53 protein-coding genes and 1 other RNA gene (2 of these 54 running past the window's edge) are annotated in these 57671 nt (G+C 41.8%); 49 read left to right on the top strand and 5 right to left on the bottom strand.

Going from position 1 to position 57671, the window contains the following annotated elements:
* The 28 genes from WMO43_RS00530 to WMO43_RS00660 form a co-directional block, all read left to right on the top strand.
* Positions 1-200, top strand: partial view of a metal-sensing transcriptional repressor gene (locus tag WMO43_RS00530; RefSeq protein ID WP_177963261.1) — the 3' portion only. Its footprint begins 109 nt before the window's first position; 200 of the gene's 309 nt are visible here — the last part of the coding sequence; its start codon lies beyond the left edge, outside the window; its stop codon occupies positions 198-200.
* A gap of 13 nt (positions 201-213) precedes the next feature.
* Positions 214-2472, top strand: coding sequence for a heavy metal translocating P-type ATPase (locus tag WMO43_RS00535; RefSeq protein WP_434784153.1), 2259 nt, complete (start codon positions 214-216; stop codon positions 2470-2472).
* Positions 2473-2503: 31 nt separating this feature from the next.
* Complete coding sequence (locus WMO43_RS14175) at positions 2504-2761, top strand: heavy-metal-associated domain-containing protein (RefSeq protein WP_434784154.1); 258 nt, start codon at positions 2504-2506, stop codon at positions 2759-2761.
* A gap of 194 nt (positions 2762-2955) precedes the next feature.
* On the top strand, positions 2956-3438 hold the full coding sequence (locus WMO43_RS00540; RefSeq protein WP_353529344.1) for an RNA polymerase sigma factor: 483 nt from the start codon (positions 2956-2958) through the stop codon (positions 3436-3438).
* A complete protein-coding gene (locus WMO43_RS00545) occupies positions 3435-3920 on the top strand; it encodes a hypothetical protein (RefSeq protein ID WP_353529345.1) in 486 nt (161 codons plus the stop codon). Before WMO43_RS00540 ends, WMO43_RS00545 begins: the two co-directional genes overlap by 4 nt.
* Positions 3920-4474 (top strand): hypothetical protein, encoded by a 555-nt coding sequence (locus tag WMO43_RS00550; RefSeq protein ID WP_353529347.1) that lies wholly within the window; start codon positions 3920-3922, stop codon positions 4472-4474. Before WMO43_RS00545 ends, WMO43_RS00550 begins: the two co-directional genes overlap by 1 nt.
* 1 nt (position 4475) lies before the next feature.
* Positions 4476-4772 (top strand): LiaI-LiaF-like domain-containing protein, encoded by a 297-nt coding sequence (locus WMO43_RS00555; RefSeq protein ID WP_177963258.1) that lies wholly within the window; start codon positions 4476-4478, stop codon positions 4770-4772.
* A gap of 713 nt (positions 4773-5485) precedes the next feature.
* Positions 5486-6493, top strand: a complete 1008-nt coding sequence (locus WMO43_RS00560) for a deoxyguanosinetriphosphate triphosphohydrolase (RefSeq protein WP_177962521.1) — start codon at positions 5486-5488, stop codon at positions 6491-6493.
* A 24-nt stretch (positions 6494-6517) separates the two neighbouring features.
* Positions 6518-8290 (top strand): DNA primase, encoded by a 1773-nt coding sequence (dnaG, locus tag WMO43_RS00565; RefSeq protein WP_177962520.1) that lies wholly within the window; start codon positions 6518-6520, stop codon positions 8288-8290.
* A 32-nt stretch (positions 8291-8322) separates the two neighbouring features.
* On the top strand, positions 8323-9462 hold the full coding sequence (gene rpoD / locus WMO43_RS00570) for an RNA polymerase sigma factor RpoD (protein ID WP_353529349.1): 1140 nt from the start codon (positions 8323-8325) through the stop codon (positions 9460-9462).
* A 1-nt stretch (position 9463) separates the two neighbouring features.
* Positions 9464-10225 (top strand): tRNA (adenine(22)-N(1))-methyltransferase, encoded by a 762-nt coding sequence (locus WMO43_RS00575; RefSeq protein ID WP_353529581.1) that lies wholly within the window; start codon positions 9464-9466, stop codon positions 10223-10225.
* A 29-nt stretch (positions 10226-10254) separates the two neighbouring features.
* The gene (locus WMO43_RS00580; RefSeq protein WP_353529350.1) at positions 10255-11037 is read left to right on the top strand and encodes a Nif3-like dinuclear metal center hexameric protein; all 783 of its coding nucleotides are present in this window, start codon (positions 10255-10257) and stop codon (positions 11035-11037) included.
* Positions 11038-11070: 33 nt separating this feature from the next.
* A complete protein-coding gene (locus tag WMO43_RS00585; protein WP_353529351.1) occupies positions 11071-12729 on the top strand; it encodes a nucleoside kinase in 1659 nt (552 codons plus the stop codon).
* Positions 12730-12809: 80 nt separating this feature from the next.
* An RNA gene (gene rnpB / locus WMO43_RS00590) (RNase P RNA component class A) lies at positions 12810-13156 on the top strand.
* A 311-nt stretch (positions 13157-13467) separates the two neighbouring features.
* Positions 13468-15162 carry a GspE/PulE family protein gene (locus WMO43_RS00595; protein WP_177962516.1) on the top strand — a complete coding sequence of 565 codons (1695 nt, stop codon included), beginning with the start codon at positions 13468-13470 and terminating at the stop codon, positions 15160-15162.
* A 14-nt stretch (positions 15163-15176) separates the two neighbouring features.
* Entirely contained in the window at positions 15177-16235 is a 1059-nt protein-coding gene (locus WMO43_RS00600) for a type IV pilus twitching motility protein PilT (RefSeq protein WP_353529352.1), read from the top strand.
* Between the two features lie 18 nt (positions 16236-16253).
* On the top strand, positions 16254-17468 hold the full coding sequence (locus WMO43_RS00605) for a type II secretion system F family protein (RefSeq protein ID WP_353529353.1): 1215 nt from the start codon (positions 16254-16256) through the stop codon (positions 17466-17468).
* Between the two features lie 90 nt (positions 17469-17558).
* Positions 17559-18005 (top strand): type II secretion system protein, encoded by a 447-nt coding sequence (locus WMO43_RS00610; protein ID WP_353529354.1) that lies wholly within the window; start codon positions 17559-17561, stop codon positions 18003-18005.
* A 31-nt stretch (positions 18006-18036) separates the two neighbouring features.
* Positions 18037-18792, top strand: a complete 756-nt coding sequence (locus WMO43_RS00615; RefSeq protein WP_177962512.1) for a prepilin peptidase — start codon at positions 18037-18039, stop codon at positions 18790-18792.
* An 80-nt stretch (positions 18793-18872) separates the two neighbouring features.
* The gene (pilM, locus tag WMO43_RS00620; protein WP_353529357.1) at positions 18873-20534 is read left to right on the top strand and encodes a pilus assembly protein PilM; all 1662 of its coding nucleotides are present in this window, start codon (positions 18873-18875) and stop codon (positions 20532-20534) included.
* Between the two features lie 21 nt (positions 20535-20555).
* The gene (locus WMO43_RS00625; RefSeq protein ID WP_177962510.1) at positions 20556-21296 is read left to right on the top strand and encodes a hypothetical protein; all 741 of its coding nucleotides are present in this window, start codon (positions 20556-20558) and stop codon (positions 21294-21296) included.
* A 49-nt stretch (positions 21297-21345) separates the two neighbouring features.
* Positions 21346-22416, top strand: coding sequence for a type IV pilus modification PilV family protein (locus tag WMO43_RS00630; RefSeq protein ID WP_353529358.1), 1071 nt, complete (start codon positions 21346-21348; stop codon positions 22414-22416).
* An 8-nt stretch (positions 22417-22424) separates the two neighbouring features.
* Positions 22425-24617 (top strand): hypothetical protein, encoded by a 2193-nt coding sequence (locus WMO43_RS00635; protein ID WP_353529360.1) that lies wholly within the window; start codon positions 22425-22427, stop codon positions 24615-24617.
* Positions 24618-24628: 11 nt separating this feature from the next.
* A complete protein-coding gene (locus WMO43_RS00640) occupies positions 24629-25186 on the top strand; it encodes a pilus assembly FimT family protein (RefSeq protein ID WP_353529361.1) in 558 nt (185 codons plus the stop codon).
* On the top strand, positions 25141-26700 hold the full coding sequence (locus WMO43_RS00645; protein ID WP_353529363.1) for a prepilin-type N-terminal cleavage/methylation domain-containing protein: 1560 nt from the start codon (positions 25141-25143) through the stop codon (positions 26698-26700). The genes WMO43_RS00640 and WMO43_RS00645 overlap by 46 nt, the downstream gene beginning before the upstream one ends.
* Before the next feature lie 12 nt (positions 26701-26712).
* The gene (locus tag WMO43_RS00650) at positions 26713-31323 is read left to right on the top strand and encodes a DUF5057 domain-containing protein (protein ID WP_353529364.1); all 4611 of its coding nucleotides are present in this window, start codon (positions 26713-26715) and stop codon (positions 31321-31323) included.
* 131 nt (positions 31324-31454) lie between these two features.
* Positions 31455-32318: a DUF5685 family protein gene (locus WMO43_RS00655; RefSeq protein ID WP_353529365.1), complete on the top strand. Its 864-nt coding sequence runs from the start codon at positions 31455-31457 to the stop codon at positions 32316-32318.
* Complete coding sequence (locus tag WMO43_RS00660; protein WP_353529366.1) at positions 32315-32728, top strand: J domain-containing protein; 414 nt, start codon at positions 32315-32317, stop codon at positions 32726-32728. The genes WMO43_RS00655 and WMO43_RS00660 overlap by 4 nt, the downstream gene beginning before the upstream one ends.
* A gap of 60 nt (positions 32729-32788) precedes the next feature.
* On the opposite strand, the gene WMO43_RS00665 is transcribed toward WMO43_RS00660, so the two are convergent.
* Positions 32789-34009, bottom strand: a complete 1221-nt coding sequence (locus tag WMO43_RS00665; RefSeq protein ID WP_353529367.1) for an argininosuccinate synthase — start codon at positions 34007-34009, stop codon at positions 32789-32791.
* Between the two features lie 267 nt (positions 34010-34276).
* Here WMO43_RS00665 and argC point away from each other — a divergent pair, with 267 nt between their 5' ends.
* From argC to WMO43_RS00770, 21 genes are all read left to right on the top strand, one after another.
* On the top strand, positions 34277-35329 hold the full coding sequence (argC, locus tag WMO43_RS00670) for an N-acetyl-gamma-glutamyl-phosphate reductase (protein ID WP_177962501.1): 1053 nt from the start codon (positions 34277-34279) through the stop codon (positions 35327-35329).
* A gap of 67 nt (positions 35330-35396) precedes the next feature.
* The gene (locus tag WMO43_RS00675) at positions 35397-35864 is read left to right on the top strand and encodes a GNAT family N-acetyltransferase (RefSeq protein ID WP_353529368.1); all 468 of its coding nucleotides are present in this window, start codon (positions 35397-35399) and stop codon (positions 35862-35864) included.
* 16 nt (positions 35865-35880) lie between these two features.
* A complete protein-coding gene (gene argJ / locus WMO43_RS00680; RefSeq protein WP_353529370.1) occupies positions 35881-37104 on the top strand; it encodes a bifunctional glutamate N-acetyltransferase/amino-acid acetyltransferase ArgJ in 1224 nt (407 codons plus the stop codon).
* 106 nt (positions 37105-37210) lie between these two features.
* A complete protein-coding gene (argB, locus tag WMO43_RS00685; protein WP_177962499.1) occupies positions 37211-38110 on the top strand; it encodes an acetylglutamate kinase in 900 nt (299 codons plus the stop codon).
* The gene (locus tag WMO43_RS00690; protein ID WP_177962498.1) at positions 38103-39302 is read left to right on the top strand and encodes an aspartate aminotransferase family protein; all 1200 of its coding nucleotides are present in this window, start codon (positions 38103-38105) and stop codon (positions 39300-39302) included. Before argB ends, WMO43_RS00690 begins: the two co-directional genes overlap by 8 nt.
* Before the next feature lie 75 nt (positions 39303-39377).
* Positions 39378-39809, top strand: coding sequence for a DMT family transporter (locus WMO43_RS00695; RefSeq protein ID WP_177962497.1), 432 nt, complete (start codon positions 39378-39380; stop codon positions 39807-39809).
* A gap of 119 nt (positions 39810-39928) precedes the next feature.
* Positions 39929-40555 (top strand): helix-hairpin-helix domain-containing protein, encoded by a 627-nt coding sequence (locus tag WMO43_RS00700; RefSeq protein WP_353529372.1) that lies wholly within the window; start codon positions 39929-39931, stop codon positions 40553-40555.
* 9 nt (positions 40556-40564) lie between these two features.
* Complete coding sequence (locus WMO43_RS00705) at positions 40565-41257, top strand: response regulator transcription factor (RefSeq protein WP_177963706.1); 693 nt, start codon at positions 40565-40567, stop codon at positions 41255-41257.
* Positions 41258-41268: 11 nt separating this feature from the next.
* A complete protein-coding gene (locus WMO43_RS00710; RefSeq protein ID WP_353529373.1) occupies positions 41269-42699 on the top strand; it encodes a sensor histidine kinase in 1431 nt (476 codons plus the stop codon).
* A gap of 10 nt (positions 42700-42709) precedes the next feature.
* Positions 42710-43651: a GerMN domain-containing protein gene (locus tag WMO43_RS00715; RefSeq protein ID WP_353529375.1), complete on the top strand. Its 942-nt coding sequence runs from the start codon at positions 42710-42712 to the stop codon at positions 43649-43651.
* Positions 43652-43715: 64 nt separating this feature from the next.
* The gene (locus tag WMO43_RS00720; RefSeq protein WP_353529582.1) at positions 43716-46025 is read left to right on the top strand and encodes a DNA internalization-related competence protein ComEC/Rec2; all 2310 of its coding nucleotides are present in this window, start codon (positions 43716-43718) and stop codon (positions 46023-46025) included.
* Positions 46012-46536 carry a hypothetical protein gene (locus WMO43_RS00725; protein ID WP_353529377.1) on the top strand — a complete coding sequence of 175 codons (525 nt, stop codon included), beginning with the start codon at positions 46012-46014 and terminating at the stop codon, positions 46534-46536. Before WMO43_RS00720 ends, WMO43_RS00725 begins: the two co-directional genes overlap by 14 nt.
* A 127-nt stretch (positions 46537-46663) precedes the next feature.
* Complete coding sequence (gene holA, locus WMO43_RS00730; protein WP_353529379.1) at positions 46664-47641, top strand: DNA polymerase III subunit delta; 978 nt, start codon at positions 46664-46666, stop codon at positions 47639-47641.
* 159 nt (positions 47642-47800) lie between these two features.
* A complete protein-coding gene (locus WMO43_RS00735) occupies positions 47801-49474 on the top strand; it encodes a peptide ABC transporter substrate-binding protein (protein ID WP_353529381.1) in 1674 nt (557 codons plus the stop codon).
* An 89-nt stretch (positions 49475-49563) separates the two neighbouring features.
* On the top strand, positions 49564-50499 hold the full coding sequence (locus tag WMO43_RS00740) for an ABC transporter permease (RefSeq protein WP_177963712.1): 936 nt from the start codon (positions 49564-49566) through the stop codon (positions 50497-50499).
* 1 nt (position 50500) lies between these two features.
* Complete coding sequence (locus WMO43_RS00745; RefSeq protein WP_177963713.1) at positions 50501-51565, top strand: ABC transporter permease; 1065 nt, start codon at positions 50501-50503, stop codon at positions 51563-51565.
* A gap of 11 nt (positions 51566-51576) precedes the next feature.
* Positions 51577-52665 (top strand): ABC transporter ATP-binding protein, encoded by a 1089-nt coding sequence (locus WMO43_RS00750; protein ID WP_353529382.1) that lies wholly within the window; start codon positions 51577-51579, stop codon positions 52663-52665.
* Positions 52655-53590 (top strand): ABC transporter ATP-binding protein, encoded by a 936-nt coding sequence (locus WMO43_RS00755; RefSeq protein ID WP_353529383.1) that lies wholly within the window; start codon positions 52655-52657, stop codon positions 53588-53590. The genes WMO43_RS00750 and WMO43_RS00755 overlap by 11 nt, the downstream gene beginning before the upstream one ends.
* Before the next feature lie 367 nt (positions 53591-53957).
* Positions 53958-54098, top strand: a complete 141-nt coding sequence (locus WMO43_RS00760) for a hypothetical protein (RefSeq protein WP_353529384.1) — start codon at positions 53958-53960, stop codon at positions 54096-54098.
* A gap of 67 nt (positions 54099-54165) precedes the next feature.
* On the top strand, positions 54166-54720 hold the full coding sequence (locus WMO43_RS00765) for a GNAT family N-acetyltransferase (RefSeq protein ID WP_353529385.1): 555 nt from the start codon (positions 54166-54168) through the stop codon (positions 54718-54720).
* Between the two features lie 286 nt (positions 54721-55006).
* Positions 55007-55249 carry a DUF6061 family protein gene (locus tag WMO43_RS00770; protein WP_008397019.1) on the top strand — a complete coding sequence of 81 codons (243 nt, stop codon included), beginning with the start codon at positions 55007-55009 and terminating at the stop codon, positions 55247-55249.
* A gap of 180 nt (positions 55250-55429) precedes the next feature.
* Here the strand turns inward: WMO43_RS00770 and WMO43_RS00775 are convergent, their stop codons facing one another.
* The 4 genes from WMO43_RS00775 to WMO43_RS00790 all read right to left on the bottom strand — a co-directional run.
* Positions 55430-55792, bottom strand: coding sequence for a hypothetical protein (locus tag WMO43_RS00775; protein WP_008397018.1), 363 nt, complete (start codon positions 55790-55792; stop codon positions 55430-55432).
* Positions 55793-55930: 138 nt separating this feature from the next.
* Positions 55931-56614 (bottom strand): hypothetical protein, encoded by a 684-nt coding sequence (locus WMO43_RS00780; RefSeq protein ID WP_008397017.1) that lies wholly within the window; start codon positions 56612-56614, stop codon positions 55931-55933.
* Positions 56614-57249 carry an ABC transporter ATP-binding protein gene (locus WMO43_RS00785; RefSeq protein WP_015559483.1) on the bottom strand — a complete coding sequence of 212 codons (636 nt, stop codon included), beginning with the start codon at positions 57247-57249 and terminating at the stop codon, positions 56614-56616. Before WMO43_RS00785 ends, WMO43_RS00780 begins: the two co-directional genes overlap by 1 nt.
* Before the next feature lie 14 nt (positions 57250-57263).
* Positions 57264-57671 carry the 3' portion of a hypothetical protein gene (locus tag WMO43_RS00790; RefSeq protein WP_008397014.1) on the bottom strand. The gene runs 393 nt beyond the window's last position, so only the last 408 of its 801 coding nucleotides appear in the window; its start codon lies off the right edge, out of view; the stop codon is at positions 57264-57266.

The following is a 57671-nucleotide window of genomic DNA, read 5'->3' on the forward strand; positions in this document are numbered from 1 at the left end:
GGATCCAGGCGATGATAGAAAAAGATTCTTACTGCAATGACATTCTGATACAGTCTGCTGCAGTCAGTGCGGCGATGAACGCATTTAATAAAGAGATTTTAGCAAGTCATATCCACAGTTGTGTGGTGCGTGATATACGCGCCGGAAACGATGAGGTTGTGGATGAACTTGTGACTACCATACAAAAATTAATGAAGTAATGGAGGCATAAAATTGAAACAGTATACAGTAACGGGTATGAACTGTGCCGCCTGCTCTGCAAGGGTAGAAAAGGCTGTCTTAAAAGTGGAGGGTGTTACCTCCTGCTCCGTCAGTCTGCTGACAAATTCCATGGCAGTCGAAGGTACGGCAAGTCCTGCAAGTATTATCAAAGCCGTAAAGGATGCAGGCTATGGAGCAAAAGAAAAAGGAAACGAAGCAGAGAAAAGGTCTAATGAAGCTGAGGACGCACTAGAGGATCATGAGACACCAAAGCTAAAAAAGAGACTGGCAGCATCGGTCATTTTTTTGCTGATCCTCATGTATTTTTCCATGGGACATATGATGTGGAACTGGAAAATTCCGGCGTGGTTTGGAGGAAATCATGTGGCAATGGGATTGCTGCAGTTACTCTTAGCAGGAATCATCATGGTCATCAACCAGAGATTTTTTATCAGCGGTTTTCAGGGACTATTGCACAGATCTCCGAATATGGACACCTTAGTTGCATTAGGAGCATCCGCTTCTTATCTGTGGAGTGTTTATGCATTGTTTGCGATGACAAAGGCACAGACGGTTGGAGATATGGATGCTGTCATGCACTACATGGACGAGTTCTATTTTGAGTCGGCGGCAATGATACTGACCCTGATCACGGTTGGCAAGATGTTAGAGGCAAAGTCAAAGGGAAAGACAACCGATGCCTTAAAGAGCCTTATGAAATTAGCACCGCAAAATGCTACGGTGATCCGTGGTGAGAGTGAAGTGACGGTTTCAATAGAAGAAGTAAAAAAAGGTGATATTTTTGTGGTGCGTCCGGGAGAAAATATCCCTGTAGACGGCGTGATCTTAGAAGGCAGTAGTGCAGTGAATGAAGCGGCATTGACCGGTGAGAGTATCCCGGTGGACAAGACCGTAGGAGATTCCGTATCGGCAGCTACGATCAACCAGTCGGGATTTATCCGATGTGAGGCATCGCGTGTTGGCGTAGATACGACGTTATCACAGATCATCAAAATGGTCAGTGATGCGGCAGCTACGAAAGCACCGATCGCAAAAGTCGCAGATAAAGTTTCCGGGGTATTTGTTCCGATCGTAATTTCCATTGCAGCGGTGACACTGGTGGTCTGGCTGTTGCTTGGAAGAGAATTCAGTTATGCATTAGCACGAAGTATTTCCGTACTGGTCATCAGCTGCCCGTGTGCACTCGGACTTGCAACACCGGTTGCCATTATGGTTGGAAACGGTGTGGGTGCAAAAAACGGAATTTTATTTAAAACGGCGGCAACCTTGGAAAATGCAGGAAAAGTCAATGTGGTTGCACTGGATAAGACCGGAACCATCACCGAGGGAGAACCAAAAGTGACGGACATGATCCCTGCAGAGGGATATACGCAGGAGACACTTTTAGAGCTTGCAATTGCATTAGAAGCAAAGAGTGAACATCCGTTGGCAAAAGCTGTGATGCAAAAAGGAGAAGAGCTCGGAAAGAGGGCATTAGAAGTTGCTGATTTTTCGGCACTTCCGGGAAATGGACTGACAGCCGTATTGTCCGGTAAAACGTTAGTGGGAGGAAGTCTTAGTTTTATAGGAAGTAAGACAGAGATTCCAAAAGAATTACAGGAACAGGCAGAAGCACTTTCCGAACAGGGAAAAACACCGCTGGTATTTATGGAGAATGAGCAGTTAGCAGGTATCATTGCGGTGGCAGATACGATCAAAGCAGACAGCCCGAAAGCGGTAAAAGAACTGCGGGATATGGGAATTGAAGTCATTATGTTAACCGGTGACAACGAGCGGACAGCAAAAGCCATTGGCAGACAGGCAGGTGTAGATGAAGTTATTGCAGGAGTATTGCCGGATGGAAAAGAGAGTGTGATCCGCAGTCTGAAACAGCAGGGAAAAGTGGCAATGGTAGGCGATGGTATCAACGATGCACCGGCATTGACAAGGGCAGATGTCGGTATCGCTATCGGTGCAGGAGCCGATGTGGCGGTAGATGCTGCAGATGTAGTATTGATGAAAAGCCGGTTATCCGATGTCCCGGCAGCGATCCGTCTGAGCCGTGCAACGCTTCGAAATATCCATGAAAATCTGTTCTGGGCATTTATCTATAATATCATAGGAATACCGTTAGCAGCAGGATGCTATGTAAAATGGGGACTGACCTTAAATCCGATGTTTGGTGCAGCGGCAATGAGTTTGTCAAGTTTCTGTGTTGTAACAAATGCACTGCGGTTGAATTTTTGTAAAATACATCCAGCAGAAAAATAAATTTTATCAAAGGAAAAAGGAGAGAAAGAACATGACAAAAACAACATTAAAAATCGATGGTATGATGTGTGGAATGTGTGAATCACATATGAATGATGCAATTCGGAACGCATTCAATGTAAAAAAGGTGACATCTTCCCATACAGCGGGAGAAAGTGTCATTATCAGTGAAGAACCGTTAGATGAGGCAAAATTGGCAGAAGTTGTCGGAGAGACCGGATACACATTAGAAGGGATCAGTAGTGAGCCATATACAAAAGGCGGACGGTTTTCTTTTTTAAAAAAATAATAGCGGCATGAAAAAGCCAAAATAAAGCAGAACAGTGGGACATGACTTTTATAAAAAGAAGTGTTCCACTTATTTTTGTTCAAAAAGTTGAAGACAATTACTGCGTAGTCTCGTTATAATAAATGAACAGGTAAAAAGAAATTAAAAAATGAGAGGAGGCGGATAAAATCAGTACGGAAGAACAATTCGAGGCATTGCTTCGTACCTACGAAAAACTCGTATATTCCATCTGTTTGAAAATGGTAAAGAATCCGTTTGATGCGCAAGACCTGACGCAGGAAACTTTTTTATCCGCCTATAAAAAACTGTCGGAGTTTGATGGAACTTACGAGAAAGCATGGGTCAGCCGGATCGCGACCAATAAATGCCTCGATTATCTAAAAAATGCAGCAAGAAGGTCGGAGCCGAAAGAGGATATCTATTTTGAAGAGATCAAAGACCAGAGAGCCGGTCCGGAAGAGATATACATCGATCAGGAGGCAAAGCAATTTGTGTTGAAGATCTGTGGGCAGATCAAACCGCCTTATGATAAAATTGCAAGAGAACATTTTTATGAAGAAAAATCAGCAAGGGAAATCGCAGAGGAGTCAGGAAAGAACTTAAAAACGGTTCAGACACAGATCTATCGGGCAAAGGCACTGATCAAAAAACAGATGGAAGGAGGAAGCAGCAAATGACAGAGGAACATACACACATCAGCGATGAAATGTGGAAAAAATATGCACAGGGAACCTTGAGTACCAAGGAAGAAGAAAAACTTTATACGCATGTAGGATGTTGTACTTATTGTGCAGAACGTTTTGCAAATATTGTAGAAACAGATTTTTTTGCAGAGCCGCCATCCTATCTCTACGACGAGATTGTCGAGCGGAGCCGGAAGGTGGATGTTCAGGCGGCAGCAACAGTGAGAAAAACCTCTAAGAAGATGAAGATATTGTTCTATAGCCTGAAAGTGGGATTTGCAGTTGCAGCTTCCATCTTTTTACTGACGATGACCACCACGTTAGAACAGAATCCGTTTGAGTTTTCAGAGGTTCAGCAGCAAGAGAATAAGCCTTCGATCACAAAAAAAATAAATGATAACAGCTATAAGTTTACCGGTTATCTGCAGGATGCAACCAATCGATTATTAGAATTTAAAATTAAGGAGGATAAATAATGATCAGGAAAAAAAGTAAAGGATGGACATTTATCTTTTCGCTTCTGCCGGGAGCAGGAGAGATGTATATGGGATTTATGAAACAGGGAGTCAGTATCATGGGATTGTTTTTTGCAACCATAGCAGTTGCGGCAACTCTGAATATCGGACCGCTTACGATCGTACTTCCGATCATATGGTGCTACAGTTTTTTTAATGTCCACAACATGTACAGTCTGAGCGATGAGGAATTTTATGCATTAGAAGATGATTACATTTTTCATTTAGACCGTATTTTACCGATCAATCAGTGGAGCAAACAGCAAAATAAAATTGTCGCAGGTATTTTGATCATTGCCGGAATCTGCATTTTCTGGAATGAGTGTGTGGATTATCTTATCGGCTCCTGGATTTATGTATGGTTTTCAGAGAGTATTGCTAATTCCATTAGCCAGTTTCTGCATACCTTACCGCGACTTGTAATAGCGGTGATCCTGATCTGCGTGGGTATCCGCATGATCAAAGGAAAGAAAGTGCAGCTTGACTTAGAAGAGGAAAAAAAGGAGGAACTGTAAGATGAAAACCAGAAGAGTAGGAAGTCTTACCTGTGGAGCCTTGTTGATCATATTTGGAGTTTTGTTTATGGTGCATATGTTTGTTCCGGCACTCAAATATGAGTTCATCATTAAATTCTGGCCGGTCATTTTAATCGCACTGGGCGTAGAAATGCTGTTGTCCTGTCGCAATAAAGAGGAAGGCATAAAGCTTAAATATGATGGAGCGGCGATCTTTCTGACGATCCTGCTGGGATTCTTTGCGATGGGAATGGGAGTGCTGCAGTATTGTGTGGAGAATTTTCCGGTGTGCATTTAAAAAATATTCCTACAGGGAAGATGTCTGAACATAAATCCCTGTAGGAATATTTTTTTACCGTGTTGTCGCAACTCAAGGTTTTTTTTTATTTTGTTTTACAACGTTGTCTCAGTTAAAGGGGTTTATTTTTTGTTTTACAGTATTGTCTAAGTTCAAAGAATTCTATTATATTATTGGACTATATTGTACTACTTTAAAAGGTGTTCATTTCGCAACGATAAAAGCTTTTGTATTTTCATGACGGATTCAGAATAATTCTTTTATAATTCTTTGATATTTTCAATACTACTCTATCGTAAGATCCATAATCGTTTTTTGCGATACCGTGTTCCGTTCGGCAATGCACTGGGTACATGGTGTGGGATATTAGACATTCGAGACTTTCTCAAACAACCAGCAATTCTGCGACAGGAAGTCGCAGAAAGACACCACCGCCATGGAGGGCGGATTGGTGTCGTTTGCGTCCGTCTCCAACCCCATTTCAGAGAAAGTCCGAAAGTCTTATATCCCAACACCCGAACCCGGTGCATTGCCGAACAGAACTCCGATCACTGCCGGGAGATTTAAGAACATTCTTAATACCTGCATCTATGCATGGCAAACTTGCGTTTCCAGATCTGAAAGAATTGAAAAAAAAGTCGAAAAAAATAAAGGAAATCCCACCCCAGCACAGAAATATTAAAATAGAGACTTTGCACCGTGGAGGAATTTGCATGTCAATCAGGGAAAATTTAGAGCGGATGGAAGAGATTTCGTTAAGTCCGTTTGCTACACTTAGTGTCAATTCAAGAGGGCGAGACCGCGAAGAACCGCAGTGTGATATCCGTCCTGTTTTTCAAAGGGACAGAGACCGGATTTTGCACTGTAAGTCTTTTCGACGCCTAAAACACAAGACACAGGTATTCTTAAGCCCGAAGGGAGACCATTACAGAACGCGTCTGACCCATACGTTAGAAGTGTCGCAGAATGCCCGCACCATTGCGAAAGCACTGCGTCTGAATGAGGATTTGGTCGAAGCCATTGCATTAGGCCATGATTTAGGGCATACACCATTTGGCCATGCGGGCGAGCGGATCTTGAATGAGCTGTGTGATGAAGGATACCGCCATAATGAGCAGAGTGTGCGGATTGTGGAGAAACTTGAAAAAGACGGTAAGGGACTGAACCTGACATGGGAAGTGCGTGATGGGATATTAAACCACCAGACCAGTATGATGCCGCATACGCTAGAGGGAAAGATCGTCCGTTTGTCGGATAAGATCGCGTATATCAACCATGATATCGACGATGCCATCCGCGCAAAAGTCATGAGTGAGGAAGATATCCCGTTAGAGATCCGCAAAGTTCTTGGTATGACAACCAAGGAACGTTTAAATACCCTGATACATAATATCATTATGAACAGTATGGGAAAAAATGATATTGTGATGTCAGAAGAGATCGGCGGTGCGATGCAGGATTTGCGAAAATTCATGTTTCAGAAAGTTTATACAAATCCTGCCGCAAAAGGTGAAGAAGCAAAGGCAGAGCGATTATTGTGTGAACTTTATGCACATTATATGGGACATATAGAGATATTGCCGGAGCAGTATCAGAGGATGCACAGTGAAGGCGAGAAAAAAGAACGCGTGGTGTGTGACTACATTTCGGGCATGACAGACCAGTATGCGGTGGCAAAATACAGAGAATTCTTTTTGCCAAAAGCATGGGAGATCGGCTAGGAAAGGAGCAGGCAGAAGAAATACATGGCATATTATTCAGATGAGCTGATAGAAGAGATCCGTTCAGGAAACGATATCGTAGATGTGATATCAGGCTATGTGCGGCTGACGAAAAAAGGAAGCACTTATTTTGGACTGTGTCCATTCCATAATGAAAAAACACCATCTTTTTCGGTTTCACCCAATAAGCAGATGTACTATTGCTTCGGCTGCGGGGCGGGAGGCAATGTCATTACTTTTTTAATGGAATATGAAAACTATACCTTTCCCGAAGCATTAGAGGTATTGGCGAACCGCATCGGCGTAGAATTGCCAAAGCAGGAACTGAGTGCCGAGCAGAAGCGGGCTTCCGATAAAAAAGCAAGACTGTTAGAGGCAAATAAAGAAGCGGCAAAATACTTCTATACCCTGTTGCGGAGTGAGCGGGGAAGCAGGGCTCACGAATATTTTAAAAACAGGGGATTGAGCGAGAAAACGCTTCAAAAATTCGGACTCGGATATTCCGATAAATATTCCGATGACCTGTACCGCTATCTGCGAACAAAAGGCTATGAGGATGAGTTGTTAAAAGACAGCGGGTTAGTCAGCATAGATGAGCAGCGTGGCGGTTATGATAAGTTCTGGAACCGTGCCATGTTCCCGATCATGGATGTGCGTGGCAAGGTGATCGGTTTTGGCGGCCGTGTGATGGGAGATGGTGAGCCAAAATACCTGAACTCCCCGGAAACGATGATTTTTGATAAAAGCAGGAATCTGTATGGACTTAATTTTGCAAGAACGACAAAAAAGCATCAGATTCTTTTGTGTGAGGGATATATGGATGTCATTGCACTGCATCAGGCAGGGTTTGACAATGCGGTAGCAGCACTCGGAACGGCATTTACGCCGGGACACGCCAATCTGTTAAAACGATATACCAAAGAGGTCTATCTGACCTTTGACAGTGATGGCGCGGGAATCCGTGCGGCAAAACGGGCAATCCCGATCTTAAAAGAAGCAGGGATCACAGCAAAAGTCATCAATATGAAACCCTATAAAGACCCGGATGAATTTATCAAGGCACTTGGGGCAGAGGAATATGAGAAACGGATCGAACAGGCAGAGAACAGCTTTTTATTTGAGATACGTCTGTTATCGGAGGAGTATGACTTAAAAGATCCGGCTGGAAAGACAGAATTTGCAAATGAGACCGCAAAGAAATTGTTACAGTTCTCAGAGGAATTAGAAAGAGATAATTATATAGAAGCAATTGCCGACAAATACGGCATGGGTTTTGAGAATTTAAGAAAATTAGTCTATCATTTTGGAACACAGGGATTAACAGGAAGTGAGCCAAGACAGAAAAAGAGCAGGGAAAAACCGCAAAAAGAAGATGGAATGAAGCAGTCCCAGAGACTTTTGCTGACCTGGCTGATAGAAGATACAAGGCTCTTTGAGCTGATAGAAGAATATCTTGGAGCAGAAGATTTTACGGAGGATATTTACCAAAAGACGGCACAGATATTATTTGAACAGTATCACCGTGATGGCAAAGTGAATCCGGCACAGATCATCAATCTGTTTGGAGAAGAGGATCAAAGTGAGATCGCTTCGCTTTTTCATGCAAGGATTGCTAAGGTGGAGACAAAAGCCGACAGGGAAAAAGCCCTAAAAGAGACAATTCTCCGTGTAAAACAAAACAGCATCCGGGAGCATTCTAAGCACTTGGATCCAACGGATATGGCTGGACTGCAAAAAATTATTGCAGATAAGAAACAGCTTGAGAAACTGGAGAAAACGAATATTTCCATACCATAGGGAGCAGAATAAAGACGAGAGAGGATATTAAAATGGCAGAAAAAAACGAAAACACAGAAAGAAATGAAAAAGAAGAGAAATTTCAGGCGAAACTGAAAGAACTTTTAGCATTAGCCAAAAAGAAAAAGAATGTTTTGGAATATCAGGAGATCAGTGATTTCTTTCAGGACATGGAGCTGAATGCAGAGCAGTTCGAGAAGATTTTAGACTTCTTAGAGACCAGCAATATCGATGTGCTGCGTATCACAGACAACGATGACGATACGGTTGACGATGAGATCCTGTTAGATGACGAAGAAGAAGTCGAGGTAGAAAAAATTGACTTATCCGTTCCGGACGGTGTATCGATTGAAGACCCGGTCCGTATGTATTTAAAAGAAATCGGAAAAGTGCCGCTCTTAAGTGCGGAAGAAGAGATTGAGTTAGCAAAGCGTATGGAGTTAGGCGATCAGGAGGCAAAAAAACGTCTTGCTGAGGCAAACTTGCGTCTGGTAGTATCCATTGCAAAACGCTATGTCGGAAGAGGAATGTTATTCTTAGATCTGATCCAGGAAGGAAATCTGGGTCTGATCAAGGCTGTTGAAAAATTTGATTACCGGAAGGGATATAAATTTTCCACTTATGCAACCTGGTGGATCCGTCAGGCAATCACAAGAGCAATCGCAGACCAGGCAAGAACCATCCGTATTCCGGTGCATATGGTAGAGACAATCAACAAACTGATCCGTGTATCCAGACAGTTACTGCAGGAGTTAGGACGTGAACCTACCCCGGAAGAAATTGCAAAAGAGATGGACATGCCGGTAGAACGTGTCCGCGAGATTTTAAAGATTTCACAGGAGCCGGTTTCTTTAGAGACCCCGATCGGAGAAGAAGAGGACAGCCATCTTGGAGACTTTATTCAGGATGATAATGTTCCGGTACCGGCAGATGCAGCCACGTTTACTCTCTTAAAAGAACAGTTAGAAGAGGTTTTAGGCACCTTAACGGAAAGAGAGCAGAAAGTGTTAACCCTTCGTTTTGGATTAGAGGACGGAAGAGCAAGAACTTTAGAGGAAGTCGGAAAAGAGTTCAATGTTACCCGTGAGCGTATCCGTCAGATCGAGGCAAAGGCACTTAGAAAACTCCGTCACCCAAGCAGAAGCAGAAAATTAAAGGATTATCTTGAGTAATATGATACAGTTGTCAAAGCGTTTAAATGCCGTGGCAGAGCTGTTGGTGCATGGGATTGATCAATTAGAGCTAGAGCAGCCGGTATTAGCAGACATCGGAACAGACCACGCATATCTTCCGGTTTATTTAGTGCAAAAAAAAGTCGTAAAAAAAGCATATGCCGCAGATGTAAGAAAAGGTCCTTTGCTTCATGCAAAAGAACATATTGAGCAATATGGGCTGGGTGAATACATACAGACCAGACTTTCCGATGGGGGGGAAAGTTTTGTGCCCGGTGAGTCAGAAGTTGCAGTGATCGCAGGAATGGGCGGAGGACTGATGCAGAAGATCTTAAGCGGATCGCCGGAGTTTTTTGAGAAAAATTCCTGTGTGGTCTTGCAGCCGCAGTCTGAGATTGAGCAGTTTCGCCGTTTTTTAACAGAGGACGGTTGGTGTATCTTAGAAGAAGATATGGTCTTAGAAGACGGAAAATATTATCCGATGATGTCTGTGACAAAAAAAGAGACAGCGATGCCTTTAGACAATCCCTATCGGAATGCAAAGGACATAGATTTTTTATACGGTGCATATTTATTAAAAGAAGGACATCCGGTATTGCAGGACTATTTGAAAAGAGAGGCGCAGATCTACCGGGAATTATTAGAAAAGCTGTCTGCGATTTCTGACAGACCGGAGATTCAAAAGAGGATTCATGAGGTAGAAAAAAAGGCAGAGCAGACAGAGCGGGCAATACAGGAAATGAGCAAACGAGCCAATCAATAAGCCTGAAGAGAAGGACAGTGTAAGGATCAATGGAATGTAAAAAAGTAATTGAACTATTAGAAAAACAGTCGCCGAAAAGTTATGCCTGTGACTGGGACAATGTAGGACTCTTAGTTGGCAGGGAAGATAAAGAGATCCAAAAGATTTATATTGCATTGGATGCTACGGATGAGGCGATTGAAGAAGCGATTGCCAATGGAGCGGATATGCTGTTGACCCATCATCCGATGATATTCAAAGGGATGAAACGGGTAACACAGGAAGATTTTATCGGAAGAAGGATTATCCGTCTGATCCAAAATGACATGGTATATTATGCGATGCATACCAACTTTGATGTCATGGGCATGGCAGATTTAGCGGCAGATTATTTAGGAATTTCAGATACCAGAGTGTTGGAAATTACAAGTGTTTCAGAGACAGGAGAAGAGGGGATTGGCAGATACGGCAGTCTGAAAAAAGAGATGACAGTGCGGGAGTGCTGTGAAGAGGTCAAGCAGGCATTTTCTTTAGAAAATGTAAAAGTATTTGGTGATTTAGAGCGAAAAGTAAAGACCGCAGCGATTTCACCGGGTTCGGGAAAAAGTGTGATTTCGAATGCATTGCAGGCAGGTGTGGATGTGCTGATTACCGGTGACATAGACCATCATGAGGGAATTGATGCGGTGGCGCAGAATATGACGGTGATTGATGCAGGCCATTACGGAGTGGAACATATTTTTATCCCATATATGGAACAGTATTTAAAAAGAGAAGCAAAAGAACTGGAGATTGCAGTACAGCCACTGACATTTCCATTTCAGATCATATAGTGTAGAGAAAAGATAAAAAGGCGGGTGTTTTTTATGGAGCAGATGATAAAAGTACAAATAGAAGGAAAAGAGTATGAATATCCGGCAGGAACTACATACCAGACGATCGCGGGGGATTTTCAAAAAGAGTACGAAGATGATATTTTACTGGTCCTCTTTGACCATAGACTGCGGGAACTTGGAAAGAGTTTAAAGAGCGAGGGGACGATCGAATTTATTACGGCAAAACAGGACCCGGGCAAAAAGGCATATCGGAGAAGTACGACGTTATTATTGCAAAAGGCGGTGGATAACCTCTATGGAAAAGACGGAGTCAGTATACAGATTCGTCATTCCTTAGGACAGGGATATTACTGCACCTTAAAAGGAGCAAAAGAGGACATCAGCGACTTGATCCTTTCAATCAAAATAGAAATGATGCGTTTAGTCGATGCTGATATCAGTATCGGGAAAAAGAGTTGTCGGACCGACGATGCGATCCGCCTGTTTGCAGAACGGGGTATGCATGATAAGGAGCGCCTGTTCCGTTATCGCAGAAGTTCGAGAGTCAATGTCTATGATTTAGATGGATATATCGACTATTTTTACGGCTATATGGTTCCGTCTACCGGATACTTGAAATGGTTTGACCTGATCCCATTTGAAGAGGGGATGATGTTATTATTCCCTGGAAAAAATACAAAGACGATTGATGAGTTTCACCCATCTAAAAAGTTATTCCACACCTTACAGGAATCCGAAGAATGGGGAAAAATGCTAAATATCGATACGGTAGGAGCGTTAGACGATGCGATCGCGGCAGGAAAAATGCGGCAGGTCATCATGGTGCAGGAAGCCCTGATGGAAAAAAAGATCGGTCAGCTTGCAGAGACCATTGCATCGGCAGGGGATAAAAAATTCGTAATGATCGCAGGACCATCCTCTTCCGGTAAGACGACCTTTTCCTATCGTCTGTCCACACAGTTGATGGCACAGGGGCTCAAACCTCATCCGATCGGACTGGATAATTACTATTTAGACCGTGAAAATACACCGCGAGATGAGAACGGCAACTATGATTTTGAGTGTTTAGAAGCATTGGATGTAGAGCAGTTCAATGAAGATATGACAAGACTGTTCAAAGGAGAGCAGGTAGAGATACCGACCTTTAACTTTAAGACCGGAAGACGGGAATACAAAGGCAACTTTTTACAGCTTGGCGATGACGATATCTTAGTAATAGAAGGAATCCACGGATTGAATGACAAATTATCCTATTCCTTAACAAAAGAGAGTAAGTTTAAAATCTATATCAGTGCATTAACCCAGTTGAACATAGATGAACACAATTATCTTCCGACTACAGATGCAAGACTGATCCGCAGGATCGTGCGTGATGCGAGAACACGCGGCACCAGTGCCAAAGAGACGATTGCCATGTGGCCATCGGTGCGAAGAGGCGAGGAACGTCATATCTTCCCATTTCAGGAGGAGGCAGATGCGATGTTCAATTCGGCACTCATCTATGAGCTTGCCGTGTTAAAGGCGTATGCAGAACCGCGTCTGTTTGCGATCGAAAAGGACTGTCCGGAGTATTTAGAGGCAAAGCGTCTGTTAAAATTCTTAGACTATTTTCTTCCGGTGCCGGCAGAGGATATTCCAAGCAATTCACTGCTCAGGGAGTTCATCGGCGGAAGCTGTATAGACGTATAAATGCAGTATAACGAGGAATGTATAAAAATACTTGACGAAGTATAAAAAAATGTTACAATAGGAAACGATTCAATCATATATAAGTAGGATGGATGATCGCGGCTGCAAGTGTCGAAAGACCGCAGACGAGGAAAGTCCGGGCTTCACAGGGCAGGATGCCGGCTAACGGCCGGTGGAGGTAACTCCAAGGACAGTGCAACAGAAATATACCGCCGGGCAACCGGTAAGGGTGGAAGGGCAGTGTAAGAGACTACCGCCTCTCTGGTAACAGAGGGGGCACATGTAAACCCCATCTGAAGCAAGACCGAAGCAAGACGATAATGCGGCCCGTTAGTCTTAGGTAGGTTGCTTGAAGCAGCTGGCAACAGTTGTTCTAGATAGATGATCATCTGAAAAACATAACCCGGCTTACAGTCCTGCTTATATATGAAAAAACAGATCATAAGAACAGATATAATAGGTTATAAAAATAGATTGTGATCACAGAGAAAATAAAAGAAAAATACCTGTAGAATGTACCTGCCGCATAGAAATATGCCGGCAAAAAGGTGCATTTTTTGTTTCTGAAAACTGAGAAAATTTCGGAAAGATGCAGTTGCAGGAATGAAAAAACGAAAAAATACGAAAAACTTGTCAAAATACGAAAATTGTCGGTTCTTTTTTGTTCAAATTTATACAAATTTGTTGAAAAATGTAGTATAATTGTTTCAATAATAATGAATGTAGGGGGAATGGAGTGTGGCTGACTTCAGACAGAAGAAGCGTATAGGGGATATGCTTCTCGAAGCAGGTATTATTACGCAGGAGCAGTTAGAAGATGCATTGGAGAAGAATAAGACTGCTCACAAAAAAATAGGCGAGATGCTTGTGGATCTTGGTTATGCGACAGAGGAAGCAATTGGGGAAGGGCTTGCAACACAGTTAAATATCCCATTTATTTCTCTGCATGGAATGAAAATAGAGGATGATATCATCAAGTTAGCAGATGGTAAGCTGCTTCGAAAGCATCTGATGATACCGTTTGAGTATAAAGAAGGAAACGTAAATATTATCCGTGTTGCAATGGCAGATCCGATGGATATGCGGGGAATAGATGATTTTTCTATTATCACGAATCTACAGGTAGAGCCGGTGATTGCAACGACACAGGATATCTTAGTAACTCTGGATAAATATTACGGTGACAGCGAAGCACAAAGAGTGGCAGAGCAGTATGCCAAAGAACGTGAGAGCCGGAAAACAAAGGAGGAGCAGGCAGAAGATGAGGATGTTGCAAATTCACCGATCGTACAGCTTGTAAAATCCATGATTGAACAGGCGGCGAGGCAACGTGCGTCCGATATTCACATTGAGCCGATGGAAGATAAAGTGCGTGTCCGTTATCGTATTGATGGTGTGCTTTATGAAAAATCGACCTATCACATCAATTTGTTAAGTGCGATCATTACTCGTGTAAAGATTATCGGAAATATGGACATTTCCGAAAAGAGAAGACCACAGGACGGAAGAATCACGATGATGATTGACCGGAAGGAATATGATATCCGTGCATCCATACTTCCGACGGTTTACGGTGAAAAATGCGTAATGCGTCTGGCACAGAAAAAAGCCTTGACAAGAGATAAAAAGAGTCTTGGATTTACCGAACAGCAGTTGCAATTATTTGATGATATGCTGAATCATCCGAATGGGATTATACTGGTAACAGGACCTACCGGTAGTGGTAAGTCTACGACCTTATATACGGCGGTGAACGAAAGAAACCACGAAAATATTAATATCATTACCGTAGAAGATCCGGTAGAGGCAAATGTAGACGGAGTGAGTCAGGTACAGGTCAATGCAAAAGCGGATTTGACCTTTGCTTCGGCACTTCGTTCCATATTGAGACAGGACCCGGACGTTATCATGATAGGTGAGATCCGAGACAGGGAAACAGCATCTATCGCAGTGCAGGCATCCATTACGGGACATTTAGTGTTGAGTACCTTGCATACGAATGATGCACCGGGAACCATGACGCGATTAATGGATATGGGCGTAGAAAGTTATCTGTTAGCAGATGCCATGAGAGGCGTCATTGCCCAGCGATTGGTACGAAGGCTTTGCCCACACTGCAAGAAAAAGCGGAAAGCTCTTGGAGAAGAAAAGGGCATGATGGGCATTAACCCAATGGAAGAGGTTGAGATTTATGAGCCGGTAGGCTGTGAACACTGCAATGACACTGGATTTTACGGAAGAACCGGTATTTATGAGATGATGCCGGTCACATCGACTCTGCGCAATGCAATTGCGGCACGGATGTCTACGGATGAGATTCGTGAAGTGGCAGTGAAAGAAGGAATGAAAACGTTACACAGTGAAGCGGTCAGACTCGTTTTAGAAGGAGAAACATCCTACCATGAGATGATCCGTATCTCACTTGGAGAATAGAGGAAAAACAGGTTATGGGTAAAATAGAAGATATTTTAATCGACGGAAATCAAAGAAACGCTTCAGATATTCATCTTTGTCCCGGCAGTCCGGTCATGTTCCGTATCGACGGAGATCTGATACCGATGTCGGAGGAAAAGATTAAGCCATATGAAATAGAAGAAATGATCAAGCCAATGCTGACAACCGAGCAGTTAGAAGTGTTAGAGCGGGAAGGTGAACTGGATTTTGCACATTCTATCGCAGGATTTAACCGGGTGCGTGTCAATGTGTTCCGTCAAAGAGGAACGTATGCGATGGCACTTCGTATCCTTTCATTTGAGATTCCGTCACCGAAGGATTTAGGCGTTCCGGAGGCAGTTGTAAATCTGACTTCAAAAAAGAGAGGTATGGTGTTAGTAACAGGAGCAACCGGAAGTGGTAAATCCACAACGTTAGCTTCTTTGATCGGAGTGATTTCAAAGAATTACAAAAAGACGATCATTACCTTAGAAGATCCGATCGAATATCTGCATGGACATGGAAAAGGAATGGTACTGCAAAGAGAAATCGGTTATGATTCGATGTCCTATGCAAATGCGGTCAGGGCGGCCCTAAGACAGGACCCTGATGTGATCTTAGTCGGTGAGATGCGTGATTTAGAGACGATTTCCATTGCCATTACGGCAGCGGAGACAGGACATCTGGTATTTTCCACGCTTCATACGAACAGTGCGGCTTCGGCAGTAGACCGTATGATCGATGTCTTTCCACCGTTTCAGCAGCAGCAGATCCGTGTGCAGTTAGCAGGTGTTTTAGAGGGTGTGGTGGCACAACAGCTTCTGCCAAGGCAGGAAGGCGGAAGAGTGGCAGCATATGAGGTCATGCTTGCGGTTCCGGCGATACGGAATCTGATCCGTGAGGAAAAAAGCTTTCAGATTCCATCGATTATCCAGACCAACAAGAAAATGGGGATGCAGACGATGGATGATGCAATTTATGATCTGTATATGAAAAGCTATATTACTGCAGAGACGGCAATCAGTTTTGCACATGATGCGGCGGGAATGTCACAGAAGATTAATCTGTTTTAAGAGATAGAGGAGAGGAAAATGGCGGATTATTCTTATATTGCAATTGAAAAAAGCGGAAAAGAAATAAAAGGAAGTATGGAATCGGACAGCAGGGAAAAAGTCGAACAGAAACTGCGTTCGCAGGGGTGTATTCCATTAGAGATCAAAGAGCAGAATGCCTTACAAAAAGATATTAAGATCGGCGTGGGCAAAAAAGTCAAGACAAGAGATCTAAGCGTGTTCTGCCGTCAGTTTGTAAGTATGCTCCGTGCCGGAGTCAGTATAGTGGAAGCATTAGATATGCTGTCGATACAGACCGAAAATAAGACCCTTTCACAGGCAATTCGAGAGGTAAGAACGGAGATTGGAAAGGGAAGTACCCTGTCAGAGGCGATGGAGAAGCAGAACAAAGTATTTCCACCGATGTTAGTCAACATGGTAGAAGCCGGAGAAACCAGTGGAAGTATTGACAAGTCCTTAGAGCGTATGGCAATCCAGTTTGAAAAAGAAGCCAAGTTAAAGGGTATGATGAAGCGTTCCATGATGTATCCGATGGTATTAGGAGTTGTGGCACTGGTAATTTTAATCGTTATGCTGACGTATGTTATCCCGAATTATATGGAAATGTTTGAGGGATATGATTTTGATATGCCGGCATTGACATTGGCAATTATGCACATGGGAGATTTTGTAAAAAATCATGCCATCCTCTTAGTTGCAATCATTGTAGCATTCGTCATGGGAATTAAAAGCTGGAAAAAAACAGAGTCAGGGCAGGAGTTTTTTGGTACGAGAGCGATCAAGATCCCGGTATTTAAGAATCTGAACATCAAGACCTACTCTTCCGTATTTGCAAGAACACTCAGCACATTGATGCAGGCGGGAATCCCGATGATCGATGCAGTAGACAGTGTGGCAAATACCATGACAAATATTTTATACAAAAGAGAGTTATTAAAAGCAAAAGAAGAAATCGCAAAAGGTGTTCCTCTTTCGGAACCATTGAGAAATGGAGGACTCTTTCCACCGATGGTAGTACATATGATGGCAATCGGAGAAGAGACCGGAGAGATCGAGGAAATGTTAGATAAATTAGCAGATTACTATGATGAAGAGGTAGAGGTAACAACGCAGACCGTTTTAGCACTTTTAGAGCCGATGATCATTGTATTCATGGCGATCATCGTAGTCATTCTGATAGCGGCGATCATGGGACCAATGCTTTCGTTATACAATGGCGTTGGAAATATGTAGGACCGCAGGGGTATTCCGTGTATCTAATTTCCGGGGGATAGGGCTTCGGACTTGAGATAATATATAAAAAAGAAAAAGGAGAGATTCATTATGAAAAGGACAAAGCGTAACAACAAAGGATTCTCGTTAGTAGAATTGATCATCGTAATTGCGATCATGGCAATCTTAGCAGGAGTTTTAGCACCACAGTTCGTTAAGTATATTGGAAGATCCAGAACTTCTACCGATATCCAGAACGCACAGCAGATTGCAACAGCTTTGAGCACAGAGTTTGCAGATACAGAGAGAACGACAGCAGTAGCACAGCAGTCAGTAACTAATGGTGCTACAGCATGGGATGATGCAACTGCAACTGTAGATAAAACAAACCACAGAAGCCAGAAAGAAGTCTTTGGTGGAGTGCCAAAAGTAAAAGCAAAGAGCGGTTATCATTTTGTTTATGAAATTACTGAAGCAGGTGAAGTAAAAGTTTCCGTTACTGATGGTACAAATACTACAGACTTATATCCGGAAGCAAAAGGTGATTGGGCTAAATAATTTTTGTGACTTGAAAGGAACGGACTAACGCATGGATACCATACTGATATTCGCAGAAATTCTCATATTTTTATTTGGAATCGTCATAGGCAGTTTTTTGAATGTCTGTATTTACCGCATTCCAAAAGGAGAGGACATTGTCAAAGTGAACTCCCACTGTATGACCTGCGGATATCAGTTGAAATGGTATGACTTAATCCCTATCTTTAGTTATATCTTTCTTAGAGGTAAGTGCAGAAAGTGTAAAACAAAGCTTTCCTGCCAGTATCCGATTGTCGAGGCAGTCAATGGATTCATGTATGTTCTGATTTTTGCAGTCAATGGACTGAATGTAGAGAGTGGAATCTACTCTCTGATGGCATCCGCATTGCTGGTGCTCAGTGTGATCGATTTTCGCACATATGAGATTCCTTTTGGGATCAACGTATTTATATTTATCCTTGCCTGCATACATATGCTGCTGGATTTAGCACGGTGGAAAGACTATGTCATAGGTTTTTTCGCAGTCAGTGCTTTTTTATATCTGCTGTATCTGTTATCTAAGGGTAGAGCCATTGGAGGCGGAGACATTAAGCTGATGGCGGCAGCGGGCATGATGTTAGGTTGGAAAGCAATTATAATAGCATTTGTAATGGGCTGTATTCTTGGTTCGGTTATCCATTTGTTGCGCATGAAACTGACAAATGAGGATCATGTGTTAGCAATGGGACCGTACTTAGCAGCCGGTATTTTATTAGCGGCGCTCTGGGGTGACAGCCTGTTACAGATGTATATGCGTCTTTGGTAGGCGTTTGTTTCGACAAAAGGTACAGGGAAGGTCTTTTTGTGGGAACAGACAGTGAAAAATGATAGCAAGGGAATGAGAAGATGGCAAATAGAGTATTATGTATTGAGATTGGAAACCGTATGACTCACGTTGTAGAGACGGATTTCAAAGTAAAAGAACCCAAAATCTATAAGAGTTTCAGTTTCCAGACACCGGATAATCTCTTTAAAGAAGAGACACTTGCGGACGTTCTTCCGTTTAAAGAGCGTCTGGATGCAGGGCTTGAAGAACATAAGATCAAGACAAGAAAGGCAGTGTTTGTATTAGCATCCAGCAGGATCGCCAGCAGGGATGTTGTTATTCCGCATGTAAAAGAGAACCGTATCAGGACATTGTTGTATGCAAACTCTGCGGAGTATTTTCCGGTAGACCTTGAAAAATATCAGTTGAGTTACCGGCTGTTAGATGAAGTAGAGGAAGAGGGCGAACAGAAATATAAGCTGATGGTACTTGCCGTACCAAACGAAATGATCGATGCTTATAAATCGTTAGCAAAAGTCTGCTTATTGACACTGGTAGATTTAGACTACATAGGCAATGCCGCAACACAGCTTTTAGAAAAAAATATCAAAAATGACTTATACGCGGCGGTAAGATTAGAAGAAGACACTACGATGATCACAATCGTCCGTGAGAACAAGATTGAGTTACAAAGAACCTTCCCTTATGGAATCGCAGATGTTATACAGGCGGTTCAAAAATCCGGACATTTTGGTGAAGATATTGATTTCTATGAGACACTTGAAAAGATGCGGAAAGAAAATGTCCTGACCTTAGAAGAGGAAGAGATCCGGGAGGATATCACAGAAGGTTTCCGTGCCATTACAGGAAACGTTTCGCGTGTTATGAATTTTTACAGTTCGAACCATGCAGGAGCGGAGATGGAGAATGTCGTTCTCTATGGTATCGGTGCAGACATCTGTGGAATGGAGCAATATTTATCTGAGGAGTTAAGTCTGCCTGTTTCGGGAGAACAGTTAAGAGAGGCATTTCCACAGGAAAAGGGGAATACCGGAGATTATTATCCGCTGATGTATCTGACCTGTGTCGGTGCAGCGGTCAATCCGATGAAATTCCGTTTAGAAGATGAAAAGGAAGTTGCGGAGAAGAAAAAAGAGCATAAGCAGATTCATATTGAGCCAAAACAGTTCTTTGGGATCTGTGTTGTGGTATCACTCGTGCTTTTATTAGCGGTCATTCCATACTATGGCTATTTGAAGATGGGTGTTCATAAACTGCAAAAAGAGCGAAGCGAAAAACAGTATCTTGCGGATGAGTATAAAGAATACAATCAGGCAAAGACCGAATATGAAAAAATTGAAAATCTCTATAAAGAGACCACGACAACCTCAGAGGGGATCGGTGGATTCATTGACGAATTAGAAAAGAATATGCCAAGTGATATTTTAGTACGTTCCATTACCTCAACTTCTGAGAGTATCACACTGGATATACGCGTAAGTTCTAAGCGCGAGGCAACCAAGATCGTAGATGAACTTTCTGATTTTGAGAGTATCAGTGATGTTCAGGTGGAATCTTTAGAGGAGACGGTCAGCGAATCCAATCAGTCCTATGTGGATTTCATGGTGATCTGTACCTATGTAGGAGGGACTGCAGATAGCGAGACACAGAATGAAACGACTATGAACGAAGACGTAGAATCACTTGAAACAAAGCAGCAGGATCAGACCGCAGGAAAATAGAAGTACGGAGGGGGTAATCCGATGAAAAAAGATAGAAAAGTAAAGAGTGCCGGTATGAGTGAACGGGATAAAAATCTCTTATTTATAGTTGGAGGAATTCTTTTAGTCGTACTGGTCGTCCAGTTCGGTTTTCGTAATTTTTTAGTAGAAAATAAAGCACAGAAAGCCGAGAAGGCTGCACTAGAAGCAGAATTAAAAGAGTTGGATGTCATTCAGAAAAATGAAAAAGAATATATTGCTCAGACGGAAGAATGGAAGAAAAAAACAAAAGAATATTATAAAGAATTTCCGGCAATGGTAAAAGCAAGAGACCAGATCCTCTATGCTTCCGATATGGAAAAGCGTTATGACAGCCTGCGTATTACCAAGGTCAGCATGGAAGCAGGAGAACTTGTGGCAGAGAATCAGGAAGCCGGTCTTTCCATTTATGGCGTACCGGAAATACTGGAGTTTACGGTGTCCTATTCCCAGTTAAAGGACTGGCTTCATCGGATACCAAAAGAAGAAGAAAGAAAATCCATAAATGAAATGGTGCTGACACTGGATGAGGCAAGCGGAAATCTGGTAGGAGACATTCGCATGAAGCAGTACTATATGTTAGGAACAGGAGAAGAGTATCAGCCAGCAGAGATTAATGATGTTCAAAAGGGAACAGATAATATTTTCGGTGGAGCATCCGGTATAGCACCGGAAGATGTACAGCAGACAAAGGCTTCACAGCAGGCAGGAGAGACACAGGCAACGGAGACTCCGGAGCAGTAAGCAGGAATGTAGCAGTAGATTTTAAGATGGAATGAAAGGAGGAACACGGATGAAACAGGATGATCGCGGTGTGTCTTTAGTGGAAATATTGATTGCCACAGCGATACTGGTGATCTGCGTGGTTCCTCTTTTTAAATCCATGATCCTTACCGTTCAGACTAATGCAAGATCCAGAGTGTTGTTAGCTGCAACTTCGGCAGGAGAGGCAGTGTTAGAGGATTTAAAAGCGGACGGTATGGAAGCCTTTATTCAGGATAAGGACAGTAAATCAATCTCAGATGTAGGTTATATTGAGGAAGATGGAAAAAAGACAGGATACAAATTCACCTATCCCGAATATGAGTCGGATGGAAAAAAATTTGCGGTTACCGTAGAGGTACGTCCGTATCAGAACACGGAGAATGCTGACGCAGACTACAATAAGAAAGAAGTTGTAGATTTAAAAAGGATCGATCTTTCCAAAGACGGAGTCTATGTACAGGATGATAAGATCATCGAAGAAGATTTTATCAAGGCAGTTTCAGAAAACAAGGTACAGGCAGACCAGAAGGATACAGTACTGAAAAATTTAGATATCCGGTGGAATTATGTAGTAGCGGCAGATAAGAATCAACAGAACATCTGGCAGAACGTCTCTTATTATTATAATGGGATTCTTTTAGGAGAGCATCCGATGCTTTTATATGACAGCAGACAGGCGGGCGGAACTCTTGAAAATCTTTATATCTGTTTTGAACCAAATGCAAAAAATACAATTACAGTCCAGAATAAAGACGATTATCCACTGAACCTGTTTTTAATCAAACAAGGAGATCAGGCAGCCAAAGTAGAGGTACATCTGGTTGGAACGAAAGAAAAGGAACACTTTGGGGAAGAGCAGGACCCGGACTTTACAAAGGGGATCCGGATACGGGCAAACTTTACGGATGCGGACACACCGCTATTCTATTATAAAGGAAGTGGAAGCGAAACTTCGTTGAATCAGTCACAGTTAGAAAAATATTTCGGACTGAGCGGGCTTGATGGCAAACGTGTACATACGCGTCTTTATGATGTTACGGTCAAAGTAAATCGGGAAAACAAAGAAATCACAACACTGACGGGAACAGTCACCAGGTAGGGATAGATATGAAAAAGTTAAAAAAAGACAACAGGGGTGTTTCACTGGTCATGGTCATCGCGGCAATTGCACTGGTAACTGTTTTAGTAACCGTTGCATTGACGATGGGACTGTGGAATTATCAGATGAAGGCGACCAACCGTATATCAAAAAATAATTTTTATGATGCAGAGCGTGTATTAGATGAGATCCGTCTGGGACTGCAGAGCGATGTATCCGATGCCATGTCACAGGCATATGTAGAGACGATGGCAGATTATACCGGAAAAAGTACGGCGAAACGGACGAAGCATTTTAATGAGACATATATCAAAGTGTTAAGAAGTAAGCTGGCACAGTCATTGGACGAGAATCATTACAACGTGGACTATCTGCTGAACTTTTTAGATCAAAAGGTCAAAGAGCGGACCAGCCTTACAACGGTAGAAGGAAAGACACCGCAGCTGAGTGTCAGTGAAAGCGGTCTGACCCTGAAAAATCTTTTTTTAACCTATACGAATGAGCAGGACTATGAGACAAGGGTACAGACCGATATCCAGATCCTGTTTCCGCAGATGAATTTTACGGAGAGCGGTTCATTTCCAAATGTTTTAAAATATGCACTGATCGCACAGAAAGGAGCGTCTTTAGAAAAAACATCAAACGTTACCGTGGATGGAAGTATTTATGGTGGTGGCGATGATGCCAGTCTTTCTGTTGGAAATGGTGTGAATTTGCTTGTGGAAAAGGGAAATGATGTTATTTTAAAAAACAAGCTTTGTTTAGAACAGGGTTCAGAGTTTTCGGGCGAGACAAAGGTAACACTATGGTCAAATGATATTGAAGCAGCGAATGCATCGAAGTTGTCCTTAAAAGGAACAACCTATACCGCCAATGACCTGACCTTGTTTGGAAGTGCCGATGTACAGATCGGTGGAGAGTATTACGGCTTCGGCAATCCGAAAGCGGCGCTAAAGGCAGATCCTAATCAGAGTGCGAAGATCAGAAAGGATATTGAAGACAATCCATCGGATTACAGCAGTGCCATTATTGTCAATGCCATAGGCAGCAGCGTGAATGGAAGCAGTGCAAAAGCGAGATTGAATTTAGGACAGTCTACGACACTGATGCTTGCCGGAAATGCATATATCGGAAACAGTACCATATTTATGGGGGAATCCCTAACGGTAAAGAGCAATCAGATCGCCTATTTAGTGCCGGAGTCCTGCATGGACGGTATGGCAAATCCAATGACAGAGCAGATGCATATACAGGCATTAGCAAATACCGGTGGAGACACACCGACAAACCAGGCGGTACTTTTAAAGAGTCATATTTTAAGCCGTGTACAGGCATTGACTCCGGGAGTGGCAGGAATAGAGGAGATGACACAGGGAAATCTCTACTATTATTATATGAGATTTGAAAGTGCCAAAGCAGCAAGTGATTATTTTACATCATATTACGGTTCCGCGGCATCGGCTAAGATTAAAAATTATCTGGATCTGTATGTGGATCAGAAAGCTGTCCAGATCAACCGTAATGCAAAAAAGGACTTGAATGGAAATATTTTAGTATATGATGCAACGGGAATTACCTCGATTGGTGATACCATTACGGAGGGCAGCGATTTGTCTGATTCTAAACAGATGAGTGACCAGCTTGTCAGCTATCAGGATATGTTCCATTCGAATAACATCAATCTGACAATGAATTATGAGGCATTAAGTGGTGTACAGAAGTCGAGAACAGTCTTTGAAAATTTAGTAAAAGATAAATTGTTTGATGTGGTAGGAACTTCCGGCTGGTTCACTTACAAAGAAGGCGGGACTTCCTATGCCGCATATGTGACAGATAATACCTCGCAAAAATTGGTTATGGATGATACTTTTTTAGGAAAAGCACCATCGGGAGCAAAGATCAGAATGGTCATTGCAACCGGCGATGTTGAGGTACAAACGGATTTTGAGGGAACGATCCTGAGTAAAGGTAAAGTAACCGTTTCTCCGGCAAAAGCAAACATCACGCTTTGCAAAAACCAGAACCAGCTTGCAAAACTGATCGCAGGCGGTACCTGTCAAAAGAGTGGAAAAGATTATCTGTTAAAAGATTATCTGACAGATTCTGAAAAATATCTTGGAAGAGAAGTCGAAATGGTATCATCTGATAACAGAATACGGTTAGAGCAGCTTGTAGTATACACAAACTGGTCGAAAAAGTAGTGGAGTAGAACATGTATAAGAATAAAAACGGTGGTTTCTCATTATTGGAATTAATCGTGGTGATCGCGATCATGGCAGTGCTTGGAGGCATCGTGATCGGGAATTCCAATTACAGCAAGAGCGCACAGGTAAAAAAGTATACAGAACTGACAGACGGGTTTATGCGTAAGGCAAGAACGGAGATCATGTCTAAGAGTACAGTAAGCGGAGTCTGCCTCTATGAAAAAGAGGGATGCTATTATATAGAATCCTATAAAGAAAAAGAAAACGGCGGAACTGTTACATTTGAAACCGTGAAGCGGGAAAAATTAGGAAAACCACACGGAGTTGAGATATCCGCAGCAAAACAGGATGGCACAGGGGAAAAGACTTTAAGGGACAATGCAGGAGATTCCCTTAGTACTTTTATCCGGATCGGGTATGACAGATCTACCGGTGCCGTTTCAAAGTTCTGTGTCAATACAGAGGATACATCAGATTTAACGTATACAAAGATCACATTCAAAAAAGGAGAGAACTCAAAATGTATCGAGATCAATCCGGCAACAGGAAAACATCAACAAAAGTAAATAACCATGGTTTTTCTTTAGTAGAGCTGATCGTTGCAATCGCCATTATCGGGATTGTAGGCGGAGGAGTCGTCAGTCTGATCCAGTCAGGAAGTAAAACATATCAGTCCAGCAGCAACGAAACAGATATGCAATACGAAGCACAGGTGCTGTTAAACCAGTTAGAGCAATATGTCATCGGTGCGAGAGGAATCCGGCAAAAGGATGATGTGACCACCATTTATGATGAGGAAAACGGAAAAACACAGGTAGATATTTTAAGCTATTCTGCTTCTGATAAAAAGCTCTATTATGAAAGACAGGAAAAAGCGGCAGAGGCATCTGACTATACGACTACGGTAGAAAAAACAGCACTCGCAGAAAACGTAGAGAGCTTTGCGATGGATGTTTCCAAGGCACAGGAAAAAGGTAAAGTAGAAGCAGCGGTCACCTTAAAAAAGGATAAAAAGACCTATCAGGCAGATATGGTATATCATCTGCGAAATGCCGTGGTTGTGAATCCAACCGAGGAAGAAGATTACGAGGTCACAGACCCGACTGAAGAAGAAGTTTCCGTGGTAAAAAAAGTAGAGGTCAATGCATCGAGAACGGCTTTATTAAAAGGCGAAGAACAAGTATTTTATGCCATTGTAACAGGAGAACATTATCCATCCCAGAAGGTGAACTGGTTTTGTACAGGAGCAAATAATGCCAAGACCTATATAGGAGAAGACGGAGTCCTGCATATCGGAGCCGATGAGACGGCAGAGACATTGACGATCACGGCACAGTCTGCACAGGATCCGTCAGTCAAAGGAAGCATGACGATCCACATTAACCATGCCGGAATCCGGATTTATCCGGAAGAAGTCTGGATCAGTCCGGCAGGGGGTACCTTAGACCCGGAAAAGAATGGAAATGGAGAAGTAACCTATCATGCAGATATTTTAACTTCAACCGGATTAAAAATTTCTGATCTGGTATGGTCTGCATCGAAGAGTAATTACAATAATGACTTGCAGAACAACCAGAAGATTCATATTAATGCAACGGAGACAAGTGGCGATTTTACGGTATCGGCATCTGTAACCGACGATGCGGGACATGTATTTACATCGAATCAGGCGGTTGTGCATGTGGTAAGGATTGAAGCCGACAGGAAGAGTATGGCATATATGGGCAGTGCAAAGCTTACAATTTATGGACTAGAGGAACTTGCGGCGGGAGGATTGAAGATCGCATCCTCCACAGATGAGATTAAAGAGGACAGCGGAAGCGGGAATTTTTATCTGTATGATACCCGTGGCGTCTTATCATTTGGAAGACCGACAAAGAATGTAGACGGAAGCTGGGAGTGTACGGCAACCTTTGATCCGGACCGTTCCGTTTTACGTTGGCTCTTTGGAGGTTTCCGTTCACAATCCACCAGTATCGGGGTCTATCGTGCAGGGGAGACAATTAGGAGAACAGATAAGAATGGAAGTACCTATGAATATGGATTTTCTGTAAATAAAATGGGTATCAGTTGGAATTAAAGGGAGATCACAATGGGAAAGAAAGGCTGGAAAAATAAGAGAATATGGTGTGTGGTGATCGCAGCAGCACTTTTATGTGTCGGAACAGGCGGTTATCTGTTTTTTCATGTGCAGGCACAGGGAATTTTGACAGGACTTGAAGAAAAAGTTTCCCAGAAAGTAAAGGACAGCAAAAAGTTTCAGATCATAGAAGTTGTACCGGATGCCTCCGAAGGAGAAATCGGTTATTTAGTAAAAAATAAAGACACGGACATTACCGGTGACTATCTGAAAAAATACCTGAATACATATCTTGCAGAGGACACATCCAGACAGAATACATCACAGGTGCGTAAAGATTATGTAAATTCCCTGATGGAACAGTTAGATGCATTTTCCGGAAATGGGAAACCATTGCAAAAAGAAGGGAATTATGAAGAAGCCTATTTCCCTAAAGATGCAGAAAACTGGAAGGTCATGGAATTTCCGAAAGAGCAGTATGAAACCCAGCAGCTTCACGGAAGTTATGAAGAAGCACCGGCTTTAGATGGCAACTATGAGCCAAATATTACCGGCTTTCAGTACGATAAAGATTCCGGTGCCTATACAGTGAATTTTACAGAGACGATGCGTACCGATACAACGGATGCAGTCTATACACAGGCATACCGTAACGTTGGAACCGATGAAAACGGAAATCCTATGATGGAGGCAGCAGGTGAGAATCCGACGGGAACGTTATATTATATTGATTCGTTTACCTATGTAGGTTCCGGAAGTGCAGGGGCTTGTTACACACCGGTATTAGATACGGAATTACCGTATTCCTATATAGGAACAAGCGGCTCTTATCAGTTTGTAGAAGATGAAGCAGAAGAAGAATGTATCGTCCAGATAGGAAAAATCTATTATAAAGGCGGATTCAGCAGTCAGGACTGGATGCGGACAAAAGTCTTAGCATCTAAAGACAGTGACAGCTTAGAGATAGAAGTTGTTACGGTAGAAGAGAGTCAGTTAGACCAGACCGATCTTTCTGCGGCAGATTTTATCTATATCTGTGGAGATACCACAAAAAGCTCTAAAGCCTATCAGAATCCACAGGCAGTCTGGGATGCGGTTGCAAACAGTGTTTCGCTGCAAAAAGTTCCGTGTATGATCGATGCATCCAGCGGAGTATGGGAAAAGTGTGCCGCTTATCAGGAAGGCTATACGGGACAGAGTGATTTTATACATGAAAATGTCTATATCTTTGGAACGAAGGATGCAGCGTCCCGTGAACCGTTGTTTGAAAATTTAGAGGGTGTGATTTCAGATACTTCCGGTCTTTCAGAGGTATTGGAGTTAATCAAAAAAGAAAATATGATCAGAAGTGGCGAGGAAAAACTTTCGACAGACATTACCCGTCTGTTTCTGATGCAATATATTATTGATTTCAGCAATCAGCGAAGAATCCAGACAAAGGATCACTTCCGGGTGTTAGAGATTCAGCCGACAGATGCGGTAGCAGCCGATATGAAAGGTTTTCGTCTGACAAAAGAAAAAATAGCAGCATGGGCAGGAGTGTCGGCAGATGCTGCGGATATCACCATTGATTCTATGTCTACGGCAGAGTTTATAGGTAAGGTCGAGGATTTAAATAAAGACTACGATATGATTTATGTGGGAGCATGTATTGATTATCTGAATACAAAGGGAAGCGGCAGCTCAAGATATACGGTATATAACGATACCAGAATGAATGGATTGATTTATACGCATACTGGAGACTATATCACAGGTAATCTCTGTATATCGGGCATGATGGATGTGGATTATGGTGGAGCATATCTGTTTCGGAATAACACACCCCGGCCATATGCAAGATACGCGGATGACAACTGGGGTCATGAGGGATTATTATTACACAACAATGGTGGTATCTATACGGCATTGCGGAATCGTACCAAGATAGAAAATGATGTCTTAAGACAGTATTTTAAGAAACCATATACACAGACACAGTATGCCTATGGTATTGGAGCAAGTCCGAAGGAATTAACCGGGGATTTGCTGAGCTTCCGTTACAGCGGTAATGATATTACAAAGACAAAACTGAAGGATTTATTAGAATATGTCAGTGCAAATTATCCGGTTGTAGTTTCGGATGCACTTTATCACACAGATAAATCCGTAAATCAGGATGCAGTAGACAATACTTCATACCTCTATCAGTTTTTAGAGCAGATTAAGGGGAATCAGAATGTATTTACCGTGAGTCAGGCAGAAAATGTGGGAAGTGGGATTGGAGATTATCTGAATATTCCAAAACCGCAGATTTTATATTTTGATATCAGTGCACCGGAAACTCTAAGCTCATACGATGGAATCGGCACGGCAAGCGGACAGGTTTTTTCAGACGTTTCTAAGATGATTGTAGATACATCGAATGCACAGTCAGAGGGAACTTATACTGTAAAAGTAGGATTTTACTTAGAGAGTCAGGTGGAGGCATCAGCGGCCTCCGTCTATCGTCCGGTATTCTGTCTGGATATGAATGCAGACGGTAAGTTTTCAAAAGCAGGTGCATCCGGTAGCGGAGAAGAGATGAGCTGTACCATCTATAATGCAGATATCGGTGAGGAGGCATCGAAGGACGGAGAGGGGAACTATCAGTTAAACAGCAGAGTGCGATATCGGTTAGAGCGTCAGATTCCGGCAACCTACCGGGGTGTATTGTCCTGGCAGTTAGAACTGGTGCAGGTATCTAATCCGGGTGTCAGAACTTCAGATATCCAATACACTAAAGTGGATGGTATTGGAGAGCAGGAAGTGGTCAATGTCTTACAGATTACAAGTCAGAGTGCAAGTGGAGCGGATAATAACCGTATCAATCTGAAGCAGGAGAAACAGATTCAGGATTATCTGGATGAAGTATGTAATATGACAGGCTTAAAATTCGATATTGATACGATAGGAGGAAGAGATTATGGAAATAATGCTTCGAGTATCAGCACGGCAGAAGAATTCTATAAGAAAAAACTGACCGGACTTGGAAAATCATTAGAAGATTATGACATGCTCATTATTGGATTTGCCAGTGAGTATTATGACTTATATAACAGCTCTAACAGAAAGAGTCAGTATGCGGTAGATGCCATTAATCTCTTTATTGATTCCGGTAAGAGCGTATTGTTCTCAAATGATACTACGTCGTTTGTCAACGTATCACCGCATCATTCCTTTAAGGATGGACATCTGACATCTTTTAGTGATGACTGGGAGGTGCCACGTCAGTGGGGTTACTATATGAACAATGCATTCCGGAACGTTATGGCAATGGACCGCTATGGGGTTTCAGCAGACACGGATACGACAGAGAGTGCACAGATGCAGGCACAGGGAAATCTGTTAAGACAGCAGCAGCATCTGACTGTTGATACACAGACACTTCATGCAACCGTAAATCAGGGATGGGTTTGTGAGTATTCAGCCGTAGGTATTGGAAAATATGAGGATGGCTATAAAAGTAAAAAGCTGGGGTATTTTTTAACGAGAAATATGAAAGAAGGAACTTTAAGTGAAAACAGGGATATTGCCTATGCACCAAAGACCTATAACAGCAGCACGAAACAGGCACAGGCATTAGGACAGACGCATGGATTTACCAATGCAGTGTTAAATCATTATCAGACTATCAACCAGAATTATCTGGGCGAATTTCATAAAGAGGGATCAAATCATGTACAGTATCTGAATCTGCGAAATGATTTACTTCCAAAGGTGGATAACAGCCAGAGTGATGACAGATTACGATTACAGTATCGTGATGGTAAGGTATGTGCAAAGGTTACCCGTGAAAATGACGGCCTGATTACACATTATCCATATGAGATTGGAACAGAGTTCCGGTCGGCAAAGACAAATTATCAGTATTATCAGTTGAACATGGACCAGGATGCAGATGGAGACGGCAACGGAGATGTAGTCGTGTGGTACTGTCTGTCCGGTGATGCAGACAATCCTGATTCCGAGCGTGGCAAGGTATATAAAAATACTAAGAACGATGCCCGCAATAACTACTATATTTACAGTATCGGAAATGTGACCTATTCGGGAATGGGTAACTCGGAATTAGACCATTCGGGAGATGATTTAGAGACCAAGTTATTTGTCAATACGGTAGTAGCTGCGTACAAAGCAGGAGTAGAGGCACCGGATGTTAAAATTTTAGAGGCACCGGATAAAAATGCTGCTGAGAAAAAGTATGAGTATATTACTTATGACAGTTCACTTTCCGACAAACCGATAGAGGATGACATCGTATTCTACTTTACGGTGTCCGATCCGAACTTAGCATCTTCAGAAAAGCAGATGACGATGGAATTTTCCTATTACAATGGAAGTACGAATGTAGTGTTAGGGGCAGACCAGATTCAGGTTACCGATATGACAACGAATACAGCCGCACCCGGTGCTTATACGGAAGGTCATATTTATAAAGCGGTACTGCATGGAGCATCTGAAAAATTAGCAGAAGCGGGAAATGAAAGTTTAGAGATCCGTGCAAAATTGAACTGCAGATTTAACTATTACGGAAAAGAAGAAAGCCATGATGATGTATCAACACTAAAGGTTTTAAAGACCACATTGTTTGATCTGAATTAGGCATATGAAACCAATTATTATGGAAGTATAAAATCTTTCTAAAAAAAACGTAGTATTGTTGACACTCTATCAGGCACGTTGTAACATATTATCTAATGGAACAGAGCGTGATACTGGCAAAGGAGAACAATATGTTTGGCTATATCAATATTAATAAGAGTCAGTTGTCAGAAGAAGAACGAAAGGCATATCAGGCATATTACTGTGGTCTGTGCCGGAAGTTAAAGACAAACTGCGGAGTCAAGGGACAGGCTCTGTTAACCTATGATATGACTTTTCTGATTGTACTCTTAACAGGGCTTTATGAGGTAGAAGATCACAGGAAAAAGTTCACCTGTGCGATCCATCCGACAAAGAAGCAGTTAGCGTATATCAATGAGATTACAGACTATGCTGCAGACATGAATGTGGTGCTTGCCTATGAGAACTTTGGGGATGACTGGAGAGATCATCATTCGATCCCGAAGAAGGCATACATGAAGGTTCTCGATAAGGATTATCAGAGGATATATCTGAAATACCCAAGACAGGTAGAGGCAATCCAGACATATATTGAGAAGTTAGAAGAAGCAGAGGCGGCAAAGGAATACAATATTGATGCAGTTGCAGGCCTGACCGGCGAGATGCTTGGCGAGATTTTTGCATGGAAAGATGATGAATGGAAAGATGAGCTGAAATGTTTTGGCTATTATCTTGGTAAGTTCATCTATCTGATGGATGCATATGAGGACTTAGAAAAAGATACTAAGAATCATAATTTTAACGTCCTGCGTCATATGTATAAGACAGATCCGAAGAATTTTGATGCATTCTGTAAACTGATGCTGACAAGTATGTTGTCAGAATGTGCGAAGTCCTTTGAACGTCTGCCGATCATCGAACATGGGGAGATCATCCGAAATATTTTGTATTCCGGTGTCTGGACAAAATATGAATATATGCAGTTGAAGAAGAAAAAGAAACAGAATGCCGGAACAAGGAGGCATCGGAAATGATCAATCCTTACGGAGTGCTTGGAGTCAGTCCGAGTGCTACAGATGAAGAAATAAAAAAAGCATACCGCGCGTTGAGCCGGAAATATCATCCGGATGCAAATATCAACAATCCGAATAAGATGCAGGCGGAGGAAAAATTTAAAGAAGTCCAGCAGGCATACGAACAGATCATGCGGGAACGCCAGCAGGGCGGATACCGGCAGGGCGGCTATCAGAACGGAAGTTACGGACAGAACAACGGAGGTCCTTATGGCTATGGTCCGGGTGAGAATCCGTTTGGATATGGAGATTCGTGGTATGAGAACATGCGTGGCCAGTATGAGAGTCCTTATGCGGGACAGGGAAGCTGGTGTTTAAGCATGATATTGTTAAACATGCTCTGTAACTGTTGTTGTTTCAGACCATGTTAGTAAAAAGGCGTGAGTTACATTTGTAACTCACGCCTTTCGTGAATTCTTGGGTGTTTGGATTTATTTATTTTTTTCAATTTCAGCCATCTTCATAGCACGAACCTTTAATGGCAGACCAAATAAAGTGATGAATCCCTCTGCATCGTGGTGGTCATATAAATCTCCGGTTGTGAAGCTTGCTAAAGATTCACTGTAAAGGGAATATGGAGAAGTTGTTCCTGCTTTGATGATATTTCCTTTGTAAAGTTTGAACTTCACTTCACCGGTTACATATTTCTGTGTAGATTCCACGAATGCCTGAACAGCCTCACGCAGTGGTGTGAACCATTTTCCTTCGTAAACGATCTGTGCAAATTTATTGCCCATATCTTTTTTCACAGTCATAGTGTCACGGTCTAAAATCAGTTCCTCTAACTGCTGATGAGCTTCCATTAAAATGGTTCCGCCAGGAGTCTCATAAACACCACGGGATTTCATACCAACCACACGGTTTTCTACGATATCTACAATACCGATACCATGTTTTCCGCCAAGACGGTTCAGCTCGCGGATGATATCGGATACTTTCATTTCTTTTCCATTGACACTCTTAGGAACTCCGCCCTCAAAAGTCATGGTGACATATTCACCTTCATCCGGTGCTTTTTCCGGGCTTACGCCAAGAACGAGAAGGTGATCATAATTTGGCTCGTTTGCAGGATCTTCTAATTCCAGACCTTCATGGCTGATGTGCCATAAGTTACGGTCACGGCTGTAAGAAGAGTCAGCGGAGAATGGAAGGTCAATACCGTGAGCTTTGCAGTATTCAATCTCAGCTTCACGGGAATCCATATTCCACTTATCGTCACGCCATGCAGCAATAATCTTTAAATCAGGAGCAAGAGCTTTGATTCCAAGTTCAAAACGGATCTGGTCATTTCCTTTTCCGGTAGCGCCGTGGCAGATCGCAGTAGCACCTTCTTTACGGGCAACCTCTACAAGTCTTTTTGCAATACCCGGACGTGCCATGGAAGTACCGAGCAGATATTTGTTCTCATATACGGCACCTGCCTGTACACAAGGTACGATATAGTCATCACAGAATTCGTCTGTAATATCTTCTATGTATAATTTGCTTGCTCCGGATAATTTTGCTCTTTCCTCTAATCCGTCTAATTCCTCTTCCTGTCCGCAGTCGATGCAGCAGCAGATAACTTCATAATCATAATTCTCTTTTAACCACGGGATGATCGCTGTGGTGTCTAATCCGCCTGAGTAGGCTAAAACAACTTTTTCTTTCATAATCGTCGTCCTTTCTTACGTTCATTTTTGCAGTTTTCTGCACTGCAATTACTATATAATAAATGGGAGAATAATGCAAGCGAAAAAATATACATATTTTTCAAATAAAAATGCATATATACTGGAAAAAGTGCCAAATGCAATGTATAATTTTAAATCATAGCGAATAAATATACATAAAAAATGAAAAAAATGTGTAAAAACCCTTTACGAAAACCAAAAGATATACTACACTAGATACAGTTATTGAAGAAAGAAGGAAAGAGAATGATAAAAGCAGGAATTATTGGAGCAACCGGATATGCAGGAGGAGAACTGGTGCGTATCCTTTTAGGACATAAAGATGTAGAGATCAAATGGTACGGTTCAAGAAGCTATATAGATAAGAAGTATGCAGATGTTTACCGGAATATGTTTACACTGGTAGAAGATGTCTGTCTCGATGATAATATAGAAAAGTTAGCAAAAGAGGTCGATGTTATCTTTACGGCAACACCGCAGGGATTTTTAGCAGGAGTGCTGACCGAAGAGATCTTAAAACAGTGCAAAGTCATTGATCTGAGTGCCGATTACCGGATCAAAGATGTACATATTTATGAACAGTGGTATGGAATTGAGCATAAGTCCCCACAGTTCATTGAAGAAGCAGTCTATGGACTCTGTGAGATCAACAGGGAAAAGACGAAAGGCAAAAGACTGGTAGCAAATCCGGGATGTTATACGACCTGTTCGATCCTGACCGCTTATCCGCTGGTAAAGGAAGGTCTCATTGATACAACAACCCTGATCGTCGATGCAAAATCCGGTACTTCAGGAGCCGGTAGAGGAGCAAAAGTACAGAACCTGTACTGCGAGGTCAATGAAAATATCAAAGCCTATGGTGTGGCAAGCCACAGACATACGCCGGAGATCGAAGAGCAGCTAGGCTATGCGGCAGGAAAAGAGATACAGATTAATTTTACACCGCATTTAGTTCCGATGAACCGTGGCATCTTAGTGACCGAGTATGCGACCCTGAATAAAAAAGACGGAAAACTGCCAACCTACGAGGAGATCAAGGCAGTATATGATAAATATTATGGAAAAGAAAAATTTGTGCGTGTATTAGACAAAGGAGTCTGCCCGGAGACAAAATGGGTAGAGGGAAGCAATTATGTGGATGTCAACTTTGTCATTGATGAGAGAACCGGCAGGATCATTATGATGGGAGCTTTAGACAATATTGTCAAAGGTGCAGCAGGACAGGCGGTACAGAATATGAATATTTTATTTGGGCTGCCGGAGGAAACCGGTTTAGAATTAGTACCGATGTTCCCATAAAAAAGTCAGAGGATAAGAAGGTCATACCGATAAAGGAATTGAGAACAAGCAGACAGGACAAAGAAAAATGGATACATATCAAATACGGACAATGACAATTAAAGACTACGAAGAAGTATATACGCTCTGGACAACAATCCATGGATTCGGCATGCGAAGTCTGGATGATTCGAAAGAAGGAGTACAGCGTTTTTTACAGAGAAATCCTTCCACGAGTGTAGTTGCCGTTGTCAAAGAAGAAAATAAAGAAAAGATCGTAGGAGCGATCTTATGTGGGCACGACGGAAGACGCGGATGTTTTTATCATGTCTGCGTAGATGAGCAGTACCGCAAACGTGGGATTGGAAAGAGCATGGCGGTAACCTGTATGAAGGAACTGCAAAAAGAGCAGATCAACAAAGTCTGCCTGATCGCTTTTAAAAATAACGAAGTGGGAAATGTCTTTTGGAAGAGTGTCGGCTGGACATTCCGGGAAGATCTGAACTACTATGATTTTACATTAAATGAAGAAAATATTACCAGATTTAATTCATAGGAAAGAGGGGCGCAGAATGAAAGTAATAGACGGCGGCGTGACCGCACCAAAAGGATTTTTAGCAGCATCAACAGCAGCAGGCATCAAATATAAGGACCGCAGTGATATGGCAATGATCTACAGCACGGTTCCCTGTAAGGCGGCAGGAACTTTTACCACGAATGTCGTAAAAGCAGCTCCGGTCTTATATGATAAAAAAATCGTAACGGAGAGTAAGAGCGTGCAGGCAGTGGTGGTCAATGCAGGAATTGCAAATGCATGTACCGGTGCAGAAGGATTTGGCTACTGCGAAGATACGGCAAAAAAAGCGGCGGCAGAGTTAAATATTGCAGAGGATGCTGTATTAGTGGCATCTACCGGAGTGATCGGTATGCAGCTTCCAATACAGAAATTAGAATCAGGCATTGAAGTGATGGCAAAAGAACTTTCCGATACCAGAGAGGCGGCACATCAGGCAGCGTGTGCGATCATGACAACCGATACGATCTCAAAAGAAGTAGCCGTTACTTTTGAAGCAGGCGGAAAAACTGTTACGGTAGGCGGGATGTGCAAAGGCTCCGGTATGATACATCCGAATATGTGTACGATGTTAGGATTTGTCATGACCGATGCGGCGATCAGCAAAGAACTCTTACAGGAGGCACTCAGTGCCGATGTCTGTGACACTTATAACATGATCTCCGTAGATGGAGATACCTCCACAAACGATACGGTACTGCTCTTAGCAAATGGTATGGCAGAAAACCCGGAGATTACGGAAAAAAATGAAGATTACCGGAAGTTCTGTGAAGCGCTGAATTATGTGAATACGGAAATTGCAAAAATGATGGCGGGAGACGGAGAAGGTGCCACCGCATTGTTTGAAGTCAAAGTCATTGGTGCAAAGAGTAAGGAAGAAGCAAAAATATTGAGTAAATCCGTGGTATGTTCGAGTCTGACAAAAGCAGCCATTTACGGGCATGATGCAAACTGGGGCAGGATTCTTTGCGCACTTGGTTATTCCGGTGTGGAATTCGACCCGGAAAAAGTGGATTTAGTCTTTGAAAGTGCTGCAGGAAGCATTCAGATCATCAAAAACGGAATTGCCGTAGATTACAGCGAAGAAGAGGCAACCAGGATTTTATCAGAGCCGGCAGTAACAGCAATTGCCAACATGAATCAGGGCAATGCCGAGGCAACGGCGTGGGGCTGTGACTTGACTTATGATTATGTCAAGATCAATGCAGATTACCGCTCCTAACAGGTTATAAAATCAATGTAGACATAAAAGAATACTTTGAGAAAAAGCAGAAAAAGAAGCAGAAATAAGAAATCAGATAGAAAAACAGGAAAGAGGTTTTAGTCAGATGGAAGAAAAAAGCATGCAGGAAATTATGGATAAAGCGTCAGTTTTGATCGAAGCACTCCCATATATCCAACGTTTTAACCGTAAGATCATTGTTGTCAAATACGGCGGCAGTGCGATGGTAGATGAAGAATTGAAAAAAAGCGTGATACAGGATGTAACCCTGTTAAAATTAGTTGGTTTCAAACCGATCATTGTCCATGGCGGCGGTAAGGAGATCAGCAAGTGGGTTGGAAAAGTCGGCATGGAGCCGGAATTTATCAACGGACTCAGAAAGACCGATGCGGCAACGATGGAAATTGCAGAGATGGTATTGTCCAAGGTCAACAAATCCCTAGTACAGATGGTAGAGGCACTTGGTGTCAATGCGATCGGTATCAGCGGAAAAGATGGTGGACTGCTCAAGGTTGAGAAAAAATACTCAAATGGACAGGACATTGGATTTGTCGGAGAGATTACCGAGGTCAATCCAAAGATCTTACATGATCTGTTAGAGAAAGATTTTCTTCCAATCGTATGTCCGGTGGGTATGGACGATGAGTTTAACACCTATAATATCAATGCGGATGATGCGGCATGTGCGATCGCAAGAGCAGTCAATGCCGAAAAACTGGCGTTTTTAACAGATATTGAAGGCGTATATTTAGATCCAGACGATAAGAGTACCCTGATCTCAGAGCTGACCGTTTCAAAGGCAAAAGCATTGATCGAGGCAGGCAATATCGGTGGAGGCATGTTACCGAAGCTGAACAACTGTATTGATGCGATCGACAATGGCGTGTCCAGAGTACATATTTTAGACGGACGGATCGCACACTGTCTGCTGCTTGAAATCTTTACAAACAAAGGAATCGGTACAGCAATCTTAGGGGATAAGGAGACGAAATTCTACCATGAATAAAGAAGAATATATCAAAAGAGAAGAAGGAGCCATGCTCCATACATATAATCGTTTTCCGGTGGTCTTAGAAAAAGGCGAGGGAGTCTATCTCTATGATACGGATGGAAAAAAATATTTGGATTTTGCGGCAGGGATTGCGGTAGAAGCCTTAGGATATGGCAACCGGAAATATAACGATGCCTTAAAAGATCAGATTGATAAGCTGATGCATACTTCGAATCTCTATTACAATCTTCCGATCATGGAAGCCGCAGAAAAAATCTTAAAAGTATCTAAGATGGACAGAGTCTTTTTTACCAACAGCGGAACAGAGGCGATCGAGGGTGCGATCAAGGCGGCAAAAAAGTATGCTTATACCAGAGACGGCCATACGGATCATGAGATCATTGCTATGAACCATTCCTTCCATGGAAGAAGTCTTGGGGCATTGTCGGTAACCGGCAACAAACACTATCAGGAGCCGTTTGAACCGTTACTTGGCGGAATCCGTTTTGCAGATTTCAATGACTTAGAGAGTGTCAAAGCACAGCTTACCGATAAGACCTGTGCGATCTTATTCGAAACCGTGCAGGGTGAAGGCGGAATTTATCCGGCAACACAGGAATTTATGGATGGTATCGAAAAAATCTGTAAAGAGCGGGATATACTGTTGATCTTAGACGAGATCCAGTGTGGCATGGGACGTACCGGAGAAATGTTTGCATGGCAGGGCTACGGAGTGAAACCGGATATTATGACGAGTGCGAAAGCACTGGGCTGCGGTGTGCCGGTCGGAGCATTTTTAATGACAGAGCGGATAGCAGAAAAATCCTTAAAACCGGGTGACCATGGAACTACCTATGGCGGCAATCCGTTTGTCGGTGCAGCAGTTTCTACCGTGTTAGATATATTTGAGGAATTAAATCTGCCTGCCCATGTCAAAGAGATTTCTGCTTATTTAGAAGAAAAATTAGATGCACTCGTAGACAAATATGATTGCTTAACCCAAAGACGCGGTGTTGGTCTGATACAGGGAGTGGTAACTACAAAGCCGGTCGGTGAGATTACCTCAAAGGCATTAGAAGAAGGACTCATTATTATTTCAGCAGGAAGCGATGTCCTGCGGTTTGTACCGCCATTAGTGATCGAAAAAGAACATGTGGATGAAATGATCGAAAAATTAGATCATACGTTAGCAGCGTTATCGGAATAGAGTACAAAAGAGCCGATTAGAATAAAATTCCAATCAAAGTCCATACTAAGGATAATATATCTTTAGGAGGAGACTATGATTGGAATTTTTATTGCTCTGCTTTCCGGAGCATTGATGAGTATTCAGGGAGTATTCAATACGGAGGTAACGGAACGGACAAGCATCTGGGTCGCAGGAGCATTTGTACAGTTAACGGCATTGATCGTCTGTTTGGCAGCATGGGGGATCACGGACCGAAGCAGTTTTATGGAATTGAAAAACGTAGAACCGAAATATATGCTCTTAGGAGGAGCCATCGGAGCCTTCATCACGATCACCGTTATTAAAAGTATGGAAGCGTTAGGTCCTGCAAGGGCAGTAATGCTGATCGTAACAGCACAGTTACTGGTTGCCTATCTGATCGAGCTGTTTGGGATCTTTGGTGTGGATAAACAGCCGTTCCAGTGGTCAAAAGTAGTCGGAATGGCACTTGCCATTGCCGGAATACTGGTTTTTAAATGGGAATAAAAGTCTTTCAAAACAAATCCTTAAAAAAACGGAAATACTCTTGTAATAAATTTAAAATTTCGTTACAATAAAAAATAGCAGGCATAACGGACTCCTTTTTCAAAAAAAGGAGGACCAAAATGAAAAAAACAGTCATTTTCCTGTTTCTGATCTTATGCATGACAGCCGTAAACACCGGATGTCAGAAGAAACAGGAGACGGATTTTATATTAGAAAATCCCAAAGAGCATACGGATAACGAAAAGCAGACAGAAGGAAACAAAGATATAAAAGAAGGAAAAAGTGACTCTGAGAAAGAAAAGAGCACGGAAAACATCTTTGTATATGTCTGTGGAGCAGTGCAAAAACCGGGAGTCTATGAGCTTTTACCGGGACAGCGGATCTGTGATGCCATAGCGGCAGCCGGAGGACTGAGCGAACAGGCAGCAGGTGACAGCCTGAATCAGGCAGAGGTCTTAAGTGACGGACAGATGTTACGGGTACTGACAACGGAGGAAGCGGCAGCGGCAACGGTGCAGCCGGGGCAGGAGACTGCAGAGAGCAGTCGGGACGGACGCGTCGATATCAACACGGCAGATGCGTTTGCCCTGATGAGTCTGCCGGGGATCGGCCAGTCGAAAGCAGATGCGATCATCGCTTACCGGAATGAGCATGGAGCGTTCAAGGCTCCTGAGGAATTGATGAATATCAGTGGGATCAAAGAAGGAGTTTATCAGAAAATAAAGGACAGTATAAAAGTTAACTGAGGTGTAAAGATGGCAAAAAAAGTTCTTGTTGTAGATGATGAAAAGTTAATCGTAAAAGGAATCCGGTTCAGTCTTGAGCAGGACGGCATGGAGGTGGATTGTGCCTATGACGGCGAAGAAGCCTATGAAAAAGCAAAAGCAAATGCATATGATATGATCCTTTTAGATATCATGCTGCCAAAGATGAATGGATTCGAGGTCTGCCAGCAGATCCGTGAATTTTCAAGTGTTCCGATCGTAATGCTGACGGCAAAAGGTGATGATATGGATAAGATTTTAGGGCTTGAGTATGGAGCAGACGATTACATAACTAAGCCTTTTAATATCCTAGAGGTCAAGGCAAGGATCAAAGCCATTATGCGAAGAACCGGAAATGCAAAACCGAAAGAAGAGGAAAATCCTAAGATCGTAGAGAGCGGTGATCTGAAGTTAGACTGTGAGAGCCGAAGACTTTTTATCCTTGGAAAAGAGGTCAATGTGACGGCAAAGGAATTTGACCTGTTAGAACTTTTAGTCATGAATCCGAATAAAGTGTACAGCCGGGAAAATCTTTTGAATCTGGTATGGGGATATGAATATCCGGGAGATGTCCGCACGGTTGATGTACATGTCAGAAGACTTCGTGAGAAGATCGAGGCAAATCCAAGCGAGCCGAAATACGTCCACACCAAATGGGGAGTGGGATATTATTACCAGAGTTAAGGTGTAAGGTCATGAAAAAAAATAATGCATTTCAAAAATTCTTAAAAAGCATGCGATTCCGTCTGATACTGTTATGTCTGATCGTCGGAATCCTGCCGTGTCTGGTTTTGCGAGCCGGTTTTTTAAAAGCTTACGAAGACCAGGCGGCTTCTACACGCAGTATTGCGATTATCAGTCAGGCAAAGATCCTTGCAGACCAGATTGCAGCAAATGATTATATCAATAAACAGAATACGGAATCGATCACGGTACAGTTAAACCAGCTTTCGAATATCTATGACGGCAGGGTAATGCTGATCGACTCTGCATTTCGGATCGTGGCAGATACATATGGATTAGATGAGACAAAAACCATTATTTCCGAAGAAGTCGTCCAGAGTCTTTCCGGAAAAGAAATCTCAAAATATGATAAAGAGAGCCGTTATTTAGAAATGACACTGCCGATCAAAGCGGCAAACAGTACAGAAGTCATCGGTGTTATGTTAGTCAGTGTCTCTATGGACAGTGTCCTTCATGACCGTGATGCCGTGGGACGCAATGCGGCAATCCTTACGCTCATTATCGGCGTATTGATCTTAGCATTTGCCATTTTTGCATCCGGCAGACTGGTACGTCCGCTTCGCAGGATGGAGAAATCTATCCGTGATATCCAGACCGGATATGAAGAAGACGGACTGAATGTGAATACCTATACCGAGACAAAAGAGATGTCGGAGAGTTTTAACCAGTTATTCGGAAGGATGAAAACGATTGACGATTCCAGACAGGAATTCGTATCGAATGTGTCCCATGAGTTAAAGACCCCGCTGACCTCCATGAAGGTTTTAGCGGATTCCATCAATGCCATGGAGGATGCACCGGTAGAGCTTTATAAAGAGTTCATGGAAGATATCACAAATGAGATCGAGCGTGAGAATAAGATCATCACAGATCTGCTTTCTTTAGTAAAAATGGATAAGTCTGCAGCAGATTTAAATATTTCAAGCATCAACATCAATGAGATGTTAGAGCTGATTTTAAAACGTCTGCGTTCGATTGCGGAAAAGCAGAACATAGAACTGGTATTAGAGACGTTCCGTCCGGTTACGGCAGAAATCGACGAGGTAAAACTGACCCTTGCCATTACAAATCTGGTGGAAAATGCGATAAAATACAATCGTGAGAATGGCTGGGTACATGTGACTTTGAATGCAGATTATCAGTATTTCTATGTCAAAGTAGAGGATTCGGGAATTGGAATCCCGGAGGATTCCCTAGAACATATTTACGAGAGATTCTACCGGGTGGACAAGTCCCATTCGAGGGAGATCGGTGGAACAGGACTTGGACTTGCGATTACAAGAAATGCCGTGCTGATGCACCGTGGAGCTATTAAAGCATACAGTACGGAAGGCGAGGGAACCATCTTTACCGTGCGGATCCCACTCAATTATATTGCATAGGGGGCAGAAGATGAAGAAAAGATATTTGATATTTCTATTTGCAGCATTGCTTCTGCTGTTATGCGGCTGTGGATCGAAAAAAGAAGTAAAAACAGGATATCAGATTTATTATCTGAATTCAGAACAGACAAAACTCAATCCGAGGGAATACCATCCAAAGAGCAAGGATGCGGAAGGCATGGTCAAAGAATTTTTGCGGGAGCTTTCTTCAGCACCGGAGGACGTGGAATATCAGAAGCCGATCCCGAATGATGTGGAGATTACAAAGTATCGGATCGAAGGCGACCAGCTATCTGTCTGGATGGATTCGGATTACTATAATATGGATGCGGCAACGGAGGTGTTCTGCCGTGCAGCCGTGGTGCGTACCATGACGCAGATACCGGATATCTCTTGCGTTTCCTTTTTTGTGGGAGACAGTCCTTTAGTAGATTCCAAAAATAATGTAGTAGGACTGATGACTGCAGAAAGTTTTGTGGAAAATCCGGGAGAGCAGATCAATGCGATCCAGACGACGACACTGACACTGTATTTTTCTAACCGGGATGGAGATGCCTTGGTAAAAGAGACACAGACGGTCCACTACAGCAGTAATATTTCGATAGAAAAGTTAGTGATCGAGCATCTTTTAGAAAAACCGAAGAATGCAAAAGGAAAATCAGCCATTCCGTCAGGAACAAAACTGCTCAGTGTCACAACCGTAGATGGGGTATGTTATGTCAACTTTGATGCAGGCTTTACAAATCAGGATTATGAAATACAGGAACCGATCGTAATCTATTCCATTGTGGATTCCTTATCTGAACTCTCCACCGTCAGCAAGGTTCAGATTTCCGTCAATGGAAGTACCAAGGGAGTGTATCGTGACAGTTATAAGCTCGATAAGATTTATGACCGGAATCTGGATTATTTAGAAGAAAGACAAAAGGGGGAAAAGGCAAAGAGTGAATAAAAGGCCGCTTTTTTTAGCGGCTGCATTCTTTCTGCTGGGAATCTTGTCGGCGCGTCTTTGGAATGTGTGGATATTTTTGCTATCTGCGATCTTCCTTGCGTGTCATAGTTATCTTCGCTGGAAAAAGAGGGGAAGTGTGCAGGGAATCGTATATGCTGTGACATTTTCTGTGATATTTGTATTGGGAATCTGTCATATGCAAAATGCCATAAAAAGCCATCAGGCAGTGGAATCCCTGTTAGAAGATGGAGAGAAAGCAGCCGTTTGGGGAACTGTCTCAAAAAAAGAAGAGGGTGCAAAAAGTACCAAAATCTATCTGAAACATTGTTATCTTCGTGTGGAAGAGAAGCAGCTTCCATGCAGACAAATCTTAGTATATCTGAATACCGACGTATCTGTCGGAAATATCATTTATGTCAATGGAACCGTCAAAACTTTAGAACCTGCAAGGAATGAAGGAAATTTTGACGAAAAGAACTTTTATGAAAGTCAGGGAACAGACTTTAAATTCTATGGAGAGAACGTGCAGTTTATCAGTCGTGATACAGACCGGTTTGCAGAATTTCTCTATCAGAAAAAACGTGAGGTCATACAGCTTTATCAAAAAACGATGGGAGCAGAAACCGCAGGAGTGTTAAGTACCATGGTGTTAGGAGACAGACAGTTGTTAGAGCCGGAGATAAAGAGCCTTTATCAAAAGACGGGGATTTCTCATATTCTGGCGATCTCAGGTTTACATGTCTCTATCATTGGGATGGGTTTCTATAAAATGCTCCAAAAACAAAGAGTGCCGCTCTTGTTAAGGAGCACTCTATCGGCAGTGGCAATTTTGGTATTTGCCGTTTTATCAGGAGCAGGAGTTTCTACAAAACGGGCGGTGCTCATGTTCCTGTTGCTTCTTTTGGGAGGTGTTATCGGACGAAGTTATGATTCGCTGACCGGATTAGCGTTAGCAGCCATTTTTTTATTATGGGAAAATCCGTTTGTCTATGCCTATACAGGATTTATCCTTTCATTCTTAGCAGTCTTAGGTGTCGACGCGTCTGTCATTCTGTTGAAAAGCATGGACATTCAAAAGGGGATCAGAGAGCAGATATGTGTCAGCGGATGCATTCAGGCATTTACGATCCCGGTCATTGCATATTACTATTTTGAACTTCCAACATATGTCATTTTTATCAATTTACTGATACTTCCGACCACAGGCGTGGTGTTGTTCCTTGGGATATTTGGTGGTCTTTTGGGATTGCTGTATCCGGTACTTGGATTTTTGCCGTTGCAGGGTGCAAAAGGGATGTTACTGTTGTACCAGTCTCTATGTCGGCTTTTTTTGAAGTTGCCGGGAGCTGTCTGGACGACAGGAAAACCAAGGCTGCAAAGATTGATTTTTTACTATGTGGTTTTGGCTGCCATATTAACATGGCTCTGGTATGGAAAGAAACCTCAAAGAAAATTAAAAACAGAATTAAATAACAGATTAGAAAATCATAGATTAAAAAGGATTGCCTTAACGTTGTTCTATTTAGGACTACTTACATTTTCCATGCAAAAAGAAGGAAAAAGATTTCAAATTCAGGTATTAGATGTGGGACAGGGAGATGGCATTTATATAGAATCGGATGCCGGTACGGAAATTTTTGTTGATGGCGGAAGTGTGGATGTTTCGGAAGTCGGAAAATATCGGATACAGCCTTTTTTGAAATCTCATGGAGTAAAAGAGGTGGATTACTGGTTTGTCAGTCATTGTGACGCAGACCACTGTAATGGTCTGATGGAATTATTAGAGGCAGATGTTCCCATAAAACATCTCGTGTTTTCTAAATATGTTTTAAGGGATGAAGCACAGGAAGAGTTGGTGGCTCTTGCAAAGAGAAAGGGATGTCAGGTGCTTTATCTGGAGGAGGGAGAATGTTTTCGAGATGCTTCAGTCCGTATCCAAGCCATGTATCCTTCAGAAAAATCCGTGGAAGGGGAACGCAATGCAGACAGTCTGGTACTGCTCTTAGAGCATGAAGCTTTCCGAGGACTTCTGACCGGAGACATAGGGCAGGAGCAGGAGAAAAAGTTCATAGAAGCATATGGCAATATGAAAATTGACTGGTATAAGGCAGCACATCACGGTTCTAAGACATCGAACAGTAAGGAGTTTTTGGAGGTTTTACAGCCGAAACTGGCAACGATTTCCTGCGGACGGAATAATTCTTATGGTCATCCCGGAAAAGAAGCGGTAGAACATATGCAGGACGTCGGTGCAGAAATCTTTCAGACGACGGAGTGCGGACAGATTAGTATAACGCAGGAGGATGGGAAGGTCTGCGTGCGGAGGCTGCTAAAAGAAAAGGGGGTTTTAGGAGAAACTGATGAAAAGAAATAGTGAAGTAGTGCAGGATGATGAAGGAAAACGCATTGTAGTAATCCATAATATACAATTCAAAGGGCGGCAGAATATCGACTGGGATAGTGTAGAGAATTATATCAGACGGTATATAGGACAATTTGTAGAGATTATGGACACAGGGGATATCGTATATTTGGGGAAGGATTTAGCAGACGAATATTCGGGTTCAAAATATACAGAAAAATTGAAGGGGGGTTTTGCAAAAGCGAAAGCAAATGCAGCCCAAGGATTGCCAGAAATGATTAGAATTGCTACTAATTTAAGAAAGCAGAAGAATCTGGCAAAAAAGCATTGCTTTGACGCACGATATGGATGGTACCGATGTGACACAAGATTTGCATTGCCGGTATATGCAGAGGAAGGGAGAGTAGGCAGATACAATGTATATCGGGCAGAGCTGATTATTCGTCATGCGGCTGACCATAAGCTGTATTTGTACGACATTATAAACATAAAAAAAGAAACGAGTACCCCGCTTGAGCAATAGGCTGTACGGTTAAAAACTCATTTCTTCTTATCATAGAATATAGGAAAGTGCGGGAATTGTCAAGAAGCATTATTATTTTCCAAAGGCTGGCTTGAAGCACCCTCCTCCTTTGTGTTAGAATACCCATATGAAAAGCATTGATGAGGATATAAAGACAGGACAATTTCAAAACGTTTATCTGCTCTATGGGGAAGAGGCTTATCTGAAACGCCAGTACAAGGAGAAGCTGTTAAAAGCCATGGTAACGCAGGGTGATACCATGAATTTTTCGGCATATGAGGGAAAAGATATTGTGCAGGGCGAATTGATTGACTTAGCAGAGACACTGCCTTTTTTTGCAGAGCGCAGGGTTATTTTAGTGGAGGACAGTGGCTTTTTTAAAAATTCCGCCGAAGAACTTGCAGCCTATATCCCGGAAGTGGCGGAAAGCACCTGTTTTATTTTTGTGGAATCCGAAGTAGACAAGCGAAATAAGCTCTATAAACAGGTCAAAAAATCAGGCAGGATCGTCTGCTTTGAAAGACAGAATGATGAGATACTGATGCGCTGGGTCGGTGGCAGACTGAAAAAAGAAGGAAAAGCAATGACCAGGGCGGCATATCAGCGTTTCATTACCAAAACCGGAAATGACATGGAAAATATCGACCGGGAGTTAGAAAAATTGATCTGTTACTGCATGGATCGTGAGACGATTGAAGAGGAACAGGTAGAAGCCATCTGCGTAGAGCAGACGGAAAACAAAATATTTGAGATGATCAATGCCATTTCAGAAAAAAGACAGAAGCAGGCATTAGACCTTTATTATGACCTGCTGACCTTAAAAGAACCACCGATGAGGATTCTGTTTTTGATCCTGCGACAGTTCCAGAAGCTGATGCTGATCAAAGAATTGAGCGGGCAGGGAGCAGACAGCCGTACCATTGCATCAAAGGCGGGAATGCCGGAATTTGCAGTCAGAAAAAACCAGAGGATGGCAGGCAATTTTACGATGCAGCAGATACGGGAAGCCATAGAAGACGGCGTGGAATTTGAAGAGAGTGTGAAGTCCGGAAGAATGAATGACAGGATTGCAGTGGAACTTTTGATCGTCAAATGCAGTCAATAAAAACCTATAAAACCGATGGGAAATAGAAGTTTTTTACAAAAAATGTAAAAAAATACTGGTAATTGTAAAAAGTATGTGATATAATGTATAAAAATGCAAGGGAGCATGAAATGATGCCACCCTTGTATTTTTTTATAAAAATATTAAGGAGGAAAGAAAATGAAAAGAGCAAAAGCATTTGTCGCTGTTCTTGCAGCAACAACAATGGTGCTGGGTCTTGTTGGATGTGGCAGTTCTTCTGATAAAGCAGATACTTCAAAATCAGAAAGCAAATCAGAATCTTCTTCATCTTCAGACCTGAATGTAATGCTTGAAACCCCTGTAGAATCACTGGATCCACAGCAGGCAACCGATGGTACTTCTTTCGAGGTAATTGCTGATTATACAGATGGTCTCATGCAGATGGACAAAGATGGAAAGGCAGTATGGGCAATCGCAGAGAGCTGTGATGTGTCAGAGGATGGACTTACTTATACCTTCCATTTACGCGATGCAAAATGGAGTAATGGAGATGCTGTAACAGCAGCAGACTTCGTATTTGGATGGCAGAGAGCAGTAGATCCTGATGTTGCTTCTGAATATTCATACATGTTAAGTGATATCGGCCAGGTAAAAAATGCAGCAGAGATTATCGCCGGTGAAAAGGATAAGAGCGAATTAGGAGTCAAAGCGGTAGATGATAAGACACTTGAGGTAAGCTTAAATGTACCTGTAAGTTATTTTGAGTCACTGATGTACTTCCCGACATTCTATCCTGTAAATGAAAAATTCTTTGAGTCTTGTGGTGATACTTTTGCAACAAGCCCGGAGACAACACTTTCTAATGGTGCTTTCGTGTTAGACTCTTATGAGCCGGCAGCAACAGCATTCCATTTAACAAAGAATGAAGATTACTGGGATACAGACCGTGTTTCCCTTTCAGGATTAAACTATCAGGTAATCCAGGATTCACAGCAGGCATTAATGAGCTACCAGAGCGGTGACTTAGATACAACTCTTGTAAACGGTGAGCAGGTGGATCAGGTAAAAGATGATCCTGAATTCCAGAGCATCGGTGCAGGTTACTTATGGTATGTAACATCTAACATCAAAGATGTAAAAGAGCTTGCAAACTTAAATGTGCGTAAAGCAATGACCATGGCAATTGACCGTGAGACGGTTACAAAAGATGTATTAAAAGATGGTTCTGCACCAACTTATACAGCAGTACCACCGCAGTTCGCAACAGGTCCGGATGGTTCCGACTATTCCAAAGACCAGGAGAAATACAGCGATGTATGCAAATATGATGCAAAAGCTGCAGCAGATTACTGGGAAAAAGGTTTAGAGGAATTAGGCGTGAAAGAGGTTGAGTTAGACATGGTAGTAGATGCAGATGATGCACCACAGAAAGTTGCTCAGGTATTAAAAGAGCAGTGGGAAAAAGCACTTCCTGGTCTTACCGTAAACCTTGTGGTAGAGCCTAAGAAACAGAGAGTAGAAGACTTACAGAATGGTAACTTCGAGCTTGGTCTTACACGTTGGGGACCGGACTACGCAGATCCTATGACATACTTAGGAATGTGGGTTACAGACAACTCCAACAACTATGGTATGTGGAGCAATGCTGACTATGATGCGATCATCACAGAATGTACAACCGGTGACCTTTGCACAGATGCAGAAGGACGTTGGGCAAAACTCTATGAAGCAGAGAAGATTGCAATGGATGATGTTGTCATTATGCCATTATATACACAGTGTAATGCAGAGATGGTATCCTCTAAGGTAGAGGGAATCGAATTCCATCCGGTAGCACTGAACCGTGTTTATAAAGACACTGTAAAGAAATAAAAAAATGAGACATCCATACCGGGGTGTTATGAGCTGCACTGAGGTCAGACTTGGTGCAGCTATTTCCTATCAATATGGAGGATGAAAACGTGAAAAAATATACTCTGAAGAGAGTCATTACAGCACTCTTTACGCTTTTGGCGATTCTGCTGGTGTTGTTCGTACTGATGCAGTTGATGCCGGGTTCTCCGTTTAACGATGAAAAGTTAAATGACAGCCAGAGGGCGGCACTTTATGCAAAATATGGATTAGATCAACCGGTGGTCGTTCAGTTTTTCCGATATGTCGGAAATATGCTGAGGGGAGATTTTGGAGTTAGCTATAATATTTCTAAAAATACACCAATCTCGCAGTTGATTCAGACAAGACTTCCTATCTCCATTCTTATCGGAGGATTTGCAGTATTGATTGGTGCAGTTTTAGGATTACTGTTAGGATTACTTGCAGCCTTAAAGCACAATACAATCTGGGATTCTATCGCAACGATCATTTCGGTTATCGGAGTATCCGTGCCGTCCTATGTGTTTGCGCTGGCACTCAGCTATTCTTTAGGATTTAAATTAAAATGGTTCCCAATGCTGTTTAACATACAGGATGTGATGGGATCGAGCGTCCTGCCAAGTATTTCGCTGTCCATGTTTACCATGGCATCGATCGCACGTTTTACGCGAAGTGAGATGTTAGAAGTATTAGGCAGTGATTATATGCTTTTAGCAGAGAGTAAAGGTATTTCAGGAGCTTCCCTGATCTTTCGGCATGCATTGCGAAATGCGCTGATCCCGATCATTACGGTATTAGCTCCGCTGATCGTAGATCTGATGACCGGTTCTTTGGTAGTAGAGAAAATCTTTGCCATTCCGGGAGTCGGAAGTCTTTTAGTTACTGCGATCCAGTCAAACGATTATAATGTTGTCATATCATTGAGCTTTGTATATTCTGCAATGTACATTATCATTATGCTGGTAGTGGATATTCTCTATGGAATCATTGATCCGCGAATCAGACTTGCGAAGGATGGTGATTAAGATGAGAGAAAAAGAAACCTGTATGGAAACCGTGACGGCGGCATATGTGCCGACTGATGAGGATTTCCGTTTAAAAAGCAATGCCGGAGAGATTGGCATTGATACGAACTTTGCTTCACAGAATTTCTGGAAAGATGTATTGATCCGTTTTTTTAAGAAAAAAAGTGCAGTCATCGGACTGATCTTTATCGTGCTGATCACCGTAATGGTCATTATCGGACCGGGAATGACACCGTATACTTACTCAGAGCAGAACCTGAGCCAGAAGAATTTAGCACCGCGTGTCGCTTCTTTGGAAAAACTGGGCATTTTTGATGGAAGTGAAAGTATCAGTACCACCAGCGGAAGCAAAAAGATGAACTACTATGTAGAAAAAGGACTTGATAACGTCTATTACTGGTTCGGAAGTGATAACTTCGGACGTGATATCTGGACCCGTACCTGGTCAGGAGCAAAAGTATCTCTGATCATTGCTGTGGCAGCTGCTTTGATCGATATGATCATCGGTATGAGCTATGGTCTGATCTCAGGATATTTTGGTGGAAAAGTCGATATGGTGATGCAGAGAATTTTGGAAATTGCCAACGGTATTCCGCGACTGGTAATTGTAACGTTATTACTGTTAGTATTAAAACCGGGTATGCTGACGATCATTTTTGCACTGATGCTGACGGAGTGGGTCGGCATGAGCAGGATTGCAAGGGCAGAGATGTTAAAGCTGAAAGAGCAGGAGTTTGTTTTAGCATCAAGAACACTTGGTGCGGGAAGTTTCTTTATTATATTCAAAGAAATCCTGCCAAACATTATCGGACCGATCATTACACAGGTAATGTTCTCGATACCGACTGCTATTTTTACAGAGGCATTCTTAAGTTTCGTAGGACTTGGAATTCCGGTACCGCAATGTTCCTTAGGTTCATTGATCTCAGAGGGATTCAACAGCTTTACAACGCATTCTTACCAGATCATCCCGCCGATCATCGTTATGGCACTCTTAATGTTGAGCTTTAACCTTGTGGCAGATGGATTAAGAGAAGCGTTAGACCCGAAAATGAAGGAAATGTGAGGTACGAGAACATGTCTGAAAACAAAGAAAAGATTCTTGCGATATCCGATCTTGATATTACCTTCAAGACCACCGCAGGACCGGTACATGCTATCCGGGGAATTAATATTGACCTTTATAAAGGGGAAACCGTTGCTATCGTAGGAGAGTCCGGTTCCGGAAAATCCGTCACCATGAAAGCTGCAATGGGAATTCTTGCCTCCAACGCAGAGGTAAACGGAGGAAAGATCGAATTCAGTTATCATCATGCGGATGGTACACCGAAGACCGTAGATATTTTACAAAAAGATAAAAAATGGATCCGAAGACATATCAATGGGAAACGGATCGCCATGGTATTTCAGGACCCGATGACAAGTTTAGACCCTACCATGACCATTGGAAAACAGATTATGGAGGGAATGATCTGGCATTTTAAAACACCAAAGAAAGAAGCCTGGGACAGAGCAGTACATCTTCTTGAAGAGGTAGGAATTACGGATGCAGAAAAACGAATGAAAAATTATCCGCATCAGCTTTCCGGCGGTATGAGACAGAGAGTAGTTATTGCGATCGCACTTGCCTGCAATCCGGATCTGCTGATCTGTGATGAGCCGACAACGGCATTAGACGTTACGATTCAGGCAAAGATCATCGAGCTGATCCGCAAGGTACAAAGAGAAAGAGGAATCTCTGTTATCTATATCACACATGATTTGGGCGTGGTTGCAAAAGTAGCTGATTATGTAAATGTCATGTATGCAGGAAAAATCGTGGAAAAAGGAAAAATTAATGAAATTTTCTACGATCCGCGTCATCCATATACCTGGGGCTTATTGTCTGCAATGCCGGATTTAGATACCGATGATGACAGACTCTATACGATCCCTGGTTCACCGCCAAATCTTCTTCGCGAAAAACCGGGCGATGCTTTTGCACCGCGTAACCAGTATGCGTTAGAGATTGATGATAAGTTAGAGCCGCCAATGTTCCGGATCACGGATACACATTATGTGGCAACCTGGCTGTTAGACCCAAGAGCACCGAAGGTAGAGATGCCGGAGGAATTAAGGGTAAGGATCGAAAGAATGAAGAAGGAGGCGGAAGAATATGAAGATTGATGAAAATACAACACCGCTTCTTACGGTAGATCATCTGAAACAGTATTTTAAGGTAAGCGGCAGCTTTACCGTCAAAGCCGTGGAAGATGTCAGCTTTAAGATTTATCCGGGCGAAACCTACGGATTAGTAGGCGAATCCGGTTCCGGAAAATCCACAATAGGACGAAGCATTATCCGTCTGTATGATCCGACCGCAGGAGAAATCCAATTCAACGGTTTAGATATCAGTGGAAAGATGAGTAAGTCAGACAGCCAGACACTCCGCACGCAGATGCAGATGATCTTTCAGGACCCAATGGCTTCTTTGAATCCGCGAAAAAAAGTAGAAGATATCATCGGAGAAGGTCTTGATATCCATCATAAATGCAAAAATAAAGAAGAGCGGGATGAGATGGTCAAAGCAATTTTAGCAAAAGTAGGTCTTGCACCGGAGCATGCGACCCGTTATCCGCACCAGTTTTCCGGTGGACAGAGACAGAGGATCGGAATTGCAAGAGCCCTGATCATGAATCCGAAGCTGATCATTGCAGATGAATGTATTTCTGCACTGGATGTATCCATTCAGGCACAGGTAGTCAACCTGATGAAGGATATCCAGCAGGAAACAGGCACAGCCTACCTGTTCATTGCTCACGATCTGTCTATGGTAAAATATATCTCGGATCGTATCGGAGTTCTGCACTTAGGACATTTGCTGGAGACAGGAACCACGGATGAAATTTTTGAAAATCCGATCCATCCATATACGAAAAGCCTGCTTTCAGCGATCCCGACACCGAATCCCATCGTAGAAAAGACAAGATCAGCAGAAAGCTATGACTATGCAACGTCCGGAATTGATTATACACTTGGAACGGAGCATCATGTTGGAGGTACACATTATGTGAAGTGTACGGACGAAGAGTTTGCGAAGTGGAATGTGTAATATCTTATAAATAGGAAAAGGACAGTCACACCAGATTGAATTTTGATGAGAGTTGGGTGTGGCTGTTTTTTGTTGGAGTGTAAAACTCAGGGGGGACAGAATTTGATAAAGAAGCATTGCAAAATAATTTAAAAGAAATTCCATTAGGATACGAATTGGCGGAGATAGATTCAGATATGAATTTGATTATGAATATGTTGCTTACAAAGTTGACAGTGAAGCAAACACTATTAGAGGATAGAGATAAACAACTCGGTATTTGGAGAGAATGGACTATTTATTTTTGGGTGAATTATGACGATACAACTAATATAACATTGAACTTACTCAAAACGGATTTTTAATTTAATTGCAAGGAGGCTTTTATATGTCGATGAATATTAGCGGATTAGGTAATTCCTATAATGGTGTCAGTACAAATAGTAAACAATATAAGGCATTGGAAGAAAACGGCTGGTTGTCAGGAGTAATTCAAAACGAAGCCATGATGTCACCAGAAGAAAAATGATATATGAAATATTCGGTGGAAGGGACACCATTATTAAGAATTTGCTGATATAAGAGGATGATTAGAAATGAATTTGATAGGTACAAAAAATATTGAGACTGAGAGATGTAAATTGAGAAGAATAATTCCAGATGATTATTCTATGATGTATGAGAACTGGGCTAAGTTCGATGAAGTTTGCAAATACTATCCATTTAATCCTGTTGATGATGTTGAGGTATATAAAGAGAAAGTTAAGCGATGGTCCTCGAATTATGAATCGGGTTCATATTTTCATTGGGTAATTGAATGGAAAGAAACTGGTGAACTGGTTGGAACTATTAACTTAGGTAATGTTGAAGAATCATGCATGATGTCTGATACATGTTATATGCTATCGCCTAGGTTCTGGAATCAAGGGATTATGACGGAGGTGCTAATGGCGGTTTTAGACTATGCGTTTGAAGAAATTGGTCTAAATCGAGTTCAAGCAGAAGTATTCGCTGGTAACAATGCATCTTCGGCAGTATTAAAGAAGTGTGGAATGTCTTTTGAAGGCATCGCACGACAAAAGTACTATAAAAATGGAGAGTTTATTGATACTGCATTATGGGCAATCATTGCAAGCGATAGAATGAGATAAATTGGAATTTTGATACCTACAATTCTTTAACACCTAACTGGTATTATAAAGTGTTACGATAAAATCCGCAATGCCTTGATTTTACTACAGTTTTGGCAAGTGAGCTTTCCCTTAGACTTTCCCTTATGTTATATCCTTTTCCCTTGTGTTACGACACCTCATAAGGGCAAAAACAAGGGAAGCAAAATCCGGTAACAGCTAATAACATTATATAAATCACATAATCGGCTGGAACTGGTCAAGATGCTTCTACAACTGAAACAGATAAGAGAAAGGACTTTGCAATATGAATATCGTTCATGCAGAATATAATAAATATCACAACATCATAGACATCAATTATTACAATGGCTACATACTTCGGATTGACTGTGGCAAGGCAGAAGATGGATTGATTACTACTCCTAACTCTCAACGAATGTTGGATGCACTGGCGATTGACAATCCACTAGAATATGCCCGTTTGTATCTTGATTCAGAAATGCAAGATTGGGTGAATGCGATGAATATGGAATGGTATAGCACTTGATAAAAGAACATAAAAATGAGAAGAAATCTGTCAAAAGTATTTCTATAAAATACGATATTTCTTTAGCCCTTCCATAAATAATGAAATAGAGCCGATAACTCACAATCGAAATAACGAGTGATTCATCGGCTCTATATTTTATGGTTATGGATATCATGAGTATCGCTTTATATGCAATTGCTATTTTGTTAATTCCCAATATTTATGACCCATAAAGAAGATTGTTAATTCGTTTTGATCTACTTCTATCTCAAAATTCACGCTATTATCTCTCTGTTCCACAAAAATCATATTTGAGGAAGATATGCTATATAATGCATTGCCACAGGTAATACCCAATTCGGGCATATCTTTGTTTACAACAAGTCCTCCATTTTCTTGAAAGGTAAACACTTCCTCTGCATTTGCATTCTTCCATGTACCAATAATATTTTTTTTATTCTGAATGTGCTTTATTTTTCCAACACATACAACGATAAGTATAGCTACACTTACAATTAAAGCAATGCCTACAACACTCTTTGCCAATTTCTTTTTATTCAATTTCTATTATCTCCATTTTTAGTTTCTTTAAGATTGAATGATTCCATATTGCTTAATTCAGTATCTCCATGAATTTCTAACATTGATACGCTTCTCACAGGAAATAGAATAGGAGAGATTCATTCATAAATAATTAAATCATTCATACTTACCTGAATTTGTAATGTTTTTCCATATTTTCTCATAATTATCTACTATAGTTTTTTCTGAGGTCAAAAATGCAAACATAGATATACTTGAATAGAGAGTTTCCGCCGAATCAAAAACCACACAACTTTCATCATGAGTTAGATTTCTCTTTGAATATATTTCCGATACAGGCATAAATGAATTTTCTTCCTCTTTGGTGTATTTATACCCATCAATACATCCTAGATTTTTTAAAAATATTAAATAAGTATCTTCGGTCTTCAGATATTGCCATCCGTTAGTGTAAAATTCTTCACCTCTAACAAATGATACAGGTTCTATAATGTAAATACAGTCACCTACTGAAAGATTAGCAGAATTATCCTTATAGATTTCCTCTATTTTTACCATTGTTTTTGTTGATCGTAAACTCATTTCACGAGAATTTGTTACAGTTATACGAGCTATTAAAGAAGAATCTTTTTCCATATCATCCAATGAGTAATTACTTTCATTGTTAAAGTAAGAAGTTTTCTGCCCTCCTGTATAGAAAATTTCCATAGCTGTATTTTCTGATAAAGCAATATCAGGATCATGAACCCCTGTAGTTGTTTTTATCCCAGTCTTTCCATAGAATAAGGCTGTCACCATACAAATGATTACAACACAGATAGTTAATACAAATTTCTTCATTACATCAACTCCTTAATTTTACCAAATTCCATGCATATCTTCTCATCCGCTAATATTTCAATATCTTCTTTATTATGGCTTGTCAGTATAGTAATGGTATCATTCTTTTTTTCTTCCAATATACGTTCACGAAATAAATCAATGCTATGCTGATCCAATGCGTTAGTTGGCTCATCCAAAAGCAAAATTTTTGGATGTTCCATCAGTGCTTGACAAAGAGCTAGTTTTTGACGCATTCCTAATGAATATTTATTTACTTTTTTCTTTGATTTGGGATCAAGACCAAAGTATATCATTATTTCATATATTTCTTCATCTGATACAATTCCTTTTATATTGGAAAGCATTTTCAAATTTTCAAATCCTGAATACATACTCCAAAAAGAAATATTTTCAATAACAGCTCCTAAATCTGGTAAAACATCCATATCTTTATGTAATGCCTTGTGATTATATTTTATGTATCCTTTGTCTGTATTTATAAAACCTGCAATGGCTCTGAGTAGCATTGTTTTACCTGAACCATTTTTACCATATATTCCATATATTTTACCAGATTCAAATGTATAACTGATATCATCAAGCACTTTTTCACCTTTAATTGACTTTGAAATAGATTTTACATATAAATTCATGGATATCATTCACCTCACAATATTTGTTTTTTTTCGCAAAGAAATTTACCTATCCACACCAAAACAGCGGATGATATAACTGAAATGAGACAGCTTGACTTAAAATTCAATAAATCTATATTGCTTGTAGTCCATTCGTAATTTTCTTCGACATAATATATAATAAGCTTGTTATGCCAATTAAATAAAGGAATATGTAGCAAGGAATAATGCCAAATTTTCCATATAACATTTCCCATTGAAAAATAAAATCCACACACCATTACTGGAATAAAAAATACAATAAATGCAACGATGTATCCTATAATTGAATCTTTCCAAAATGAAAACAAATAACTAATCATTTGCAAATGAAAAATCTCTATCAATAGCATAAAAATAACTTTGAAATCTTCTAAGCCATTAGAGGTATGCTCTACAAA

It is taken from the genome of Maccoyibacter intestinihominis (assembly GCF_040096355.1).
Taxonomy (GTDB): domain Bacteria; phylum Bacillota; class Clostridia; order Lachnospirales; family Lachnospiraceae; genus Maccoyibacter; species Maccoyibacter intestinihominis.

Bases quoted from the DNA above. Each gene is read 5' to 3' on its own strand.
- WMO43_RS14175 (WP_434784154.1), top strand. From the start codon at position 2,504: ATGACAAAAACAACATTAAAAATCGATGGTATGATGTGTGGAATGTGT.
- WMO43_RS00765 (WP_353529385.1), top strand. From the start codon at position 54,166: ATGAATTTGATAGGTACAAAAAATATTGAGACTGAGAGATGTAAATTG.
- WMO43_RS00770 (WP_008397019.1), top strand. From the start codon at position 55,007: ATGAATATCGTTCATGCAGAATATAATAAATATCACAACATCATAGAC.
- WMO43_RS00760 (WP_353529384.1), top strand. From the start codon at position 53,958: ATGTCGATGAATATTAGCGGATTAGGTAATTCCTATAATGGTGTCAGT.
- WMO43_RS00640 (WP_353529361.1), top strand. From the start codon at position 24,629: ATGTATAAGAATAAAAACGGTGGTTTCTCATTATTGGAATTAATCGTG.
- WMO43_RS00700 (WP_353529372.1), top strand. From the start codon at position 39,929: ATGAAAAAAACAGTCATTTTCCTGTTTCTGATCTTATGCATGACAGCC.
- WMO43_RS00600 (WP_353529352.1), top strand. From the start codon at position 15,177: ATGGGTAAAATAGAAGATATTTTAATCGACGGAAATCAAAGAAACGCT.
- dnaG (WP_177962520.1), top strand. From the start codon at position 6,518: ATGGCATATTATTCAGATGAGCTGATAGAAGAGATCCGTTCAGGAAAC.
- WMO43_RS00660 (WP_353529366.1), top strand. From the start codon at position 32,315: ATGATCAATCCTTACGGAGTGCTTGGAGTCAGTCCGAGTGCTACAGAT.
- argJ (WP_353529370.1), top strand. From the start codon at position 35,881: ATGAAAGTAATAGACGGCGGCGTGACCGCACCAAAAGGATTTTTAGCA.
- WMO43_RS00635 (WP_353529360.1), top strand. From the start codon at position 22,425: ATGAAAAAGTTAAAAAAAGACAACAGGGGTGTTTCACTGGTCATGGTC.
- argC (WP_177962501.1), top strand. From the start codon at position 34,277: ATGATAAAAGCAGGAATTATTGGAGCAACCGGATATGCAGGAGGAGAA.
- rpoD (WP_353529349.1), top strand. From the start codon at position 8,323: ATGGCAGAAAAAAACGAAAACACAGAAAGAAATGAAAAAGAAGAGAAA.
- WMO43_RS00735 (WP_353529381.1), top strand. From the start codon at position 47,801: ATGAAAAGAGCAAAAGCATTTGTCGCTGTTCTTGCAGCAACAACAATG.
- WMO43_RS00555 (WP_177963258.1), top strand. From the start codon at position 4,476: ATGAAAACCAGAAGAGTAGGAAGTCTTACCTGTGGAGCCTTGTTGATC.
- WMO43_RS00545 (WP_353529345.1), top strand. From the start codon at position 3,435: ATGACAGAGGAACATACACACATCAGCGATGAAATGTGGAAAAAATAT.
- pilM (WP_353529357.1), top strand. From the start codon at position 18,873: ATGGCAAATAGAGTATTATGTATTGAGATTGGAAACCGTATGACTCAC.
- WMO43_RS00785 (WP_015559483.1), bottom strand. From the start codon at position 57,249: ATGAATTTATATGTAAAATCTATTTCAAAGTCAATTAAAGGTGAAAAA.
- WMO43_RS00695 (WP_177962497.1), top strand. From the start codon at position 39,378: ATGATTGGAATTTTTATTGCTCTGCTTTCCGGAGCATTGATGAGTATT.
- WMO43_RS00560 (WP_177962521.1), top strand. From the start codon at position 5,486: ATGTCAATCAGGGAAAATTTAGAGCGGATGGAAGAGATTTCGTTAAGT.
- WMO43_RS00755 (WP_353529383.1), top strand. From the start codon at position 52,655: ATGAAGATTGATGAAAATACAACACCGCTTCTTACGGTAGATCATCTG.
- WMO43_RS00715 (WP_353529375.1), top strand. From the start codon at position 42,710: ATGAAGAAAAGATATTTGATATTTCTATTTGCAGCATTGCTTCTGCTG.
- WMO43_RS00605 (WP_353529353.1), top strand. From the start codon at position 16,254: ATGGCGGATTATTCTTATATTGCAATTGAAAAAAGCGGAAAAGAAATA.
- WMO43_RS00655 (WP_353529365.1), top strand. From the start codon at position 31,455: ATGTTTGGCTATATCAATATTAATAAGAGTCAGTTGTCAGAAGAAGAA.
- WMO43_RS00750 (WP_353529382.1), top strand. From the start codon at position 51,577: ATGTCTGAAAACAAAGAAAAGATTCTTGCGATATCCGATCTTGATATT.
- WMO43_RS00650 (WP_353529364.1), top strand. From the start codon at position 26,713: ATGGGAAAGAAAGGCTGGAAAAATAAGAGAATATGGTGTGTGGTGATC.
- WMO43_RS00675 (WP_353529368.1), top strand. From the start codon at position 35,397: ATGGATACATATCAAATACGGACAATGACAATTAAAGACTACGAAGAA.
- WMO43_RS00575 (WP_353529581.1), top strand. From the start codon at position 9,464: ATGATACAGTTGTCAAAGCGTTTAAATGCCGTGGCAGAGCTGTTGGTG.
- WMO43_RS00585 (WP_353529351.1), top strand. From the start codon at position 11,071: ATGGAGCAGATGATAAAAGTACAAATAGAAGGAAAAGAGTATGAATAT.
- WMO43_RS00625 (WP_177962510.1), top strand. From the start codon at position 20,556: ATGAAAAAAGATAGAAAAGTAAAGAGTGCCGGTATGAGTGAACGGGAT.
- WMO43_RS00725 (WP_353529377.1), top strand. From the start codon at position 46,012: ATGAAAAGAAATAGTGAAGTAGTGCAGGATGATGAAGGAAAACGCATT.
- WMO43_RS00690 (WP_177962498.1), top strand. From the start codon at position 38,103: ATGAATAAAGAAGAATATATCAAAAGAGAAGAAGGAGCCATGCTCCAT.
- WMO43_RS00630 (WP_353529358.1), top strand. From the start codon at position 21,346: ATGAAACAGGATGATCGCGGTGTGTCTTTAGTGGAAATATTGATTGCC.
- WMO43_RS00610 (WP_353529354.1), top strand. From the start codon at position 17,559: ATGAAAAGGACAAAGCGTAACAACAAAGGATTCTCGTTAGTAGAATTG.
- WMO43_RS00665 (WP_353529367.1), bottom strand. From the start codon at position 34,009: ATGAAAGAAAAAGTTGTTTTAGCCTACTCAGGCGGATTAGACACCACA.
- WMO43_RS00645 (WP_353529363.1), top strand. From the start codon at position 25,141: ATGTATCGAGATCAATCCGGCAACAGGAAAACATCAACAAAAGTAAAT.
- WMO43_RS00615 (WP_177962512.1), top strand. From the start codon at position 18,037: ATGGATACCATACTGATATTCGCAGAAATTCTCATATTTTTATTTGGA.
- WMO43_RS00745 (WP_177963713.1), top strand. From the start codon at position 50,501: ATGAGAGAAAAAGAAACCTGTATGGAAACCGTGACGGCGGCATATGTG.
- WMO43_RS00780 (WP_008397017.1), bottom strand. From the start codon at position 56,614: ATGAAGAAATTTGTATTAACTATCTGTGTTGTAATCATTTGTATGGTG.
- WMO43_RS00710 (WP_353529373.1), top strand. From the start codon at position 41,269: ATGAAAAAAAATAATGCATTTCAAAAATTCTTAAAAAGCATGCGATTC.
- argB (WP_177962499.1), top strand. From the start codon at position 37,211: ATGGAAGAAAAAAGCATGCAGGAAATTATGGATAAAGCGTCAGTTTTG.
- WMO43_RS00550 (WP_353529347.1), top strand. From the start codon at position 3,920: ATGATCAGGAAAAAAAGTAAAGGATGGACATTTATCTTTTCGCTTCTG.
- holA (WP_353529379.1), top strand. From the start codon at position 46,664: ATGAAAAGCATTGATGAGGATATAAAGACAGGACAATTTCAAAACGTT.
- WMO43_RS00580 (WP_353529350.1), top strand. From the start codon at position 10,255: ATGGAATGTAAAAAAGTAATTGAACTATTAGAAAAACAGTCGCCGAAA.
- WMO43_RS00705 (WP_177963706.1), top strand. From the start codon at position 40,565: ATGGCAAAAAAAGTTCTTGTTGTAGATGATGAAAAGTTAATCGTAAAA.